This window comes from Spiroplasma gladiatoris (assembly GCF_004379335.1).
Taxonomy (GTDB): Bacteria; Bacillota_I; Bacilli_A; order Mycoplasmatales; family Mycoplasmataceae; genus Spiroplasma_A; species Spiroplasma_A gladiatoris.
Genome location: NZ_CP038013.1, coordinates 1,095,757 through 1,153,427 on the forward strand (window position 1 = coordinate 1,095,757; position 57,671 = coordinate 1,153,427).

Below are 57,671 nucleotides of genomic sequence, written 5' to 3' on the forward strand. Positions count from 1 at the left end.
CAGTTTTTGGTTGATTTTTATCTCCGCAATATTCTAATATAACAATTCTTGGATCGACATATGAAGCTGCATTTACAGCCAAATATAGTCCCATACCATAATCTATAGCTTCTTGTTTTCCTAAAATAGATATTTTTACATTCTGAATTTCTTTTGCTTTACTTTCAATAATGTTTGCAATATCAATTGCTGTACCCAAGTTAGGTGGCAAGTCTTGCAAATCTCTTGCAAAATTTACAAACTCAAGCTTTATTCTTGAGTTTTCAACAACACTATCAAACTCTTTATCATAAACTAAGTTATAAGTTTTTTTCTTGCTTATTTCTTTTTTCATTTCAATTTGTTGATGATTTGCAAACATAAACGCTTCAATAACAGCTTGTACTATTTCTTTTTTATTTTCATAAATTTTTGCGAAAGAGTTTAAATCAATATTTAAGTCTATTTTGTTTTCTTTAACAAATGATTTAATAAGATTTCCTATATCAAAGATTGACATTTTATCACAAACACATAAATACAAAGTTTTTTCTTCAGTTATCAATGTCGATGTCTTAAGTTCTTTAATAACAAGATTATTGACATTAGTATTTTTTGTAATTGCTTTTAATGTTATGTCAAAACCCTTACTATTAAATGTAATCATAATTCTAATACTCCTTTATTAGTGATATTATCACACATTTTCTTATCTAATTAAAAATTTATTATTACATTCTTTATTTCTACACTCTCCATAGATATACAATCTAAATTTGACTGAGTTTTTATCATAACTTAAATATGTTCTTTTAACACCATGTCCAAAATCACATTTCATCTTCATATTAGCAATTTTTGTATTTATATTTGTAAACTTTGATTTAAAGTGATAAATATAATATGTTTCTTTTTTTAATCTAGTATTTTGATCAGTATCTAATTTTAAAACAGCAAACTTAATTTGTTCTAAATCTTTTTCTTTAGTTCTAAATTTTCTAGACTTAATATTCTTAGTTTTAAAATTATTAATATGTGTCTTTCATCTTTTTTTTATATCACTTGACTCACCAATATAACTAAATTTTAAATTTTTATTTTTATCAATAGAAAAAATTATATAAACTCCTGCTAAATTTTTTTCAACTTCATCAACTTGTCTAAAATCATAAATTTTAAAGTTGTTTAAAATATCATTTATTGCTTTATTACAAAATAATTGACTTATCTTTTCATAATTTTTATCTTTAGAATTTTTTATTTTTTTTATATAAAAAAATTTTTGTTTATTATTTATGTTCATAAATTCCTTATCTTTTTATATTATAAAATAATTTATTTTTATAATAACTGTCTTATAAAATTTTTTTTATAAATTAAAAAACTTTTACAACTTTCAAAAGATATATTAATAATAGAAAGATGGCGTATTTATGGAAAATTTATCATGGGTAGTTGCTATTGTGCTTGCTTTATTTATGTGAGCGTCTTTATCAATTTTTCCCAATTATTACAATAAAAAAATGGTTTATTTAACAATTAGGATAGTTTTAATTATTTTTTTATTGTTTACTCAAATACAAAGAACAATCTATTTAGGTCCTATTCATCAAAATGAGTATATTAAAAATCCTAACTCAAGTGCTTATGAAGGACAAGAATGATATCAAAATCCTGTTAATTACTTTTTATTATATTTTTGTACTTTATCAGCGTGATCAATTTTGATTATATTAATTTATCCAAGTAAAAAGGTTATGGAATGTTTCTTCCCTTACATGATTATGGGACCAATAGTTACATTTATTTTCCCTACTGAAAAACCTTTATTTTGAAATTTAGGTTTTGTAAACTGATTTACTTTCTTTTTTGGACATGCTTGTACTTTATTTGCCACTATGTTTATGTATTTATATGGTCATACTGGATATAAGTTTAACAAACAAGCTATTATCAAAAGTGTAATAACTGGAGCGTTGGTTTTATCTTGTGTTGAAGTATGAAACTTTTATTTTGGAACTAATTTTATTATTGGAGAAGTTCAAGGAGCATTTGATTTAAAATGAGCTAGACCTTGAATAATGTTTTTCACAATGACTGTTGGAAGTGTTTATCTAGCTGTTGGACTAAGCTTTGCATACTTCTTTAAACCAATTTATGAAAAAAACAATATAGAGAAATTACATCTGACTTGGTGAGAAAAATTTTTATTTTATGTTAAAAGAAATCAGGACAAAAAAATTAACAAATAAATTCTGAAAAAACTATGTTACTCAATTTTTACATAGTTTTTTTTATAAACTTTTTTTCAAATATTTTATAAGTAATATAAAATATTTTATATTACGAAAGTGCTGAGAAAGGGAAATTGTTATGAAAAAAATATTAAGTATATTAGGAGCTCTTACTTTATCCTCTATTGCAGCATCAAGTGTAGTTGCGTGTGGAGGAGAAATAAAATTAGGAACAGTTGACACAAAATTAACCGAACTTGATGGAGTTAAAAAAGATTTAACAGTAACTTATGATTCTTCTAAAGAGAACGACCCTAAATATTCTTCAAGAGAAGAACATATTGGGATGTATATAATGAGTACATATTCAACGGATTATAAAGTAGTTGAATCAACAGTGGAGAATGTTTTGAATGAAACTTATAAATCATATATAGCAACTAGCGCTAGAGGTTATATAAGTTTAGCTAAGAATGCAATTAAGAATTTTAAACTTGATGGTTTTGAAGAAAGTGAATTTGATTCACCAAGTTTGGAAAGCGCTGTAAATGTAGTTAATAAATTTGTATCAAAATTAAACGGTAGACAATTACTAGATAGATTATATGGAGGTAACTCTGCAAAAGAAGTACAAGATGATCAAATTTCAAATTACTTAAGTCTTATTTACAAACATTTATTTTTAGTCGATTCCAAAGGTGAAGGTGAATCAAAAGAATATTATTTATATTGAGGTAGCTATGTTGATGATGGGTCAAAATCTCAATTGAAATATAATAACGGTATGAAGTTGAATGTTACATTTAAAGAACCTGAAAATAAATCTTAATATTGAATATACTAAAATATTTTTAATTAAATATTTTAGTTTTTATTTTATTTAATATTAAATTTTTAAAGTCTTTATTTTTCTTTTGAGAAAAAATAATTTTTCAAAAATATTATTAATAAAATTAAGCCTCCCAATAAAGGAACTTGACTAATTAAAATTCATTTAATACTTATGTTATTTTTATTTTTATCATAAAATGTATTTGTATAAATAAATATACAAGTACTTATAGAAATAAAACTTAAATAAGGTATGAGTATTGTTAAAAAAATTAAAAAATAATTATTTAATAAATCAAAATTATTTAAAAACTTAGGTAGTCAAATTATTATTATAATTAAAACTGCGGAAATTAAACTATTTAACAAAAAAATCAAAGTTCTTTTGAGCAAACTAAGTTATTTTTATAATTATCAAATACTTTTTCATCTTCATCATCTAATTTTTTAAGCTCATCAATGTATTTTTTTCAAAAATATATTAATAAGTTTCCTATTAAAGATAAAAAGATAAAAAACTTTAATTGCTTGATAAGTTTGAAAAAAGCTTATTTTATATTTTTGTAATCAAAATTTAGTATAAAAAATAAATAATGCACCAGATATAATCATACATCCTGCAAATACAAGCAAAATACTGTAAATAGCATTTTTTATTATTTCGTTTTCTAAAATAATTTTATCTTTAACATAAAAAGCAATCAAAACACCTAATAAGACAAGACTTGTAATTAATAGATTTCTTCATTTGTATATTTTTAATTTTTTGTTTTCTTGTTTCATGCTTAATCCAAATAATTTTTATTATATTTTTTTTATTTTCTTATCGACTACTCCTTTTTTGATCAGGCCAAAAAAACAAATTAGAGATCCACTAAAAATAAACAATCCGCTTATTCCACAAAAAGTAAATAGTAAACCTGTTATTAAAACTCAAGTTCCATTTTCAGATCTTGTATTTGAGACTATAAATGGAATAGATGAAATAAAAATTAATAAAAATCCAATAACAATGCCCAAAATGGACCCAATATTTTTCATTAGTTTTAATTTTAAATTTATTAATACTAAATATACTGTAATTATAGTTAGAACGATTAAGAGCACAATAAAAAAATAGGTTCCAATGTTTTGAATATTATTTAAAGTTTTTTCAACTAGTGATGCTAATCATTCGCCAATAAACTTTATGCTCATTAAACTGCTTACAATAATTTTTTTAATACTCATCATAACAATAGATAAACACATTAAAGGAATTATTGAAGATAAGATTAAATTACAACCGATATTTGATAAAGTTTTTCCTGTTCTTATCATTTTGAACCTCCTTAACTAAATAATATCTTAATGAAAACAAATAAAATAAAATAAAAAAATCTCCATACTTAATTGTATGGAGATAATAGATTTAAATTTTTTTTAAATTATTCAATAATTGAAATAACGCTTCCAGCACCAATTGTTCTTCCACCTTCACGGATTGAGAATTTAGTACCTTGTTCAACAGCGATTGGTTTAATTAATTCAACAATTAATTCAACGTTATCACCAGGCATAACCATATCAGTTCCTTCTGGTAATTTTACTTCACCTGTTACATCTGTTGTACGGAAGTAGAATTGTGGACGGTATTTATTAAAGAATGGTTTATGACGTCCACCTTCTTCTGAAGTTAAAGCATAAACTGAAGCATTTAATCTTGTGTGTGGCTTAATTGTTCCTGGTTTAGCAAGAACTTGTCCACGTTCGATATCTTCTCTGTTAACACCTCTTAATAAAGCTCCAACGTTATCTCCAGCCTCAGCAAAGTCTAGTAATTTTCTAAACATTTCTAATCCTGTAACAACAACTTTTTTGCTTTCTTCATGAAGTCCCACAATTTCAACTTCTTCGTTAACTTTAATAACTCCTCTTTCAACTCTACCTGTAGCAACTGTTCCACGTCCTGTAATTGTGAATACGTCTTCTACTGGCATTAAGAAAGTTTTGTCTTTGTCACGTGTTGGAGTTGGAATGTAATCATCAACTGCGTTCATTAATTCTTCAACTTTAGCAACTCATTGTGCTTCACCGTTTAATGCACCTAATGCAGATCCTTTAATAACTGGTGCTCCGTCTCCATCGAAGTCATAACTTGATAATAAGTCTCTAACTTCCATTTCAACTAAGTCAACTAATTCTTCATCATCAACCATGTCACATTTGTTTAAGAATACAACGATTGCTGGAACTCCAACTTGTCTTGATAACAAGATGTGTTCTCTTGTTTGTGGCATAGGTCCGTCAGTTGCAGCAACAACTAAAATAGCCCCATCCATTTGTGCAGCTCCTGTAATCATGTTTTTAACATAATCGGCATGACCTGGACAGTCTACGTGTGCGTAGTGTCTTTTATCTGTTTTATATTCAACGTGAGTTGTATTAATAGTAATACCACGTTCTCTTTCTTCAGGAGCGTTGTCGATATTTGCATAATCTTTAAATTCTGCTCCTCCTTTTTCGGCTAATACTTTTGTAATAGCAGCTGTTAAAGTAGTTTTACCGTGGTCAACGTGTCCAATGGTACCAATGTTAACGTGAGGTAAACTACGGTCAAATGATTCTTTTGCCATTTTGATTTCTCCCTTTCATTTTTGAATTTGCGACAAATGTCTTACTTAATTGTAATTTATTTTTGTCAAAATACAATACTTTTTTTATTTTGATAAATATTTTTATTTACCAGCTTTTTTAATAATTTCTTCTGCTATGCTTTTTGGAGCTTCATTATAGTGACTGAAAATCATAGTGTAATTTCCACGTCCTTGAGTAAATGATCTTAACTCTGTTGCATAACCAAACATTTCTGATAATGGTACTTTTGCTTTAACAGTTTGCGCATTACCTCTTTGTTCTGAACCTTCAATTAATCCACGTTTAGATGAAATATTTCCCATTACATCTCCGTAATATTCATCAGGAACAGTTACTTCAACTGACATAATTGGTTCTAAAATAACTGGTTTAGTTCTTTTTGCAGATTCTTTTAATGCCATTGAAGCAGCAATTTTATATGCCATTTCATTTGAGTCAACGTCGTGATATGATCCATCAACTATTGTTGCTTTAACATCGATCATTGGATAACCAGCAATAATACCATTTTCTAAAGCATTAATTAACCCTACTTTTGCAGCATTAATATATTCTTTTGAAATTTTTCCTCCAACAATTTTGTCAACTCACTCAAATCCTTTATCAGGGTTTGGTTCAAATTCAATAACAACGTGTCCATATTGCCCACGTCCCCCTGATTGTTTAACATATTTTCCTTCCGCTTTTGTAGCTTCACGAATAGTTTCACGATAAGAAACTTGAGGTGCACCAACATTAGTTTCAACTTTAAATTCACGTTTCAAACGATCAACAATGATATCTAAGTGTAACTCACCCATACCTGCTATAATTGTTTGTCCTGTTTCTTCGTCAGTATAAGTTCTAAATGTTGGATCTTCTTCTGATAATTTGTTTAAAGCAATACCTAATTTTTCTTGGTCTGCTTTTGTTTTTGGTTCTAAAGCTAAGTGAATAACTGGTTCTGGGAATATCATTGATTCTAAAATAATAGGATTTTTTTCATCTGATAATGTATCTCCAGTTGTTGTGTCTTTTAAACCAACTGCTGCTGCAATATCTCCTGCATAAACTTCTTCAATTTCTTCACGGTTATTTGCATGCATTTTTAAAAGTCTTCCGACTCTTTCTTTTTTGTCTTTTGTTGCATTTAATACATAACTTCCTTTATTTAATATTCCTGAATAAACTCTAAAGAATGTTAATTTCCCAACAAATGGGTCTGTCATAATTTTAAACGCTAAAGCTGAGAATGGTTCTTCATCTGAAGAATGTCTTTCTGCTTCTGTTCCATCTAACAAATGCCCTTTAATTGAAGGAACATCTAATGGTGAAGGTAAGTAATCAACAACTGCGTTTAATAATAATTTAACACCTTTGTTTTTAAAAGCACTCCCTGCTAGTACTGGGAAGAATTCTGCTGAAATAACACCTTTACGGATTGCATATTTTAATTCTGGAATTGAGATTTCTTGTCCATCTAAAAACTTCATTAATAATTCTTCATCATATTCAACTGCTGTTTCAATTAGTTGAGCTCTTAAAGTTTCTGCTGTATCTTTTAAGTCAGCTGGGATTTCGATTTCTTTTGCGATTTCTTCAGCTGCACCATCAAAGTGTCATGCTTTCATTTCAACTAAATCAATAATCCCATCAAATTGATCTTCTGCTCCAATTGGTAGTTGTATTGGTGCTGCTTTAGCTCCCAATCTTGACCCAATTGTTTCTACTGAGTATAAGAAGTCTGCCCCAGTTTTATCCATTTTGTTAACAAATACAATTCTTGGAACTTTATAAGTAGTTGCTTGTCTTCAAACAGTTTCAGTTTGAGGTTCAACCCCACTTTGTCCATCTAAAACTGCTACTGCTCCATCTAAAACTCTTAATGATCTTTCAACTTCAACTGTGAAGTCAACGTGACCAGGAGTATCAATGATGTTAAATCTGTGATCAGCTCAAAAAGCTGTTGTTGCAGCAGAGGTAATAGTAATACCACGTTCTTGTTCTTGTGCCATTCAATCCATTTGTGATTCACCTTCGTGAGTTTCACCAATTTTGTGAATTTTACCTGTATGGAACAAAATACGTTCTGTTGTTGTTGTTTTACCAGCATCGATATGAGCCATAATACCAAAGTTACGGGTCATATCTAAACTAAATTCTCTTGCCATATTTATTTCTCCTATGTATATTTATGATAAATATTATCAACGATAATGTGCAAATGCTTTGTTTGCTTCTGCCATTTTGTGAGTATCCTCACGTTTTTTAACAGAACCACCAATACCATTTGATGCGTCAATAATTTCATTTGCTAATCTATCGATCATTTCTTTTTCATTTCTTAATCTTGAATAGTTAATTAATCATCTTAATGCTAAAGTAACTTTTCTATCTCCAGAAACTTCGATTGGAACTTGATAGTTAGCTCCACCAATACGACGAACTTTTAGTTCTAAATGGGGTTTAATATTTTCGATTGCTTTATTAAAAACTTCGATTGGACTTACTCCACTTTTTTCTTTGATTTTATCAAAAGCCTTATATAGAATGTGTTGTGCTGTACCTCTTTTACCATCCAACATAATTTTATTAACTGCTCTAGTAACTAGTTTTGAGTTATAAATTGGATCTGGTAGCACATCTCTTTTTTCTGCTTGATGTTTACGCATTGAGTTGTATTCCTTTCTTTATATTTATTTTATTTTTAGTTGTGTACACTCTTATTTTTTTTCTTTAGGACGTTTTGTACCGTATAAAGAGCGACTTTGCATTCTTCCATTAACTCCAGTTGTATCTAAAGTTCCACGGATTATGTGGTAACGTACCCCAGGTAAATCTTTTACCCTTCCACCACGAATTAAAACAACACTATGTTCTTGTAGGTTGTGACCTTCTCCTGGAATATAAGCTGTAACTTCCATTCCATTTGTTAATCTAACCCTTGCATATTTACGTAAAGCTGAGTTTGGTTTTTTAGGTGTCATTGTTGCAACCCTTGTACAAACTCCTCTTTTTTGAGGAGAAGATATTTTAGTAACTTTTTTTAATAAAGTGTTAACTCCTCTATTTAAAGCAGGTGCTTTAGTTTTTCAAGTTTTTGCTTTTCTTGGTTTTTTAACTAATTGATTAATTGTTGCCATTTTGGTTTCCTCATTTCCACTATACCGAGTGTATTGTTTCACACACAAAATAAATTATATATTAAAATAAACAGTTTTTGTATTATTTTGTAAATAATTTATTCCAATTTACAATTAATATTAATAAATCAAATCTTTTTAAATTTTTTATAATTCTAACATATTTGCTATTTCTATTAGTAGTTTTTCAATATTTTGTTTGCTAACTCCTGATGTTGGAATAATTATTTTATCACCAGTTGTTTCTTTTAAAAGATTAAAGTTATTTATCGATCCTTCCATATCCATTTTATTAGCAATAATTATTTCTTTTTTGTTAAGTAAATCTAAATCAAAATTCTTTAATTCATTTTTGATAATATTGTAATTTCTAATTATATTATTGTCAATACTTTTAATACTCATATCAATAATGTGACATATTATTTTACATTTTTTAATATGATTTAAAAATTCTATACCTAATCCTTTGCCTAAATATGCCCCTTTAATTAAGCCGGGTAAGTCTGCAACTATAAAAGAACGGTTATATTTATCTTTACTAATACCTACGTGGGGTTTTAGTGTAGTAAAAGGATAATCTGCTACTTCTGGTTTAGAATTAGAAATAGCTCTTAACATTGTTGATTTTCCAGCGTTTGGTAAACCTACAAAACCAACATCAGCTAAAACTTTTGTTTCTAATTTTATTTTTATATTTTGACCAATTTGACCTTTTTCAAATTTGTATTTATCAGTTTTATCTTTTTTAAACTTTAAGTTTCCAAATCCTCCCTTTCCTCCCTTAGCAACAATAAAATTGCTGTTTTCTTTATTAATTGTTGTTATATAATTGTTATTTTCATCATACACTTCAGTGTCGTTTGGAACTTTTAAAAAAATACTTTTAGCATTTTTGCCGTGTTTATTTTTTATATCTCCATTTGAGCCGTTTTTAGCAATATAAATTTTTTTATTTTTTAAATCCATTAATGTTTTTAAATTTGAATCACAAATTAATATAATATCTCCTCCATTACCACCATTTCCTCCGTTTGGTGTATTTCCTTTAAATTCATCAAATGATAAAGCGCCATTACCACCATTTCCAGCAATTAGATGAATTTTTGCAACATCTATAAATCTCATATTTCCTCCTTAAATAAACAAAAAAATCTAACTCTTGTTAGATTTAATATTTTAGCTTATTAGAAAAATAACAACTTTTGTTGTTTTAATTAATTTCAAATAAGACTACTGATGTTGACATTGTTTTGTTCCTCCGTTAGGATTAATAATTTTTAATAAACATTAATTGTTGGTACGATTTTATTGAATACTTCTTCTGGCATTAGCCCTTCTTGCTTTGGATATGTTAATACTAGTCTTGTAAAAAATGCAAGTAAATAAAATGCATTAGCATAATCCATTAGCATATCAAATTTTTCTTTTGTTCAATTGATAGATTTTGTTTCACTTAATTTTTTATATCCTAAAAAATATGATTCAAAAAAGTCTATTAGATTTTGAACTAAATCTCTAAAAGCTTGATCTGCAGGAATATCTACTATTCTTTTTAGAGTATTATTAATATTTTCAAAGATATTAAGTTCTTTGTCTATTTCATAACGATTTTGATAAGCTTCAATTAGTTCGTTTGATTTTGTTCCAAATGCTTGTAAAGTGGTAGTTACAATTATGTCTAACCCACCCATTTCTTTAACAATACCTTTTTCTAGTTTTTCTTTTTCTAAATTATTGTCTAAAGATAATATTACAACAACTGCATTTTGAAAAATTGCCATCATATGATTTAACAATACTAACTTATCAGAATTTTCATTCTCTGATTTTCATTCACTTAGAGATTTATCAAAAGTAATTCCAAAAGTATCTAAATCCTCTTTATTAGTAATATTTTTTAAGTTTGAAAATAGTTCTTTCATAATTTTAGGAACCACAAAATCCTTTTCAACGTTGTTTAAGAAATTGTTGTAGACTTCATTTACAGCACTTGTAATAATCTTTTCATATTCAATAGGTTTTATTTCTTTTTGCATTTTCTATACTCTTTTCTATACATTTAATAAATGCTTTGATTTTGTTATTATAATAACATATAAGAAAAAAGGAGGCAATGTTATGGTTTGAGGTGAATCAAATTCAAGAGAATTTCTAGATTGAGCTGATTATTGTCGAGATAACGCATTAAAATCAAGAAATATAACAAAAACAGGAGGAATAAATTTTACAAATGATAAAAATCATATTCAATTTCAAGCGGCTAAAGTTCAACTACTAGATATAATTCAAAAAGCAAGAACCATTAGTGTTCAACAACTTTATAATGATATGCCTACAAATTTACTTTCTAATCCAACTATTAAGCATGTCATTTTGCAACTTTATTTTGAAGATAATTTAACAATTCAAGGACAAACAAAAAACAATAGTGATAGAGAAACTAATTTTGTTTTAACATTTGTAAAAAAACAAATAAAGCCAAAAGAAGTAAAACCAGTTTATCAAGGAGAAAAAAAACAGTCAAATATTGAAGATTTAATTGATAACTCTTGAAGCGCTACAGGTAGAAAACTTGGTTTTGATAAAAAAGAAAAACCAAGTCGAGAAAATTTAAATATAAGTCTAAAAAGAACTCCTAAACCAACAATTAATACACCAGGAGAAAAGCCAGTTATTGATGTTAGACAAAAAGTTGAAGTTCCAAAAAAAGTTGATCCTATTGTTGTGACTATGCCTAAAGAAGAAGCGCCAAAGGTTGAGCAAAATATAACTTATATTCAAATTCCAAAACCAAAACCTGAAATAATTGAACCAAAAAAAGTTATTCCTGCTGTAAAAATTAATCCTGAATATAGACCGCAAGTCAAAGAAGAAGTTTATATTGAAGATAAAGTATTTTATGGATTGAGCGCATATGAATTATATTATTTAGGAGCATTTTTAAGTGATGCTTTTAGACTAGAATCAACAAAAAAAGAATTAATCAAATCAACAAAAGAACTAGTATATACAAAAGCAGATATTAACTATTTAACTAATAAAGAAGATATCGGTTTGGGTTACAAAATTGTAGCTGGTGTTTTATGCTTAATTGTGGTTGGGGCATTTATGTTTGCTGCAGCTAATAAAAACAAAATTAAAAAATCAGCAACCAAAGATTATAATAAAGAGTTAAAACAATCTGGTTATGATAAATTAAAAACCGATTTAAAGATAAAGTATCCAAATATATTAATGTTTTAAAACACTTTTATAAGTGCTTTTTTACAAAAAAAACAAACTGTTTAAACAGTTTGTTTTTGATTCTATATATTAGAGTTTTTATAGTTTGATTTAACTATTTTTCTTTCCCCTTTTATAATTTTTAATTCACTTATTAAGTTTTTAAGTTGCAATTTTGCCCCTTTAATTTTTTCTTTTTGTTTAGAAATTTCTTTTTCTTTATCTGAATATTTAGTATCAACTGATGCTAACTTTTCTTTTAATTCGTCTTTTGTCATATTTTCTCCTTGCTATAATATGTGTAAAGTTTAACAATTTTTTAAAACATTATCAAGAGCAAATCTTGATAAATAATTAACTCTAAAAGTATCAATCATTATACTATTAATTATAACTTGTAAAATTAATAAAATTTTTTTAAGTTTAATTCTTTGTATTCTGATTGTTATTAATAAAAATTAATTGCTCTACATCATCTTTGTTTAAAACTTTTATTACAAATTTATGAGTAAAAATAACTATTGGTACAATTATATTACTCATTATCAAAATGTAAGTTATAGATAAATAACAGAGCGCTTTATGTAGTTTTGGGTTTTTGTAAATTAAAATATTTATTACTAATACAATTTGAGTTATTGTTATGTATAGACTATAAATGAATATAATTACGCATAAATAAATTGAAAACTTTTCATATTCGCCTTCTTTTAATATTGTTAATAAATAAGGAGCGTTGAATATCATAAGTAAGATGCATATGTTTATAAAAGTGAAATCAAAAATATTTGTTTCTGGTGGCAAAGAAAAATCCATAGTAGCTAGCAAAATAATTCCAAATATTAATAAAAAAATATTATTAACCAGTAAAATTATTAAAAATATTGCAAGATTTTTTGAGTATCCATCTCTAATTTTTGGCTCTTTTTTTATAATCATAAGTTCACCTTTATTATTCTAATTATATAAAAAAATCTCTTAAAGAGATTTTTTATACAACACAAGCATCACACTCGTAGTTTTCGCTGTCTTCTAAAACTTCTTGTCTTACTCTTACATAATAGATTGAAGCACAACCTTGTTTAAACGCTTTAATATAAGCTTTGTTTAAGTCACGTGTTGTTGCTGTATCTGTCATAAATAAAGTAAGTGATATTGCTTGATCTACGTGTTGTTGAGCTGCTGCACATATATCGATAATTGGGTTTGGACCAACTTCATATGCACCTAATGCATAATATGCCATATTTTCAAAATTAATATTATATGCAGGAACATATATTCTTCCTAATTTACCTTCTTTTCTTGTTTCGACAGGTGCCACAACTGGTTGTAAACTTGGTGTACATGAAGATAAATAACTAATTGATCCAGTTGGAGCAACAGCCATTAGGTGAGAGTTTGCTATTCCATTAACTTTAATATCTTCTACTAAGTCAATTCAATCTTGTCTTGTTGGTATTGTTACATTATATTTTTTAAATAATTCTTTTACTGTTACTGATTCTGGAGTTCATTTTTCTTCTTCACAATTTGTATATTTTTCAAAATAACTTCCATCAGCAAAAGCAGATGTTTTAAATGATTTAAAAGGACCATACTCTTTTGCTAAACGATTTGATGCTTTAAATGCATGAAAAGCCATTGTATAGAAAAAGATATTAGTAAAATCAACTGCTTCTTTTGAATTGTAATAAATGTGGTTTGTTGCTAAAAATCCGTGTAAATTCATCGCCCCAAGACCAACCGCATGGTTGTTTTCATTACCTTTTTTAATTGAAGGTGCACTTGATAAATTACTTGCTCTTGAAACATAATCTAATGCACATATTGATCTAAAAATTACATCAGAAAATTCTTGTCCACTTTCCATAGTTTTTGCAATATTTAAACTACCTAAGTTACAACAAATATCTTCTCCTAATTTACTAAATCCTAAGTCTTCAGTAAATTCACTTGGTGTGCTAACTTGAACAATTTCACTACATAGATTACTCATAACAATTCTTCCTTGATTTGCATGAGCATTTCTGTTGTTAACAGTATCGTCAAATAAAATGTAAGGATAACCACTTTCAAAATGTAATTCTGCAATAGTTTGAAATAGTTTTCTAGCGTTTATAAAAGTTTTTTTAATTTCTGGATTTTCTAACATATTGTAATATTCTTGTGTTATTGAAATATCAGACATTGGTTTTTTATAAACTTTTTCAACATCATAAGGACTAAATAAAGCCATTTCTTCATTTTTCTTAGCTAACTCAAAAGTAATATCTGGAATAACAACTCCTAAAGATAGTGATTTAATTCTAATTTTTTCATCAGCATTTTCTCTTTTTGTATCTAAGAAACTCATAATATCTGGGTGATGAGCATGTAAATAAACTGCTCCTGCACCTTGTCTTTGGCCTAATTGATTAGCATATGAAAATGAGTCTTCTAATATTTTCATAACAGGTATAACCCCTGTTGCTTGGTTTGCTATTTTTTTAATTGGTGCTCCATACTCTCTTAGGTTAGTTAAACATAAAGCAACTCCACCACCTCTTTTTGAAAGTTGTAATGAAGTAGTTACTGCTCTACCAATTGATTCCATATTGTCTTCTACTCTTAACAAATAACATGATACATATTCTCCACGTTGTTGTTTTCCTGCATTTAAAAATGTTGGAGTAGCTGGTTGAAATCTTCCTAACATAATTTGTTTCATTATTGCTTGAGCATTATCAAAGTTTCCATTCCCTAAGAAAAGAGCGTTCATAATAACTCGATCTTCATAGTTTTCTAGGTATTGTTTACCATCAAAAGTTTTTAGCCCATAAGCATTATAAAATTTTAATGCCCCCATAAAACTTGGAAACTCTCTTTTAAAACCATATGCTTCTTTAGTAAGTTGATCAATTTGTTCAATTGTATATTTTTCAATCACTTCTTTTTCATAATAATTATTTTCTACAAGATACTTAATTCTTTCCTTTGTTGAATTAAATTTCATTGTGTTTGGTTCAATATGGTTTTTTAAATATGATTTAGCAGCATCAATATCTAATTTAAAATTATCTTCTCCCTTTACAGAAAATAATTTTGCTCTAGCATTAAGTGTTATATACTCATCAGATTCTTTTGTTCCTGATAAAGTTAATACTTTGTCTTTTGTTTCCATAAGTTCTCCTATTCTTTTCAAAAATTTATTAGTATATTTTTGATTTCAATTAAATCGTGTTCTGTACCTAACAATTCAAACTGATACAATAACGGAACTTGTAATTTTTTTGAAATTATTGGTCCTGCAATTGCATAAGTATCACCAAAGTTTGTGTTTCCTGAAGCAATAACTCCCCTACAAAAACTTCTATTAGTTTTATCATTTAAAAACTTTATTACTTGTTTAGGAACGGCACCTGCTGTAATATTTCCTCCGCCCGCGTATGTTGGTGTAATTAATACATAGTCTTGATTTACTTCAAGTTTTTCATCTTCGTAATAAGGGATTCTTAAATTAGGAAGATTTAGCTTTTGCATAAATCTGTGTGTGTTATTTGAAATAGAAGAGAAATACACTATCATTATTTCTCCTTTTGGCTTTACAACATTATCACTTGTAACTCTAATTACATCATCGTGCATTATTCAAATTCTCAATCTTCGTCAAGTGTTTCTTCTGTAACACCCATAACATATGATGAACCGTTTCCTGAGAAAAAGTCATGATTTTCATCTGCTCTAGCTGATAATTGTGTAAATATTTCTGGTTCAATTCTTGTTTCTTCTTCAGTAAAAGGTGATTCATAACCTAAATTTTGTAAGAATTTACCTGCATTATAAACGCTAAATCTAATAGCATCTTCTGCAAGTCCAAATCCATCATATAGTTCATACAAATAGGCTTTTTCTAAATCAATTAATTTGTATAGTAATTCAAAAACAAAATCTTTCATTTCAGCTTTTTTCTCTTCGCTAAAATTTTCAATTTTTCTTTGGAATTTATACCCGCTGTAGTAGTTGTGAATAACTTTATCTCTAAGGATTAGTCTAATAATGTCAGAAGTATTTGGTAATTTACTTCTAGAAGATAGATAAAATGGTAAATAAAACCCTCCGTACAATAAAAACCCTGGCATTAAAGCAGCTGCAACTTTTGATTTTAATGGGTCGTTCCCAGTATAGTAAGGTATTAATTCCTTTGCTCTTTCTTGCAAAGACTTACAATTTATTACTCATTCATGCGCTTCTTCGATTTGATCACTAGAACACAAAGTTGAAAATATAGTTCCATAACTTCTAGCGTGGACCGCTACCATAAAGGCAAAATTTGAATAAATTACTTGTTCATGGTCAGTTAAAGAATAATCAATTTGAGCAACATCTCCGATTGTTGCTTGAATGGTATCCAATAATGTCAAACCTGTAAAAGTTCTTGTTATTAATTGTTGTCATTCTGGAGTTAATTCTGATCAAGATTTAAGGTCATTTGAAACAGGGATTTTTTCTGGTAATCAGAAATTTTGAGTAATTCTGTTTCATACTTCTAAATCTTTTTCGTCATTGATTACATTTCAATTAACTGATCGCATTTTTCCTTTAAAACCGTTTAAAGCATATTCTAAAGGTGAAACAGAGTCAGCATAATAACTATTTTTTTGTTTTGCCATTGTAGCGTTTCCTTTCTTAACTAAAATTGTGATATTAAATCTATAGCATTTTTAATCACTTTTATAACAACTAATAACAGCTTAGTCTATAAAGATATTAAAAAAGCACATATATAAAATGTCCTTTTTTAATTCTGACAAACCGAATTGGAAGAAGATGGGTGTAAATTGAGTATTTAAATTGTTATTATAATATATCTTGAATTATTTTTTTAATTACTATCGATACTAAGTATTTGAATTACCCCTAAATTCATGCTGTTTAGTTGCAAGAATATATTACTATGAAAAATATAAAAAAGATAATCAAATTAGTAAAATTAAAAAATTTTTGCTAAAATTAGATTTTCCAGAGATTTTTTAGGTTTTTCATACTCTTGAAATACCTGATTTTCTCTAACATTTAAAATAAACAAGTTTCTCATTTTAATTTCTCTAGATGTTTCGATTAAAATTTTATTTAAGTATAAATTTGCATTATTTTTTTCTAAATAATTAGTTTTGCTTGTTTTTAACTCTACTTGGATATAATCACTATTTGTTTTCATTAAAATATCTACTTTTCCAATAAAGGGTTTATTAAAGTCTCTATTTAAAAAGACTCGATTTGCAAAAATTTCTTTTACATCAAATTTATATATCATATTATTAAGTTCAGTAATAAATCTTTTTGTGATATTAATATGATTTTTATTAGTGCACTTGGTTTCTTCAAGTTTTAATGTTTTGTTTTGTTTATTGTAAATACTTTTATAAACTCTTTTTTTAACACATTCTTGCATGCTTATTGCATTATTTATTATTTCTTGATTAAGTTTTTCTACATAGGGAAAAGTTTCTAGTAAAATATCATACGTATTAAGCATGTTAATTTCTCCATTTCTTAAGTTTTTTAATAATTTTTGTAAATAGATGTTTTTTGGCTCTATTTCTTTAATAACCAAGAATTTTTGTTTTACATAATCTCATTTCACATATTTACTTATTTCGTTTAGTGCTATTGTTTTCATAGATATATAATATAAAAAAATAATGGATTAAACCATTATTTTTGATTATATGTATGTCTTTTTGTTAAAGTATCGATAATTGATCTTGGATTAGTTTGTTTCATATTACCAACAGCATTACTAATTTTATCAAGTTGTTTAGTTATTTGATCAAATTGAGTTTTTAATGCATTTATTCCATCATTATTATTTAAAGAATTAATAACTGATTCTAGTTTTTCCATTCTTTTTTCTAAATCCATAACCATAGAATTATCAACTATTGTTGATCTTATGTTTGTTGATTTTTCAATGCTTTCGTGTATTAATGAAACTTCTTCATAATCGTCATTATAATTATTTTTAAAGTTTTTAATTGGGCTTAATTGTTCATTGCCACTAAAAACCTCTAACGCGTTTACTTTTTCATCTATCTCGTTTAAGTTTCAATTATTTATATCTTCATAATTTTTACTTATATTTGAATCGTTTTCAAATTCACTTAAACTTTCTTTATATCCATCATTGTTTTCAAAAACGCGTTTTGGAGCTGTGAAACTTTCAAAAGTATCGTCATTTTTATGGTTAAGTACATTTTGATTTTCTAGATCCAGCTTGTCTAATTCATTGATAGTATTATCATTGTTTTTTAATTCTGTTATGCTATTGATTTCATTTTCTTCATAAATTGAAGCTGATATTTTGTCATCATTAGTTTCTTTTAGTTGATTAATATCAAATACATTTTCTTCACTATCTAAATCTATAAATTTTGGTGGAGCAGATATTGTTCCTAAAGTTGTTCCGTTTTGTTCTGCTATTTTTGCTAAATTTTCAGCTTGTTTTTGTTTTTTAGCAGCAACCTCGGGTAATTTGTTTTCAACTACAAAGTTTTTATCATTTAAAACTTCTTCAAGTGGAGTATCAATAACATTTTCAACACTATCAAGTTGTGTTAAAGAATTATTAATCGCGTTTTCTTGATAATCTGAAAGACTTTCTTCGTAAGTTGAGATTGCTTGTCTATCCTCACCAAATTTGGTTTGTTGATCAGTATCAAATATACTTTTTTCACTATCTAAATCTATAAATTTTGGTGGAGCAGATATTGTTCCTAAAGTTGTTCCGTTTTGTTCTGCTATTTTTGCTAAATTTTCAGCTTGTTTTTGTTTTTTAGCAGCAACCTCGGGTAATTTGTTTTCAACTACAAAGTTTTTATCATTTAAAACTTCTTCAATTGAAGTGCTGTCAATTTGATTATCAGAAAGAATTAAATCATTTAACTCATAATTTACAGAATGACCAATATACTTTTCTAATCCTTCTTTATAATCTTTATTTAAGTTAGCTTCAATTTTAGTTTGAGGCAGCTCAAATTTTTGCTCTTCTAATTTTGAAGATTGTTCATAAGTTTCTACTGCTTCTAGTAAAATTGGTGGAGCAGATATTGTTCCTGTTCCTGTTGACTTTTCTTGTTCTTTTTTTTGTTTTTTAGCAGCTACTTCTTGTAACATATCTTTTTCAATAAAGTTTTTATCAGTATAAACTAATTCTTTATCGGCATCAGCTTTTTGTTCACTTATTTTTAAATCGTTAAAATCAATGTTTATTGCATAAGCCATGTATTCTTTAATTTGATTCTCATATTGTTTTGTTATTAAGTTTGGTAATTGTTCATTTGTGAGTTTTTCGCTTAGTTCTTGGGGAACACCTGGTTTATTATTACCGCTATATCTTTCATGAAGATTTTCAATATTTTCATCAAAAGCAGATGATAGGTCTCCATCAAAAGCAGATGTAGCTTCATCAATTGGGCTTGACTTAAAGTTTGTTTTCAATGTTTCTTCATTTTCTTCGATATCGTTAAATTCTTCTTCTAGAATTACTTCAACTCCATCAATGTCATTTCATGAAAAATAACTAAGTTTATATTCTTCTGGTAGATTTAGTTTTGCAGCTACCTCATTAACATCGTTAATTTTTTTGTTTAAATATTTTTCTAAATCACTTTTTTGTTTTGGTTCTAAATATTCTGATCTTCTTAATAGCTCAGATTTTTCAAAATTAATTTTATCTTTATTTGCTTTTCAAAAATTATATTTTTTAATTAATTTTGTTGATTTATTAATATGTTCTATCTCACTTGAGCTAGGGTTTGGCAACGCAGAATTATCAGTTATTTTTACTTTCTCATTTTGGACCTGGTGCACCTTTTTTAACTGGTTTTGCACGACCAAATCTACGTTGCCAATTGACTTTCCCTCTTTGCTTACCTCTCTTTCAAATTTTCTTTCTTCTTTGTAAATTGAAATCAGGTTTCTTTCCTCAGCATAGTTATTTAATGCTTCAGAATCGAATAAAACAGCTTCTAATAATATTCAAGCTAATATTAATGTTGCTGAGAAAATTAATATTATAACTTGTCCATATAGTACTCCTAAAATTGGAAGTAAAACAATTAAAGCTTTAACATAAGGTTTTGAAATTTTTTGACGTTTTTTAGCTCTTACAAGCTCCACTATTGAAATGGTGTATAGCAATAATGCTACTGCAATCATTACAGCCGCTATAACTATTACAACTGTGTTTGAAATACTTCCACTTAGAACATTGTTTAAAGTTATTGAAGATTTTCCTGATGTAAAGAATGGCAAACCATAAGGTTGGTTTGAAAAAAAGTTAAAAAGTTTTACCATGAAATCACTTGATGATCATAGCTTTATTAGTAGTGATAGCACTCCAAAACTTAATAAGAATGTTGCGCCAACCATAACTGATGACCATGCAAGTATTATTAGTAATAAAAACATATTTGGTTCCTCCTATTTATTTAATTTGCTTCAATCACCAGTTACTTTTAAAAAGTTTTCGTCTTTTTTATGCCCTGGTGCATAATTTTTATCGTTTACATCGATACTTGGTCTTGATGCAAAAGTTGATGCCATGTTTTGAAGTCTATTTTGAACTTCATCATAACTCCTTGGATCATTAACTGCAGGGTTTGCAATTAATCCCGGTCTATTAATATTTAAGTCATTTCTATAACTTTGTTTAAAGTTGTGATCTTCATTATTGTTTTCAGCTAGAATTGCAGGGTTAAACCCAACTCTTCCACCTTGTCTTTCCAATCTTTCAATCTCTTCTAATTTTTCTCTTTCTTTTATTTCTTGTTCTTTTCTTTTTAAGTTTAAATCAACTCTAATTCGAATACTTTTATCAATTCCTGAATCGTGTTCTTCAGTAGGCTCTTCAATTTGCAAGTTTGTTGGAAAACCAAAGTTGAATTTATCATTATAACTATTGTAAAAAGAATTTGAAAAATTCTGTAACCCCCCAGGTGGGGAGCTTACTTGAGAACTTTGACTCAAGAATTCTTGATTAATTTTAGGATTCATTGACCCTAAAGGCGAAGCTATTGTGTTGTTTATATTTTGTTGATTTATTTCTAAATTTGAGTTTGCTTCTGCTCAATTAGAATTTGGTATGATTTGTTCTAGACCGCTTGGGTCTTTATTGAGATTGTTTTTTTCTTGAAAAAAATCTTTTTGCTCTGTTGGAAATAACAATAAATCGTCATTTTTTTCTTTTTCTACATTTTGATTTTCATAAATTTCTTCTAAATCATTACCTTCAATAAGTTCTTTTTGCTTTGTACTTTGATAAACTCTATAATCTATCAAGCTATTAAGTTTATGAATTTTATTATTTTCTTGCAATTCTATTAAAAAGTCTTTATTTAAACTAAATATAAATTTCAATGAGCTAACTTTTCTAAATAATTTATGTAAAAAGGTTAAAGTTTCAAAAATTTGTTCTTGTGATATTTTTTCAAAACTATTTAAAGCAATAAAAAAGGATTTATCTATAAGGCTATAACTTTTTAAAACCTGATTAAATTCTTCTTTAATTGAACCTAATGGGTCAAATATATCCATCTCTTCAATAATTTCATCAACTTCAGAGTCGGTTTTTGCATATTCAGTAGCAACTAAGAATAATGATGTTTTTTCTCATAATATTCTTTTATCTTCAAGATCTATATTTGGTAAACCACAAATTATTTGTTTAAGTAAGAACAAGAACGGAGAACTATATAGATATATCTCTTCCATATCAATCTCAAAAACTTTATCTAAATCAATTTCGTTTACAATTTCACTTAATAAAAAATCTTTATTTTTTTTGCTTGAAATTACACTATAGAATTGTTTTTTTAATTTGTTATCATTAATGTTTATTAGTAGTTCATTCACTAATAAAGATTTATGTTTAATTTGTATTATTTCATCAACTTCTTTAAGCTCTTTTTTATTTTTTTCGCTTCTATTAATATCATCTAATATTGTTTTAGAAGTTTTTATATCTGTTGATTTTTTAGTTTCTTCTGTATTTTCAAAGTTTTTTGCTATATCTTTAAAACTGAATTCATTCCCTAAGTTTGGTTGTTCCATGAAGTTTGGTTGTTGATTAAATTTTGGTTGTTCCATGAAGTTTGGTTGTTGATTAAAACTACAATCTTGACTCAAAGTAGATTCAAATTGTTTAGAGTTATAATTATCTAAATTTTGATAAGTTTGAGTAAATTCGGTATTTAAACCCTCAAAGGAGTTTTTACCAAAAGGAGAAACCATGTTCGAAGTGTTATTATTACTATAAGATTTATTAGTATTGATTGGCTCGACCGAAACATCTTGACTTATCCCCATACCAAAAGGGGGGTTGTTTTGGTTGTTTTGTTCGCCAATTAAATTTTTTATAAAAGATGGGACTACACCTTTTTCTTGTGTTAACCCCATTTGAGCTCCTAATCTGGCATACTTTTCACGTTCTTTTTCAGCTTCTAATTTTGCTTTTTCTTCATCTTCTCTTTTTTTTCTCATTCTTTCAAATGGATTTACGTACATAGGTATACCTCCTTTTTAACAAGTTAATTATAACACAAAAAATACAATTTTTTTCTATAAATTGTTGCAATGGTATATTAAGTTTGGTATTATATATGACTATCTTTTTATGGAATTTCCCAATAAATCAATGATTTTTGAGGGTTTTTCCGCACTTTTTTCAGTGAAAAAACAATATTTAATCCCTAAAAAAGCTTCTAAATCTTTTTTATTATTAATAAATTTTTCTCCTGTTATATTTACACTTGTAGAAAAAATGGGTCCTGTCTTTTTAATAATTTTTTTTAGATCTTTTCTTTTGACAAGTCTTATTGCATAAGTTAAATTAGATGTGTTTTTTTTATATATAACGGTTGTTGGTTCTTTGCATTTTAATATTTTTTTTACATCTTTATTTAAATCTATAAATTCTTTTGCTTGCTTAAAATTTGCAACAAGAATTATTAAAGGTTTTTCTTCATTGCACTTTTTAATTTTATTTATATTATTTTGGTTTTTTTTGTTAATAATAGCACTTAATCCATAAATTGTATCTGTTGGTAAAATTATTATTTCGTTATTATTTAGCATATCAACTGCTAAATTAATTTGTTTTTTGTTTAATAACATTAAGCACCTCATGTATTTTATTGATTATATCATAAGACTATTTTTGATGAAGTTAAAAAAATCCTTTAGATAGGATTTTTTGATATATTAACTATGTTGTTGTTTTCTTTTTTGACAATATCAATCATTTTAGATGCCAATACAGTATGTATTACTAAAGTTGCAAAAACTGAGATGATTATTTGAGAAACATATTGATTACCATAAAGTCATGGATATGTTAATTTTTCATTAATAAACAATGAATTTAAAAATGGAAGTTTATCAATATGATCTTTTATATAATCAACTAAATTATTTTGATTTCAAAAATCAACTAATTTATTAACTTGATAAATTGAATAAGAGTTTATTGCAATTACAACCATTATTTCGATAAACATACTTACAAATTGAGTTATAAAAAATAATTTTGAAGTTTCAATTCTTTTTACATAGATTATTGTGAAAATACATATTGTAGCTAGCAAAAAAGAAGAAACAACAATCGGTAAGTGAGCTATTACAAAATAAGAAAGATTTAAATTGTTTGCAATATTATAAAAATCAGGAGCTTCATTTTTTAATAATCCAGGTGCTATAAAGGTTCACTCTAAAATAGAATATAAAGACGAACTAGTTGAAGAAAGCTTTATTACATAAGCAAATTGAGTTATAAAAATAATAAGTGAACTTACTATTAGCAGAATGCTAATGTTTTTTTTCGAGTTTAAACTTAACTTATTAATTAATAAACCTATCTTACTTTCTCCTAAATGCTTTTTAATAACTACAGATTCTTCTTCGTCTTGTGATACGGTCTGAGTTGAAAAATTATTATTGAACATTGAAAAATATATAATTATCATAATTGTTTGAAATAAACACACTCATCAAGAGAAAATATCCCCACTTCATTGGTAATTAAGATTTTTATCGTAGCTACTTTTGTAAAAGTTAATTATTCTGTTCAAAATTTCATTATTACTTTTATTCATTTGAGAAATATATGAATATATATTATAAAAAAAAGAGTACTTGTAAGCAGATATTGTGAATAAAATACTAGAAGCTATTAATAAAAATATTATAGAAATAATATAGAGATTAAGTGCAAAATGTTTTTGAGCTTTTTTTGTATAAACAAGATTTGAGCAAATAATTTGAACAAAAGAAATAATCAGTAAAGCTAAACCTGTTCACATACAAATTTCAATTGATATTGGACTTGGTGTGCTTTTTGAACCAAAATAATCTTTTAAAAAATTAAAATTTTCTATATAGATTTTTAAATTTGGATTTGCATAGAAAATTCCAATAAACGTAACAGAAGGTAAAAATATCATCAAAAATACTCCGCAAGCTATAAAGGATTTTGTTATTAAAGTTTTTTTGTCTTTTTTAATTTGTTTGTCCATATAACTCCTTACTTTTTATAATGAAATACCTTCAATGATGTGAATAATCTTGTTTAAATTCTATTTCATATTTTACTCCGTATTTTTTAAAAATTGTTTCTAATTGTTCTTTTTGATTAAAACCAAACTCGCACATTATAATTAATTTTGTATTTAATGAATATAATTTAATTAAATTTTCAAAAAGCGTTTCATAAAAATGCATTCCTTTATTAGGTGCAAATAAAGCTAAATGAGGTTCGTGTTTTAAAGTTTTTATATCAATATTAATATCCCCTTCTTCAATATATGGTGGGTTTATAACTATAAAATCTGGTTTAAAAGGATTTTTAAAAACAGGATCTAAAAAATTAGCGCAATATATATTTGCTTTTAAATTAAATTTTTTTAGATTTTTTTTAACAACTTTTATACATTTTTTTGATATATCACATAAATTTAAATTTATAGTTGGCTCTTTAATTTTCAAACTTATCCCGATACATCCAGATCCACAACAAATATCATATATAACTTTATTTTTTAAACTATATTCTAATAATTCTTCAACTAATAACTCTGTTTCATTTCTTGGGATTAAAACATTCTTATTTATATAAAACTCATTTTCAAAAAAATATTTTGTTTTTAATAAATAAGCTAATGGTTTTCCTTTTTTATATTGTTTTAAAATAAAAAAGAAATCTTTAACATTTTTTGAACTAAGATTCGTATCAAAATCTATATCAACAGCTGTTGTTTTGAATAAACTTCTAACAATTTCGAAAAAGTCATTTTTTTTGATTTCTTTTTTTACACAATTATATAATTCTTTAATTTGCATTTTCAATCTGGTCTGCTATTAATTGTTTTTGAGCATCATTAATTAGTTCGGTAATTATCTCATCAATGTTACCTTCCATAAACTGATCTAATTTGTTTAATGATAAATTAATTCTATGATCAGTAACTCTGTTTTGAGCATAATTGTAAGTTCTAATTTTTTCACTTCTAGCCCCAGTACCTACGGCGTTTTTTCTTAAACTTGCTGCTTCAGATTGTTGCTTTTCCAACATACTCTCATATATTCTAGCCCTTAACATTGTCATAGCTTTATCTTTATTATCGTGTTGACTTCTTCCATCTTGAGAAGAAGACACTATTCCTGTTGGTATATGAGTTATACGAACTGCTGAATCGGTTGTGTTAATATGTTGTCCTCCAGCACCACTAGCTCTATAAGTATCAATTCTTAAATCGGCGTTTTTAATTTCAACCTCAACATCACTAACTTCTGGTAAGACAGCAACTGTTGAAGTAGATGTTTGTATTCTTCCTTTTGATTCAGTTTTTGGAACCCTTTGAACTCTGTGACTTCCCGATTCAAACTTCATTTTAGAATATACCCCTTCGCCTTTAACCATAAAAGATATTTGACTAAAACCCCCTGCAGAAGATTCGTATTGATCTAAAACTTCAATTTTTCAGTTGTTTTTTTCTGCATATTTAACATACATTCTAAACAAGTCACCAGCAAAAATATTTGCCTCATCTCCACCAGCAGCTCCTCTTATTTCAAAAATAACGTTTTTATCGTCATTTGGGTCTTTGGGTAAAAGTAAAACATCAAGTTCTTCTTCTAACTTTTCCATTTGAACTTGCGCTTCTTCAAGTTGCATTTTAGCAAGTTCTTTCATATCATTGTCTTTTTCATTAACTAATATTTCTTTAGCATCTTCAAAGTCTCTAAGCACATTTTTATATTCTTTATATTTGTTAGCTTTGTCTTCAAGATTAGATCTCTCTTTATTTAATTCTGTCATTAATTTAATATCTTTTATGATATCTTCTTTTAATAACTCTTGGTCAATTTTTTCTACACGGACTAAAATTGTCTCTAAAGCTTCAACTGTCTTTTTATTCATAATAATTCTCTTTTCTACTCTGGAACTATGTAGCAATGCCTACATCTTGCTTCGTATTTATCATTACCAGATATCGCTACTAAAGGTTCATCTTTTTTTGCAGGAACACCATTAACAATTCGTTGAGTTCGGTTTGCATTACCCCCACACGAATGACATATAGAAGAAAGCTTGTCTACATATTCTGCTTCATACAATAATCTATCAACATTTTGAAATGGGTTATTTCTAAAATCTTTATCTAAACCATTTGTTATAACTATTATACCTTTGTTTGCGACTTGATTTAAAATATCAACTATATTCAAATCTAAAAATTGTATTTCATCAACTCCAATTACATCAACATTTTTGTTCTTGTTTAGAATTTCTAAAATTTCTTTGCTATTTTTTATTGAGTATGCTGGTATTTTTATACCTGAGTGCGAAACAACATCTTCAATAGAATACCTAGTATCTATTTCAGGTTTAAAGACAATAACTGTTTGTTTTGCATACTGATATCTTTTCAATCTTCTTATAAACTCTTCAGTTTTCCCAGCGAACATACAACCTGTAATTAGTTCTATTCAACCACGTTTGCTTTTAGGATTAATCCTGTAACTCATATTTTTCTCCTTATTTTTATAGTTGGTTATCAATTAATTTCTTTAAGTCTTCAATAAAATTATTTATTTCTTCTTCATTTGCTAATTTAGCACCACTTGCAAGTTTATGACCTCCACCTTGATAAAGGTTTGCAACTTTACTTATATTATAATCTCTTGATCGAATTGAAAGTTTTATTTTTTTAGTTTTAAATGATTCATAAGCAATAAATCAAATGGCTATTTCTTTTATTCCTGACATTGTTGATAAAGCAGACTTAATCTCTTCTTCTGAAAGATTTGTGTTTTCATAGTCTTCTTTTTTTATTTTTATAAATGCAATAGGGTAATTTTTTACAAACTCAATTTTATTAAAAGCTCTATTTAATCAAGAAGCAAGTTTTAAATCTTTTAAATATAAACTATTATAAATTTGATTTGCTTCAACTCCACACTTATATAAAAAAATTGCAGCTTCAAAAGTTTCAATACTTGTTTTATCAAATAAAAATCTGTTTGAGTCTGTTATCAATCCAAAAAATAAATTGTGTGCAGCTTTTTTAGAAACTTTTCATTTATTTGTATAAGCTATTTTGCAAAGGATTTGTGTGCACGCAATTGCATTCTCATCAATGATTTCTTCATTGGCGTAATTGTCAATTTTAATATGATGATCTATTTTAAAAATTTCTTTCACTAGGTTTTTATTTTTGAAATCTATTCTTTCAAAATTAGCTGTATCTACAGTTATCATTAATGCTGATTCAATTATTTCCTTAGTTAAATTTTTTTCATCATCTATTAAAAGAGTTTCTGGATCAATTGAGTCTCCAACAACAAAAACTTTTTTATTTTTAAAATTATCTAAAATAATTTCTTTTAAAGCAAGCGCACTACCTTGAGCATCTCAGTCAGGACTTTCATGTTTTGCAATAATTATATTTTGATAAGCGCAAATTTTTTTTATTAACTTTTCATTGTTTTTTTCAAACATAAATGCTCCTTATATAAATTTCAATATAGAGTATTGAGATAAGTATACTTTTATTTTCTCTTTACTACTAAAAGTTTTTGTTGAATAAAAATACAGTTTTATTCCTTGTTTAGAAACAAATTCATATATATTTTTATCTTTAAATTGATCAGTTGGTTTTGCTTTGCCAACAAATTCTATATGTTCTCCAATAGACTCTTTTTTCTTTAAAAAAATATTTAATGGGTCAATTAATAATTGCCCTTTTTCATTAATGCTTTTGTCTGTTATCTTTAATTTCTGTGAAGCTATTTTTAAATATTTTCCATCATAAGAGTATGCTAATCTATTTTTGTTATGAAAAAAAGTGCTTCCATAAGTATTTCATTTTTGTTTTAATAATTTAGAGAAGTTTGATTCTTCTATTTTACTTTCTCCAACAATATACAATCTTTCTTTTAATTTATATATATTTTCTAAACTATTTTCTAAAAAAACAACACAAAATTTTTTGTTTATTTTTTTTAAGTTTTCAACAACTTTAACAAGTTGGTCACTATCATCGCTAGATAGTTTTTGAAAAACATTGTAGAAAATGATATTGTATTTTTTATAATAAATTGCTTCAAGCAACTGAAAATAAATATTATTAATAGAACTAAATTTAAAAAAGTTATTAAACAAACTGAAACTCATTTCAAGTTCTTCCACTGTTGAAGTAATTCATTCATTTGCTTGTGTAGTAATTTTTTTGATAGCCTGTTTTTGTAAAAGTTTTTGTTGATTAAATTCTTTTTTATCACCATCTACAATTTTGTTTTCTAAAACATATTGATGATACTTATGCATAATTTCTACAATTTTTCCTCTAATTGTGATTGATTCATCTAACAAAGCACTAAAAAACATTTTTTCTTGTTTTCTTTTAAATTCAAATCTTTGATCTAAAGCTAATTGTCTTCATTTAAATAAACTATCGATTGTCAAAAACTTTTTAAAACTTTTTTCTTCTAATTTAGATAATTCAAACTTAATTTGTTTTTCTAAACTTTTTAAAATAAATCTATTCTTTGTAAGTTTTCTTTTAATGTTGCTTATTTTAACATCAATTATTTTTAATTGCTTTCTAATAACATAGTTCTGTTGAATAAAAGAAAGTTCTTTTGCTTTTTTCTTAACACTTTTATCTTTATTGTTTTTTGCATTATATTCACAATTACATAAAGAGTTTAAATCAATAAAAGAATAAACTTTATCTCATAAACTTTGTAAAAAAGTTTGTAACAATTCTAAATTGGCATTATTTTCCATTAGATAATAGTAGTCTTTTAAAATAATTTTTACGTGATCAGGTATTTTATTATTTTCTTTTTCTAAATTTTTATCATTGAATTCAATAATATGTTCTAAGAATTCTTTTAATCACTGTTCTTCAATCTCAACAGAGTTTCTAATAAATTTTTTTACCATTTCTTCAACTTTATTTCTCATATTTAAATCAGTTTGATTATTTTTTGAAGTTGAATAAGATAAGTACGTATATTTACTATTAATCAAATTTATTTTTGCTTTTGAATAAAAATTATTATTAAATAATAAAGAAATATATAATCAAAGTTTCTCTGGTCATTTTCTTACTAATTTACTTCCTGGTTTTATTAATGCAACCTTTTTACTTGTTCAATTTTTATTAACTTTATCAAATGTGTCTACTTTAAAAACTCCACTTTTAACTAAATATTTACCTTGAAGTATATTTTTAAAGTTTTTAAGTAAAATTTTTTCATTAGAAATTACATTAATAACCTCACCTTGGTTGAGTTCAAAAGTAACATCTTGAGGAAGTACTTTTTTATTTAGAAATACTGCATTTTTTATTTTAAAACTCACTGTACCACCTCCGCTTTAAATATTGTATAACAAATCACTTGTAAATAAAAAACTCTAATATAATTTAAAAATTAATCAAATAAAAAACCTTTATACCAAATGTAAACTTAACATGAATACAATAGAGATTAAAGGTTATTTTATTTTATGATCTTATTTAGATTTAGCTGCTTTATTTGCTTCTTTTTGTTTGTTACTTGCTGCTGCTTTTTCGGCTGCTACAACTTCTTTTTTAGCAAATTTTTCTTTAAATTTTTCAACTCTTCCTTCAGCATTTGCAAAACTTTGTTTTCCAGTGTAGTAAGGATGACAATTTGAACATGTATCTACTCTAACTTCTTGTCCTTTTGTAGATCCTGAAATAAATTCATTTGAACATGTTGTACATACAAATTTAGTTTCAAAATATTTTGGATGTATTTCTGTTTTTGGCATATTTTCAACTCCTTTTCAAAAACTTATCTACTATAGTTCATACAAAAATAATAATACCACATTTTTAAATTAAAAATCTATTTAATAAACAAGTTATAAAATAATATAAAATTTATTTTTTAAATTTAAACAACATAGAGTTTAAAAGTACTAACAAAGTAGAACAAAACATTATTGCCATACCAAATAAAGGGGTTAATATTCCTGATAAGGCTAATGGAATAATAAGTATATTATAAAAAAACGCTCAAAATAAATTTGTTATAAGAATTATTTTAGTTAGTCTGGCAAACTTTATAGCCTCATAAATTAATTCAATATTAGGGTTTAGCAAACTAATATCTGCTTCTAAATTTACAAAAAAATGAGAAGAGATTATTGCAATCGATAAGTCTGCTTTTTGAATTGCTAAAACATCATTTATTCCATCCCCTACAAAAGCAACTCCTTTTTTTTGTTTTTGAAAATCAGAAATAATTTTGAGTTTACTATTTGGAGTTTGTTGAGCAAACACTTTCATATTGCCTAACTCATTAGCAACATCATTTGCAATTAATAAATTATCACCAGTTATCATAACTAATTCATATTTTTTATCATTTAAAATCTTAATAGATGATTTCGCATCTTTTCTTAATTTATCTTTAAAAATAATAACTGCAACTACTATATTATTTTTTAAAACAAAAGTTGTTGTTAAGTTGTCTTTTAATTTTGATAAATCTATTACTGATTTTATTTGAGAACTCCATTTAAAAGATGGAATGAATTCATATAAATCTTCTTTGTATCTATAAACTCTTGGTTTTTCTTCTACTAATTGAGAACTTTTATCAATTTTAAAATTAATTTTTCTCAAGTAATTTAAAAATCCATTTGCTAAAGGATGTTTTTGCTGAAGTTGAATTAAACCTATAACATTTAAATAATTTTTATCTCCTATAAACTTTTCAACTTCTATTTCTCCTTTTGTTAAAGTACCTGTTTTGTCAAAACAAATTACTTTAATTTTAGCCATTCTTTGAAAAGCATCAGGTTTATTAAAGATGACACCTTTTTTTGCCGCTTTAGAAGAACCTATTGCAATAGCTAAAGGAATAGCAATTCCGATTGCACAAGGACAAGCTGACACCAATACTGTTGTTAACACTTTAAAAGCAGCACTTAAATTACTTACATCAAAATAAAAGTAAGATAATAAAAAACCAAATAGAGAAATTATTATTACTAAAGGGGTAAATATTGTAACTAGTAAATCTACTGCTGATTTAAACTTTGATTTTTGAGATTGTACAGATGAAACTTGCATAACTATTTGTGATAGGTAAGAATTAAACTTTAAGGCTGTTGTTTTTAAAGTTATATCTTCACCTTTATTTACCATTCCAGCAAATACTAAAGCGTTTTTGTAAAAAGTTTTTACATTGTTTTCTCCATCAATTATTTGTGTGTTAAATAGCGCAAAGTTTGTAATTAGTTCGCCATCTAATGGTATTATTTGATCTTTTTTTACTTTTATAATTGACCCTATTTTTATAGAATCTGTACTTACTACACTTTCAACTTCTTTATCATTTATGTATATAGCTTCTTTTGGTTGTATTGACAAAATTGTTTTTAAGTCTTTTGCAACAACATTATTAAGTCTCTCTGTTATTAAATCTCCTGTTTTTAAAAAAAAATTTATAAAAATACTTGCTTCTATTAAATCCAACGTTTGATTCATAACTAATTGATAAATAGAATAAAATATTGAAGTTTGTGTAGATAAAAAAACTAAAAAATTCATCCCTGTTTTTTTTCATTTAAATAATTCAAAATAAGCTTTTTTAATATACTTAAACCCAAATAAATAAGTAGATATAATTGCAATTGTAAATAAAAAATAATTATTATGAGCTATTCTAAATAATATAAAGTTGTTTTTATTATGAAATAACATACTTATGATAATTCATATACCAATTATTCATAACAAAAATAACATAGTGATGTTAATTTTTTTAGTCATTTATGATTTTGCCTTTGTATCCACTTTTCTTCATTATATTTAAGATTTCTTCTTCGCTTGTTTTAGAAGTATCGTAGTTTATAAATACTTCCTTTAAAGGAATAATAACATTGTGACTTATTATATTGATATTTTTAAGTGCTTTTTCTATTGTAATTGCACAAGATGCACAATCTAAACTATCAACTAGTATTTTAATTTGTTTTTCCATAATTTCATCTCTTTCTTTAAGATAATTTTAAATTATATCTTGAAAGTTTTTAAAAATAAAAAAATAGGTATTCCTATTTTTCGTATTTTGTTTTTAGTGCGTCGCGTCCGCCTTGTTCATATTTTTTAATTCAATTTCTTAAAGACACAACACTAACATTTCTAGTTGGTGCAAAGTTAGACGCTGTAACCCCTGACTTTTTAAAATCTTCAATAATTTTAATTTTCTCATCAGCTGTTAAGTGCATTTTATTCATCCCTTGCTAATTATTTAGCTTTACCATCGCAACCAAACATTTGAGTTAATTCTACAAAAGTGTTTTTAATAGCTTTGAATCCTGGATTAAACAATTTACGTGGATCAAATCCTTTAGTTGAATCATCAAGGTCTTTTTTCTCTTCAATGTATTTTCTAGTAGCATCCCTGAAAGCTAATTGTAATTCTGTATTAACATTAATTTTTGAAATCCCAAGACTAATAGCCTTTTTAACTTGATCTTGAGGAATTCCTGATCCACCATGTAATACCATTGGCATATTACATGCTTTTTGTAACTCTTCTAATGTATCGAATGATAATCCTGTTCATCAATCTGGATATTTACCATGAATATTTCCAATACCGGCTGCCAACATTGAAATACCTGTTTTTGACATTTCTTCGGCTTGTTTTGGATCTCCTAACTCTCCTGATCCAACAACTCCGTCTTCTTCTCCACCAATTGAACCAATTTCAGCTTCAACTGAAACTTCGTGATCGTTAGCAAATTTCATTAAATCATTAACTTTTGCTAAGTTTTCTTCATATGGCAAGTGTGATCCATCAAACATAACTGATGAGTAACCTGCTTCAATACATTTTTTAGCCATTTCTACAGATTGACCGTGATCTAAATGTAAAGCAACTGGAACTGTAATGTCTAATTCTTCTAATAAACCATTAACCATTCCTACAATTGTTTTCAAACCACCCATATATTTAATTGCTCCTTCTGAAGTAGCAATAATAACTGGTGTTGATGTTTCTTGAGCAGCTTCTAAAATAGCTTTTGTTCATTCAAGATTGTTAATGTTAAAGTGACCAATTGCGTATTTACCTGCATGAGCATCTTTAACCATTTTGCTAGAATTAACTAGCTTTGCATGATATTTTTTAGACATAAAATAATCCTCCTACACATTATTATACAACTATAAATTTCTTAATTTAAAGATAATCTAAATTTAAATACTATTGATTTTTGCTTGTTGCTTCTACAAAGCCTTTAAATAACGGGTTTGGTTTGATAGGTCTTGAAGTAAATTCTGGATGATATTGACAAGCTATGAAAAACTTATGGCTTGGAATTTCAATGATTTCTACAAGATTTTGTTCTTCGAATACTCCTGAAATTACCATTCCATTTTTTTCAAAATCTTCAATATAATCGTTATTAAACTCATATCTATGGCGGTGTCTTTCGATCGCTATATCAGAATTATAAAGTTTTTTTGCTAATGATCCTTCTTTAAGTTTAGCTTCATATTTTCCTAACCTTAAAGTTCCTCCGATGTTTTTACGATCCTTACCTTCTAAAATATCAATAATCTTGTTGGTTGTTTCTGGATCTAACTCAGAAGAGTTTGCGTCACAAATTTTTAAAACATTTCTTGCAAACTCAATACAAGCAACCTGCATTCCTAAACATATTCCTAAATAAGGAACGTTATTAACTCTTGCATAATTAGCAGTTAATATTTTTCCTTCTACTCCTTCTTCTCCAAATCCACCAGGTACCAAAATACCTTTAGCTCCTTTTAATTCTTTTTCAATATTTTCTTTTGTTAAATATCTTGAATTCACTCATATGAATTCTATTTTTTTGTGTAATTCAAAACCTGCGATTTTTAAAGATTCCATAACCGATAAGTATGCATCGCTAAGCTCGACATACTTACCAACAATATGAATTTTAACTTTATCATTTGATAAATTAATATCATTGTTGAACTTCTCTCAACTTTCCATATTAAGTTCTTGGATTTTTAGATCTAAATGTTTGGCCACAATTTCATGCATTTTGGTTTCTTTTAAAATTAAAGGTATTTTGTAAATTGAATCACTGTCGGGACAAACAATTACATTAGTTACGGGTATATTACAAAATAATGAAATTTTTTCTTTTAATCTTTGTTGGATTGAACCTTCGGTTCTAGCAACAATAATATCTGGTTGAATTCCTAAACTTAACATCTCTTTAACAGAGTGTTGAATAGGTTTTGTTTTGTACTCTCCTGAAACTTTTAAAAAAGGTAACAATGCAACGTGTATAAACATCACGTTTGCTTTTCCTTTTTCCATTCTTACTTGTCTAATTGCTTCAACAAAAGGTTGTGATTCAATGTCTCCAACCGTTCCACCAATCTCACTAATTATAATGTCAGCTTTGCTTTTTTCTTCTGCTTGATAAATTTTTTGTTTAATTAAATCAGTGATATGGGGTATTACTTGCACAGTTTTTCCAAAAAATTGTCCTTTTCTTTCTTTATTTAAAGCTTCTGCATAAATTCTTCCAGCACTTCAAGAAGAGACTTTTGATAGATTTTCATCAATAAATCTTTCATAATGACCTAGGTCTAAATCTGTTTCTCCACCATCATCAGTAACAAAAACTTCACCATGCTCAATTGGGTTCATAGTACCTGGGTCAATATTTAAATAAGGGTCAAATTTTTGCATAAAAACTTTTAGTCCAGAATTTTTTAATAATACTCCTAATGAACTACCCGTAATCCCTTTCCCTAAACCAGATACCACACCACCAGTTATAAAAATATATTTTGCCATATTATTCTCCTTTACAAATGAAAAAGTAGTTGCTAAAAACTACTTTTTAAAGTTAATCGTCATAATTATCTTCTAAATCTACTAATGTCATTTCGTCTGAATCCTCATCATCCATTTGATCAAAATCGTCATCGTCATCGTCATCGTAATCTTCTACACTAAGTTTTAATTTTGCAGCATCCAACTTGCTAGTTGTATTTGCTTCATCAAACATAGAATCATCTGTTCCTAAATCTAGATCGTCAAATTCTTCTGTAGTTTCAAATTTATCCACATAATCATATTGTTTTTTTACATCCTCAAATTTTAAATAATCTCTTAATCCTCATTTTCCTTCAGCCGTTAAAGCGAAGCGATTGTCTAGAACTAAATCACTATAAAGCTCTGCAATAATCTCATTCTTTGATCTTTTAGAAGTAGGAATGTCTTTGGATATATTGTTTCATATATCTTCAAAACTAGCATCACCTTTATTTGAAAGTAAATAATCATATGCTAATTCTATTGTTGGTGTTGTTCCCATTCAAAATTCCTCCATAAACTTTATTTTACATTATCCTTTATAAAAACATACAATATTTTTTCAATATTTCTTGGTACAGATTTTAAAATTTCTGATAATTCGCTTAACTCAAAAATATTTTTATCTTCATCTCTACAAAATAGTATTTTGTTGTTTTTATCACAATCATAAATTATTAAATCTATATTTTCTATTGTTGTAAAATAATATTTTTGATTTATTTTATCAACAAGATCTTTATATAAATTAAGCTGCTTACTTTCAATTGAGTTGGCTACTTTTAAAAACTTACGATTAATAATTCTATTTGCAAAATCCCTTAAAATTTCATCTTCTTCGAATTGTGTTTTTTTGATTCACTCTATCATTGTATAATCATCTAAACGTAAATAATCTTCAAGATTACACTTTTTTCCTTCTAATAAATCTTTTAAACTGTTAATTACATCTTTATTTTTAAACTCATAATTATTGTTGTATAGATCTGTTAGTCTCATAAATCACGATTTTAAAGTATAATCAAATCTAAAACTTACATTATGATGATATATTTGTTTAAACATATAAAATCTACCCAATAAATAGTTTTCAACTGCATATAAAGCTTTTAAACGAAAAACAAGTTTGTTATTGATTATTCTTGCATTTCTAATTATTCAATCTAAATCTAATTTTGAATAACTAACCCCAGTATTAATTGAATCTCTTAATAAATAATCTAATCTATCTGCATCTAGTTGACTTGAAACAAAAGAATTTAAAAGACTATTTTTGTATGTCCCTTCAATAATAGCTACAACATTTTCTGGATTTAACCCATGTTTTTTTAAAACTGCATTAACTTCTGTTTTTCCTAATATTATATCTGCTGTATATTTTTCGTGAGGTTGAACTGTTGAGATTTTTTCAAAAGTATGACTAAAAGGACCGTGTCCTAAATCATGAAGCAAACCAGCAATTTGAACAAGTAATTTATCATTATTTGTTATTTGTTTTCCTATATGTACATTATTTAAGAATTTTCCTATAACATGATAAACTCCAATTGAATGAGAAAATCTTGTATGATTTGCACCAGGAAAAACAAATTGCCCTCCGCCAAGTTGAATAATTCTTCTAAGTCTTTGAAATTCTTTTGTATTAATTAGTTCTTTAATTACTTCGTCTTTTATTTTTATATCACCGTGAACATTATCTCTTATATATTCCATATCAATCACCTATAATAATGAATCTATATTTTTTAAAACTTTTTGTTTTCCTAATAGTGATATTGTTTTTGCAAGCTCTGGCCCGTGTTCACTTAATGTTGTAAAAATTCTAATTGGCATAAATAAATCCTTACCTTTTTTTTCAAAAGTTTTACCTAACATAGAAATAATTTTTTTAATATTGTTTTCTTCAAAGTCTTCTAAGTTTATTAACTCGTTTTTTAAACTTAAAATCATTTCTTTATAATCGCTTAAAGTTCCTAAAGTTTCTTTAGTTTGTGCTGAAACTTCTACATCATTAAAAAAAATATCTAAATGCTTATTTATTTGAGAACCAAACTCTAATTCTTTTTTAAATAACATAAGTACACTATTTAGTCATAATGGTTCTTTATTATCTATATTAAATTTAGATTTATCAATAAATTTTTTAGTAAATTCTAAATAATTTTCATCACTTAACTTTTTCATTCATTGACTATTAATTCATTTCATTTTAACCATATCAAAAGTACTTGGAGATTTTGAAAATCTTTTTTCATCAAACATTTTTACAAACTCTTCTTTTGAAAATATTTCTTGTTCACCTTTTGGACTTCATCCAAGTAATGCAATATAATTAAACAAAGCTTCTGGCAAATATCCTTGCTCACGATATTGTGAAATAAAAAACATTGCGTTTCCACTTCTTTTAGAAAGTTTCTTTTTAGTTTCATCAACTATTAAAGTTAAATGGCAAAACTTTGGTTCAGTTCAATTAAATGCAGAATAGATTAAACATTGTTTAGGAGTATTTGAAATATGTTCTTCTCCTCTTACAACATGAGTAATTTGCATATCATAGTCATCAACTACAACTGCAAAATTATAAGTTGCAATTCCATTTGATTTTAGTATTACAAAGTCACCAATTTCTTTTGAATTAAACTCAACATCACCTCTTACAACATCATTAATTTTTATAGCTTGGTCTTCACCAACATTAAATCTTATGTTATAAGGTTTATCTTTTAATTGATCAATATCATTTCTATATAAACATTTTTTGCTATATTTAGTAGCTACAATTCCTCTTGCTTCTTGTTCTTCTCTTTCGATTTGTAACTCTTGTGGTGTACAAAAACATTTATAAGCAAAACCTTTTTCTATAAGCTTCTCTGCAAGTTCTTTATATCTATCAAACTTTTGAGATTGCATATACTTTCCATATTTATCAATAGGTTTTAAAAATGACTCATCAGGACTAATGCCTAATCACTCCATATTATCAAACTGTGATTCGATTGCTCCTTCTACGTTTCTTTCAATATCGGTATCTTCAATTCTAACGATAAAATCCCCATTGTAATGATGAGCGTAAAGATAATTCATTAAAGCTGTTCTAGTATTACCAATATGTAAAAAGCCAGTTGGTGACGGTGCATATCTTAATCTAATTTTTGTCATTTTATTCTCCTTTATAAATTAATACGTTACTATAAACCGTTATAGTTTCATAATTTCTTTTTTCTGTTGATGTTGCTTTAATAGAAATTTGATTTTCTTTAATTTTAAAAATAGATGCTAAGTTGCTCTTAATTGTTGGTTTGATATCCTTAAGATTAGGTTTTTCTAGCTCAATTAAAACATCGATGTTTGAAATTAAATAATTATTTTTCTTTAAAAGATTTAGAATGTCATTTACAATTTCTAATGAACTAAAATTTTTTGATTTTGTTTCTTTATTGTAATAAGTTCCTAAATCTTCTAACCCCATCGCTCCTAAAAAAGCCTCACAAAGTGAGTGCAATAAAACATCTCCATCGCTATAAGCATTGATCATTTTAGGAAAGTTTTTAAAAACTACACCTCCTAAAACTCCGTTTTTTAATATGAAATTAATTATATGAGTATCTTTTGAAAAACCAATTCTATACATATTTACCTCTAAAAAATATTATACAACAATTAATTGAAACATTTAAAATACTAGTTTTAAAATAAAAAATGTAAAACTGATTTTAGTTTCACATTTTTAAATTTATTTATTAAACTTGAAAAAACAAACGTCTCCATCTTGAACAAGATATGTTTTTCCTTCTAGACGAACTTTACCTGTTGCCTTTAACGCCTGTTCGCTTCCTGCTTGAAAAATATCTTCACATTTATAAACATCTGCTTTAATAAATCCTTTTTCAAAATCTGTATGTATAATTCCAGCACATTGAGGTGCAGTATAACCATCTTTAAATTGTCAACCCCTTGCCTCTTGTGGACCAGCAGTAAAATAAGTTTTTAGTCCTAATGATTTATAGGCTGCTTTTATTAAAACTTCTAATCCTGGTTCTTCAATACCCAAATCACTTAAAAAAGTTTGTTTGTCTTCGCTATCAAGTTCACTTAATTCTTCTTCAACTTTTGCACAAATTTTTACAACTTCACAATTATTATTATTTGCATAATCTTTAAGGGTTTTTACATATTCGTTATCTTGGTTAACATCAGATTCACCAACATTTGCAACATAAATAAATTTTTTTGTTGTTAACAATTGAAAAGATTTAAGTAAATGGTTTTCTTCTTCATCAAATTCTAATTTGTTTAAAAGTTTTCCTTCTTCAAGTTGCGCTTCACATTTTTTTAATAAATTAAATTCTGCAATAATTGTTTTATCTTTTGTAGATTTAAATTTAGGTTCAACTTTAGCTAGCCTTTTTTTAACACTAGCCTCATCAGATAATATTAATTCTAATTCAATAATTTCAACATCTCTTACTGGATCTACAGAACCTTCAACATGAGTTATATCTTTTGCATCAAAACATCTTACGACTTCACAAATTGCATCTGTTTCTCTTATATTTGCCAGAAAAGCATTACCTAAACCTTCTCCTTTGCTAGCTCCTGCAATTAAACCAGCAATATCTACAAATTCTATTGTTGTATATATTGTTTTTTTACTTCCAAATATTTTTGCTAAGTTGTCTAGCCTTTTATCTGGAACTTCTACAACCCCAACATTTGGTTCTATTGTTGCAAATGGATAATTTGCAGCCATAACTTTTGAGTTTGTAATTGCATTAAATAATGTTGATTTACCAACATTTGGTAATCCCACAATTCCTACTTGTAATCCCATGAGTTTCTCCTAATACTATTCTTCATTTAACAATCCTAAAATTTCTAAAATTCTATTTAAATCACTATCATTTGAATATCAAATTGATAATTTGTTATTTTCAATACTGACTTTAGTACCAAGTCTTCTCATAATATTATTTTCACTTTTAACAATAGAAGGACTTTTAGGTTTTTTAGTTTCTTTTTCAACAACATTTCCTTTATTTTTGATTAATAATTCTACTTCTCTTGCTGTTAAATTTTTTGTTAATATTTGCTCAAAAATATTATTTAACAAATCTTCATTGCCTAAGATTGTTAAAAGTGGTTTTGCTTGACCCATACTTATTTTTTTATCTAGCATTGCCTCTTGAACATTTTTTGGAAGGTTTAATAATCTCATTATATTTGCAATATGAGATCTAGATTTTCCAACTCTTTTAGATATTTCTTCTTGTTTCATTTTTAGACTTGTAGAAAGTTTTTTATAAGCTATAGCTTCTTCTATATCAGTTAAGTCGACACGCTGGATGTTTTCAATAATTGCAAACTCTTCCATTTGTTGATTTGACAGAGTTAAAACTATTACTGGCACTTCTTCTAACCCGGCAATTTTTGCAGCTCTCATACGTCTTTCTCCAGCAACAACCTCATTTTTATTATTAATAATAATTGGTTGAATTATTCCATGTATTTTTATAGAGTCTGCAAGTTGATTAATTTCTTCATTGTCAAATATTTTTCTTGGCTGATACGGATTTGGTTTTAATAAATCTAAACTTATTAATAAAGATTTTTCTTTTGCTATTGTTTTATCATTTTCAATAACATCAATTATATCTGTAACTGATTCACCAAATATATCATCTAGTCCTTTAAAATTGTACTTTTTTTTAGATGCGGCCATTTTCTTTCAACACCTCTTTTACAAATTCAACATGAGCTAATGCTCCTGGACCACTCTTGTCGTATTCAAATATTGATTTACCTTCAATTGAAGATTCTGAGATTTTAATGTTTCTTGGAATAATTGCTTTATAAACTTTATTACCAAAAGTTTTCATAATTTCTTCTAATACATCATGAGCTAATCTTGTTCTTGAATCAAACATTGTAACAAGAACTCCTTCAACAGTTAAATTTCTATTTAATGTTTCTTTAACTTTTTTAATTGTTCTTAAAAGTTGTGCTACCCCGTGCATCGCATAATGTTCTGCTTGAATAGGAATTAGGACTGTATCTGATATAGCTAATCCATTTCTATTGATTAATCCAAGGCTTGGTGGACAATCAATAATTATAAAATCATATCCTTCTTTAATTAAATTAATTTGGTCTTTTAAAACGTTTTGATTGTTGTTTTTTTGCTCTAACAAAATTAAATCAACTGCTGCAACATCAATAGAACTTGGAGCTAAGTCTACATTTTCTTTAATGTTTTTTACAATTACCTCATCTAAAGTTTTTTCTCCAATAAAAACGTGATACATGCTTAATGTTTTGTTATCAATCTCATAACCAACTCCAGTTGTTGCATTAAATTGAGGATCCATATCTATTAATAATACTTTTTGATTTGCCATCGCAAGCCCACATGCTAAATTAATTGCTGTTGTTGTTTTTCCAACTCCACCTTTTTGATTAGCTACTGAAATTATTTTTGCCATACATTTGTTCCCCTTTATTTTCCTAATGGTCTTTTTTTTATTTGTGAATATAATCTTGGGTAAATTTCATTTGTTTTACTAAATTTTTTATAAAACAAATTAATTCTTTCTCCCAAATTATTTATAATAAGCTTTTGTTCTTTATCTAATTTTAACCCAATAGTGCTCTCTTTGCTATTTAAATCTAAAATTTCACTTTTTACATTTTTTGATTTTAAACATATAAAATAGCCATTTACCTTTAAAGCTTGCACTCCTACTTCTAATAAGATATTTAATGGAGCCATTGCCCTTGAAATAACAATATCAAATTGTTCTTTTTGTTCTAAACTATATTCTTCAGCTCTTTTATTTACAGTAAAAACATTTTCTAATTTAAGAGTCTCAATTACTAGTTTTAAAAAGCTTATTTTTTTATTGTTAGATTCTACTAAGTAAATATTTGTATTTGGAAATAAAATTTTAATTATTAAACCTGGAAATCCAGCACCAGTACCTATGTCTAAAATTTTTTGGTCTATTAAGGAAATATTTTTTGTAAACAAAACAGAATCAACAAAATGTTTTAAATAAATTTCTTGGTCATCAATTATAGTTGTTAAATTATATTTTTGATTTTCTGATTTTAGCAAATCTTTAAATTGAATTAATTTTGTTTTTACTTCTTCGCTTATACCACCAACATATCCTTCTAGTGTATTTCAATCTCACATATACCCTCCAAAAAAATAACCAATGATTATATTACCATATAATCATTGGTTAAAGGTACAATTGGTTTCTAATTGCTTTGTTCTTTAATTATTTTTTTAGTTTTATATTCATTAAATAAATAAATACTTAATCCAATTATCAAAAATAAAAATCAAAGAATTGGAATAATTAAATAACTAGTATCTTTAGTGTTGGCGAACTTAACAATATTATCTATGATACCTAAATAATACATATAAATTATCATAAAAGTTAGAAGAGACAAAGTTATAATTCCTAAAACAAATCCTCCTTTTATTTTTTTTACAGGTATTTTTTTAGTTCTTCTGTTATTCAAAATTCCTCCTATAATTACAGCATATATTATAAAAACAAACAAAATTCCTGTATCTGCAGAATAATATGAAGCAATAAAATAATCGGGAGACCCAGAGTTTCATGTAACTGATAGTGATATCGAAATAAAAACTATCATTGTAATTAAATTAATTAATACAGCTGAAAGGTGTAGTTTGTTTTTTGAAATATCTGTTATTTTTAGTTCTTTTAAATAACTATTTTCTAATAAAGCTGCTTTAATAACCTTAGTGAAGACATTAGAGTAAGCATTTACAGAAGTTATTAAAGTAAAAACAATAATTAAATTGAAAATTAATGATAAGATTGGATATTTTTTAAACATTTGCAAAACATTACCATCATCTGAAACTAAAAAGATTGATACAGTTATTAAAATATAAAACAAAGCACAAGCTATTATTCCGCTAAGCATAGCAGGAGCAACAACCTCTTTATGTTCAATATCTTTTTGTAAAGTTACTGAATCAATAAAACCATCAAATGCAAATAAAACTGGTATAAGGGCTGAAAATAAATGATTCACTTTAAATTTTTCAAAATGTGAGTTAAAAGCATTTTGCGATACTTGTCCACTACTATATAATGCAATTCCACCAATAAGAATCATAATTAACGGTATAAACTTAACTATTGAACAAACAATTTGTAAAAGTTTTCCGCTTTTATCGCTCTTATAATTAAGAAATTGAATACTTAACAACACAACAATACCTAAAACTATTTCTAAAATTATTCTGGTTTGTTTACCCAAATCATCGTCTATACTTTTTCCTTTTGTACTAATAAGAAAACCATCTATCGCTTGAAAACAAGAATGAACTAAAAATAATGAACCAATAGTTGTTAAAAGTGGTATATAACAAACAACAAAAAATATTGCTGTAACTGATCCTCATTTCTTGTTTACAAATTTTTCTGCAAATTTCGATAATGTACTGTGCTCTTCTTTTTCCATTGCTTTTGAAGCTTCTATATAAGAAAGCATCATCATACAAGCAACAACTCCGACAAAGATTCAAACAGCTAAAGCTACATAGGGGTTTTTTCCTGCAGCTGCTAGCACTCCATCTTCACTAGAGTTTTTTAAATAAATTCCAGAACCAACTACGATTCCAAAAGTCATAGAAAACAATACTAAAAATTCATAAGTTTTATTAATAAACTTATTTTTTTTATTGATATTAATCATTATTATTTAACCTCGTTATATTTCTTTTTTAAATAAAACAAAAGCATTTGAATATCTGCTGGATTTACTCCAGTAATTCTTGAAGCTTGACCGATTGAAATAGGTCTAATTTTTTCTAATTTTTGTTTTGCTTCTATTGCAATATTTTCAACTTTTGCATAATCTATATCAATTGGAATTTGTTTTTCTTCCAATTTGTTAAATCGCTCGATTACTTCATTTTCTTTTTTAATGTATCCTTCAAAACGAATATTAATTAAGATGTTTTGTAACTGGTTATTTGATAGTGATTGAAGTTCTTTAATATATTTTTTTAGTGTATTAATATTTACTTTTGGTTGCTTCAATATTTCATATGCACTTAACCCTTGATTAAGGATTGCTTCTTGATTATTTTTTAATTCAATTGCTAAATCAGTTTTTGGAGAAAATCTTAATTCTTTAAGTTTTTCAATTGTTTGATCTATTTCTTTTTTATAAATTAAAAAATCTTGAAACTCTTTTTCACTTATCAATCCAATTTCGTAACCATATTGTTTTAACCGGATTTCTGCATTGTCATTTCTAAGCGATAATCTATTTTCTGCACGACTTGTTAATAATCTATAGGGCTCGATTACACCTTTGTTGATTAAATCATCAATCATAACTCCAATGTATGCTTCGTTTCTTTTTAAAATAAAAGGTTCTTGATTATTTAATTTTCTTACAGCATTAATTCCTGCAATTAACCCTTGACCAGCAGCTTCTTCATAACCACTAGTTCCGTTTATTTGTCCAGCAGTATATAAACCTTCAACATTTTTTAATTCTAAAGTTAGTTTTAATTGTTGAGGATCAATGCAGTCATACTCTATTGCATATGCTCATTTATCTACAACTACATTTTCAAAACCAGGCAAACTTTTTAACATTTTTTCTTGAACATCAATAGGCATAGATGTTGAAAAACCTTGAACATAAAATGTATCTAACATATTTGATTCAGGTTCTAAAAAAATTTGATGTGTATCTTTTTTATTAAATCTAACAATTTTATCTTCGAAGCTTGGACAATATCTTGGTCCTACTCCATCTATTTTTCCAGAATACATTGCTGATTTATTTAAATTAGTTTCAATTATTTGTTTTGTTTCTATAGTTGAATGAATTAAATAACAAGGTTGCTGATCTTTAAAATTTATAGGGTTTTTTGTCGAAAACGAAAAAGCCAAACTCATATCAGTTCCTGGTTCTATTGAAGCTTTTGATAAATCTATTGAGTCTTTCTTAACTCTTGGGGGTGTTCCTGTTTTAAATCTAAAAGTTTTAATATTTAAATTTTTAAATACTTCAGACAATTTAAAAGTAGTCCTTTCATCATTTGGACCACTTTGTATTTTTTCTTGACCTCTATAAATTAGACTTGATAAATAAGTTCCCGTTGTTAAAATAACAGCTTTGCAATTTATAATTCTGTTGTCTTCTAAAACCACACCACAGACTTTATTGTTTTTAAATAAAATATCTTCAACTGCTCCAATGACAAGTTCTAAATATTTTTGTTTAGAAATTACTTCTCTCATATATTTTGAATAATTAATTTTGTCAGATTGTGCTCTTAATGCTCAAACACCAGGACCTCTTGATGAGTTAAGTAGCTTCATTTGTAGAGCTGTAGCATCAGCTGCTTTTGCCATTTCTCCACCTAAAGCATCAATTTCTCTAACCACAATTCCTTTTGCTGGTCCCCCAATAGAAGGATTACAAGGCATAGTTGCAATTTTATCTTCATATAAATTAATTAAAATTGTTTTTTTCCCAAGTCTAGCACCGGCTAATGCAGCCTCAACTCCAGCATGTCCTGCTCCAACAACAACTATATCTGCTTCCATTGGTTTACCTCCTCTATTTTTTAATTCTTTCAAATAAAACTAATTTTTTTGAAATAGTTTCAAAGTCTATTTTGTTATTTGTTAATGAATCAAAATTAACTTTTTCAGGATTGACTCCCATTTGTAAAATCATATTTTCATAACTCTTTGTTAAAATTGGTTTTAGTAAATACGATACTATTAATATATTTTTTTGTAGAATTAAAAGAGTTTCATTTAGTTCTTCCAACTTATCTTCTTTTTCTAGATTTCAAGGTTTAGTTTCTTCAATAAACTTATTACATTCTTGTGCTAACTTTAACACTTCTTTTATAGCTGCATTCATTTCATAATTGTCCATTAATTTTTTATACTTTTCAATAGTTTCCAAACCCATTCTTACAAGGTAGTGATTTTTATCTAAGAGTTTAGTGTTTAACTTTCCATTAAAATATTTAATTATCATATTAGAAACTCGAGAAATAAGATTTCCTACATTATTTGCAAGGTTTGTGTTAAAAGATTCTATGAATAATTCTTCAGTTCATTCTCCATCTCTATCTGTTGGAAGATTATTTATAATATAAAATCTAACAGCATCACTAGAGTAACTTTTTAATAATTCAATTGGATCAATAACATTTCCTAATGATTTTGACATTTTATTGCCACCACTAATTATTCAACCATGACTCAAAAGTTTATTAGGTGTTTTTAAATTTAGAGAATTCAAAAGTATTGGTCAATAAATAGAATGAAATCTTGTGATTTCTTTACCCACTATTTGAAGAATCTCACCATCTTCTGATCAAAATTTTTCTAACAGTTCTGTATTATCACTACCAAACCCAAGTGCTGTTATGTAATTTGATAAAGCATCTATTCAAACATAGACTATGTGCTTGGGGTTTTCTAATACTGGTATACCTCAACTAAAACTAACTCTAGTTACAGACAAATCTTCTAGTCCTGTGTTAATAAAACTATTAAGCATTTCGTTTTTTCTTGACTCAGGTACTAAGAAATTTGTTTTAAATAAATCTTGTAAATATTTTTGGAATTTTGAAACTCTTAACATATAAGTTTCTTCTTGAAAATCTGTAGCAACATTTTTACAAACGTTATGTACAAAATCTTTATCCATTTGTTCAAATGTTAAAAATTCTTCACAACTTATGCAATACTTTCCTTTATACTCTGATAAATAAATAAGATCTTTTTTTAATAAGAATGAAAAAATTTTTTGTACTGCTATTATATGATCTTCATCTGTTGTTCTTATAAACCTATCATAATTTATATCCAACTTATTTCAAAGATCTTTAAAAGTTTCTACAACTTCATTTACATATTCTTTTGGTGTAATATTATTTTCTTTTGCTTTTTGTTCAATTTTTTGACCGTGTTCATCTGATCCAGTTAAAAAGAAAACTTCATAAAAGTTTTCTTTTTTATATCTTGCCATTACATCGGCTAATGTTGTTGTGTATGTGTGACCGATGTGAAGATTTCCACTTGGATAATAAATTGGTGTAGATACGAAGAATGTTTTTTTCATTTTTTTAACCTTCTATAATTAAATTATAAATTCCTTTTAAACCACGATAGCTTTCATTATAAGTTAGTCCATAACCCACAATATAAACTTCATCAACACTAAACAAAGAAGTTACTGGAATAGATACATTTCTATTTTTAAATTTTTTATCAATTAAAGCGAGTACTTTAACGTCAGCTGGTTTTTCTTCTTGAACAAGATCATATACTCTTTGTAGTGTATTACCTTTATAAAAAACATCAGTAACAAGTAAAACGTGGCGGTCCTTTAAAGATGATTGCATTCCTAAATCAATAATTGATCTAGCATCTGTTGCTTGATTTTTAATTATAAATTGAATTGTAACATCAATTGGTAATTCTCTTATTAAATCCGCAACGAAAACAAACGCACTTGAAAGTTCTGCAACAATTGTAAGTTGCTCTCCCTCATAGACTTTTGCTAGTTCAACAGCTGCTTTTCTAATAGATGCTTTTATTTCTTCTTCTGTAATTAGTGTTACTAAATTATTGTTTTGTTCCATTCTCTTTCAACACCCTTTCAAAAATTTTGTCTACGTTTCTTAAAAAAAAATTTATATCGAATAACTTCTCTAACTCATCTTCATCTTTAATAAAATTTAAAATATCATTTTCTATTAAAACATTTTTGAAGTTTTTTGAAGTTTTTTGAGACTCCAAAGTACAAGATTGAATAAAATCATAAACTTTTTCTCTAGAGTTATTATACTTCATTAATATATAAGTTAAAACCCTTTGACTAAAAAATAAATTTTTTGATTCTAAAATATGTTTTTCGATGTTATCTTTATTTACAACTAAATTTTTAATTGTGTTTGTCATTCTATTTAAAATATAAATTAAAATATTATATACATCTGGTAATATTAATCTTTCATTAGAACTATGTGATATGTCTCTTTCATGTCATAATAAGTTATTTTCATAACTTGTTGTTGCAAAGCTTCTAATGTATCTTGCTAAACCAGAAACATTTTCACTGCTTATTGGATTTTTTTTATGCGGCATAGAACTTGATCCTTTTTGTCCTTTTTCAAAACCTTCACATAATTCTGAAACTTCACTTCTTTGAAAGTGTCTTATTTCAATACCAATTTTTTCAAGAGTAGATGCTATATTTGAAAAAACACTTAACAAGAAAGCGTGTCTATCTCTTTGTGTTACTTGTGTTGAAATATTATCTACATGCAAATTCATTTTTTTAGCAACATAGCTTTCAATTTCTAATTCTAAGTTTGCATAATTACCCATTGAACCTGATATTTTTGCAACCTCAATTTGATTTCTTGCTAAGTAAAATCTTTCTAATTGTCTTTGAATCTCATCATATCATAACAAAAATTTTAGACCCAAAGATGTTGGTTCGCCATACATTCCATGAGATCTTCCCATAATTATTTGATTTTTATTTTCTTTAGCTTTTTCTAATAAAACTTTTTTTAATTCATGTAAACTTTTTTCAACAAGTTCATTAGAGTCTTTTATCATTTTGTTTTGAGCTGTATCAACAACATCAGTTGATGTTAAACCTAAGTGGATTCATTTTTTTTCTTCTCCAAGAGTTTCAGAAACAGCTCTTGTAAAAGCGACAACATCATGTTTTGTTTCTTTTTCAATTTCTAGCATTCTATTCATATCGATTTTTGCATTTTTTGTTATAAGTTGACTTTCTTCTTTTGGAATTACTCCTAGCTGCGCCCAAGCTTCTACAACTATTTTTTCAACATCAAGTCAAATTTTTAGTTTGTTTTTTTCATCTCAAATCTCTTGTATTTCTTTTATAGAATATCTTTCAATCATTATTTTATCTCCGGTTTCTTAAAATATTTCTTCTAACAAAACTGTTTGTGTTCTATCTGGTCCCACAGAAAATCCAACTAAATTAACTTCACAAAATTTTTCAATTAATTTCAAATAATTTTTTGCTTCATTAGGTAATTCTGAATAAGATTTTACATTTGTAATATCTTCATTTCATCCTGGCGTAATAATATATTCCGCAACACACTCTTCAAATTCTTCAGCGGTTGGAGGTGGTGAAGTTAACTTTTTATCTCCTAATTTGTATGAAGTACATAACTTTATTTCATCAACTCCAGATAATACGTCTAATAAAGTTATAAAAATTTTATCAATGGCAGAACTTCTGATTGCATACTTTAATGCAACAAGATCGATTCACCCAACTCTTCTTGGTCTTTTAGTATTTGAACCAAACTCGTTACCTCTAATTCTGATTCCATCACCAATTTCATTTAGCAATTCAACAGGGAATCCTCCAGCTCCAACTCTTGTCGAATAAGCTTTAACAACTCCAAGAACTGAGTCTATGTATTTAAAACTAATTCCAGAACCTAAAGCTACATTTGACGCAGAGCAATTCGAGCTTGTAACAAAAGGATAAGTCCCGTGATCTATATCTAACATAGCACCTTGTGCTCCTTCAAATAAAACTTTCTTTCCTTCTTTAATGGCTGATTCTAAATATTCTCCACATTCAATTACGTTATTTTTTATTTTTTCAAAGTTTTTAATTAGATTAGTATAAATAGTTTCAAAGTCCAAGATTTCAACATCAAACATTTTTTTTAAAAAGTTTTTTTGATATTCCCATATTCCTTTAAACTTTTCTTTAAAGTTATTTCTAAATAAGTCACCCACACGTATACCAGATCTTGAGACTTTATCTTGATAAGCAGGACCAATCCCTCTTTTAGTTGTTCCTATTTTATTTTTTCCTCTTGCCACTTCTTGTGCTTCATCAATTTGAATGTGATATGGAAGAACAAGTTGTGCACGATTTGAAATCAAAAGTGTTCCATGGTTAGGAACTGTTTTATAAATTAAATCCAACTCTTCATTTAGTTGTTCTAAATTAACGACGCAACCATTTCCGATTATATTAACTACATTTCTATTAAATATTCCTGAAGGTACTATTCTTACTTTATGTTTTTCTCCATTAAAATTTATTTGATGGCCGGCATTATCTCCCCCTGAGTATCTAACAACTAGATTAGTTACTTGAGAAAAATAATCTGTGATTTTTCCTTTACCTTCATCTCCCCATTGAGATCCAACAACAACTAAAGTATTATAATTTTTCATATTTCTCCTTTTATTTGTTAAATTTATTCATAATATTTTTAAAGTCGTTGTTTGATGCAAAGTCTTCCACAAAACCTTTTATTTCAAAAACTTCTTTTTTTATTTTATTTATTTCATCATTTGTCATTCTGCTTAAAACTCAATCTACTATTTTATAGTTTTCAGCAGGAGGGTCTATTCCAATTTTAATGCGATTAAATTTTTCTGTTCCTAAAAGTTTAATAATATTTTTTATTCCGTTATGGCCACCAGAACTACCTTGCTCTCTTAATCTTAATCTGCTAAGTTCTAAATCTTTATCATCGTAAACAATAATAATATCTTCTATTTTTATTTTATAAAAATTCATAAGTGCTATAACTGATTCACCAGATAGATTCATATATGTCTGTGGTTTAGCAAATATAATTATTTGACCTTTTATATTTTTAAAATATATAAAAGCTTTAAAATCTTGTTTTGTAGATTCATAACCATAATGTTCTAACAAAACATCTATAGCTATGTATCCTGCGTTGTGTCTTGTAGACTCATATTGTTTCCCAGGATTTCCTAGACCAACAATTAGTTTTGGCATTTACTTTTTCCCCTTGATATAATTATCGACTTTTTCAACTATTGAGTCACGATATTCTTGGTAAACATCTGTTAATGAATGTTTTTCATATGATGATCTAATCATATTGGCTAGTAAATCAGCTACAGAGATAACTTTCAAACCGTCAAACAATCTGCTTTCTGGCTGTTCAATTGTATCTGTAATAATAACTTGTTTAACAATTTTTTCTTTTAATGCCGCTTTCATTCTTTCAACAGCTGGTCCACTAAATACACCATGACAAGCTATTAAATAAATATCTTTTGCCCCTGCTTCTTTTAAAGCTTTTGCACCATTAATAATAGTTCCTGCTGTATCAATCATGTCATCAATCATAAAACATATTTTGTCTTTAACTTCCCCTAAGATGAATTCTACTTCTGATTTATTAGGTTCTGGTCTTCTTTTTGCAATTACAGCAATTCCTTTTGCTATATTTCCTGTGTATTGTTTTACGTTGTGCACTCTTGTCAAACCCCCATGATCTGGAGATACTAAAATGCATTCTTCTGGATCTAAATTATTTTTTATTATTTTATCAATTATTTCGTCTGCAACAGTTTGTGCTGTTGAAAAATTATCAGAAGGAATATTAAAAAATCCCATTGATTGTGTAGAGTGAATATCTACAATTATAATTCTATTTGCTCCTGCAACTTCTAATAGATTAGCAACTAGTCTAGAAGTAATTGGTTGTCTTCCTTTAGCTTTTCTATCTTGTCTTGCATATCCAAAATAAGGAATTACCACATTTATTTTAGAAGCACTTGCTCTTTTAAAAGCATCAATCGCTATTAAAAGTTCCATCAAATTTTCATTTACTGGGTTGTTAGTTGATTGAATAATGTATATTTCTTGTCCTCTAACCGAGTCTAATGATTGAACAATCATTTCTCCGTCTTCAAATTTAGAAGTTTTTGCTTGTGCTTCTTCAACTCCTAAAATTTCACATATTTTTTTTGCTAATTTTTTACTAGATGATAATCCAAAGATTTTGATATTTTTTTTGTCCATAAAACTTTTCTCCCCTTTAATAATAACAAATTTAATTAAACCTTAAAAATTAATCTTAAATATCAAAAAAGGTTTGTTATATATATTTATTTGCTTTATAATTTTTTTTGTGTGGTAAAAAACATTGAATTTGAGGCATACAGTAGGGTAAAATATTAATTAATTAAAAAAGTTTTGCCCTTCTAGACAATGTTTTTTTTATATATATGCATTTAAAATTTTAGTATTTCTAAAAAAAGTTAATAAAAACCTTATTTTAAAAGGTTTTAGAGGAGAATAATATGGGATTAGTTAATATTTATGAGATTACTCATAAAAATGGAGATAAAAAATTGTATGAAGATACAGCTATAAAACTAAATAAAGGTGAGCATATTGCCTTAATAGGTCCTAACGGGGCTGGAAAGACAACTTTGCTTAATATAATTGCAAAAAAAATAGTTCCTGATAAAGGAACTGTAGAAATTCATGAACGTACTAAAATTGGATATTTGGATCAACATCAAGATGTTGATTTGGAAATGACTGTTGATGCTTATTTAAAGCTTGCTTTTAAGGATTTATATGAGTTAGAGTCTAGGATTCATAAAATATATGAAGATATGGCAACTGAATATAATGAAAACGAATTAGTTAAAGCTTTAAAGTATCAAGATATTTTAAATCATAATGATTTTGATATGATTGATAAAAAAATTGGTAATCTTGTAGATGGTCTTGGAATTGGTTTAGAAAAACTAAATTCTAAAATGGGGGATCTATCTGGAGGACAAAAAGGAAAAGTTATGCTAGCCAAACTTCTATTAAGTGGTAATGATTTTTTGCTTTTAGATGAGCCAACTAACTTTTTAGATATTCAACAAGTGGAATGACTTGCTAAATTTTTACAATCTTATGAAAAAGCTTTTATAATGGTATCTCACGATAACGATTTTATAAATAAAACTTGTAACATAATCTATGCACTGGATAATTTTAAATTAACAAGATTTGTTGGTAACTATGATAAATATTTACAAGATTCTCAAATGCTAAAAGATCAATACGACAAGGCTTTTAATGCGCAAAAAAAAGAAATTAAAAAACTAGAAACATACATTGCAAAAAATATAGCTAGAGCTAGTACTTCAAATTCGGCTAAATCAAGAGTTAAGGTTTTAAATAAAATTGATGTTCTAGAAGAACGAAGAGATTTAGTTAAACCAAAGTTTTCTTTTATGTACAAAAGACCTTCAACATCAGTTGTTCTTCAAGCTAAAGATTTAATTATAGGTTATGATTCACCTTTATTACATGCACTTAATTTTGAATTGAGAGAGGGTGAAAAATGTATTATTAGTGGAAAAAATGGGATTGGTAAGACAACTTTTTTAAAAACAATATCTACTGAAATAAATGCGTTTGAGGGAAAAGTTGAACTAGGTAACGGTGTAGAATATGCCTATTTTAAACAAATTGAAGATGTTCATGGAATTAACGCAGTTCAATATTTAATGAGAAAATTTCCAGACATTACAGAATCGGAAGCAAGAGCTAAAGTTGGACAATTTGGAGTTAAAAGTTCTTTAATGATGCAACCAATGGAAAAACTATCTGGGGGAGAACAAACTAGAATAAGATTAGCTGCTTTAAGTATGATACCTTGTAGTTTGCTTGTTTTAGATGAACCTACCAACCATATCGATGTGTTAGCAAAAGAGGCTTTGTTAGAAGCAATTCAATCTTTTAAAGGAACAGTGTTATTAACTACTCATGATATTAATTTTTCTACAATGTGGGCAGACAAAGTTTTAGATTTTGAAAAGTTAGTTTAAAAGTTTTTGTTAAAAAAACTTTTTTTTATTTTATTAAAAGTTTTGTTTTTAATAAAAGTTGAACCACTACCAGACATAACACCCCTGCTAATATATTTTTTCAATTCGGGGTAAAGTTTACAAGCAGAATCAGTTAAATTATTATACTTAGAGTTCACAGTTACTGGTACATAATCAAAGTTTTCGTATACTTTCTTTGTGTCACAAAAAACTTTAGTTAAAATTAAATCCTTTTTTTTAATAAGGATCTCATTTTCAAATTTTTTAACCGCTTCTCCATAAGAAGAAACTATTGCAGAGTGAAAACTTGAAATGTAAAAAAAAGAATCATACCCAACTTGCTTTGCTATTTCTTTTAAAATTTTTTTATCTTGCGTAAAATATTTAGCTAAAAAAAAGGCGTCAGATGTGCCTCCTCCAAGACCCGCTCCTAAAGGAATTCTTTTCTTCAGTTTGATTTTGTAAAATTTATTAATAATTTCTCTTTCTCTTAAAATTTTTAGTACTATAAATAGAAAATTATTTTTCTCTAAAGTTTTTTTGTTACAAACTATTATGTCTTTAGTTTCTTTATCTGACAGTATTAAAATTTCGTCATACAAATTTTTAACATACGTAATTAAGGATTCAATTTTATGATATCCTGTGAGATCTTTTTTTTCTACTTTTAAATATAAATTTACTTTTGCATAAGCTTTAATTTTTAGCATCAACAACCTCATTAAACATATTTATAAATCCTTCTATAGAAATATTTTCTGGTCTTTTATTTGTATCTATATCTACATTATTTAATATTTTTTCTGCTTTTTCTTTATCTTGTAAAATGTTGTTTAAATTATTTAAGATAGTTTTTCTTTTGTTGTTAAAAAGTTTTCTTACAAAAGAAATAAATTTTTCATCATCATTAACTTTTTCCAAGTAATTTTTATTAAAACAAAGAGAAATTATTGCAGAATCTACCTTTGGAACTGGGTTAAATAAAGTTTTTTTAACAGTAAACTCGTATTTTAACTCGCTATAAAATTGGCAGGCTACTGATAAATTATTATAATTTTTTTCATTGTATTTAGCACATATTCTTTGTGCCACTTCTTTTTGTGTCATAAACACTGCTTTAGAAAAAATAGCGCTGCATCTTAAAGTTTTAAAAATTATTTCACTTGTTATATAGTAAGGTGTATTGGAAATAATAGAGACTCTTTTAAATTCTTTATCAATTAAGTCTTCAAAATTTATATTTAATACATCTTCAATTATTAACTCAAAATTATTGTATCTAATTTTGTTTTTTAAAATAGTTTCCATATCTTTATCAATTTCAATAGCTATAACTTTTTTAAAACGTGAGCACAGTTCATTAGTCAAAGCCCCCTGACCTGGTCCGATTTCTATTATTAAATGATCTTCTGTTTGATCTAAAGTATCAATAATTTTTTTTATTAAATTTTTGTCTGTAATAAAATTTTGCCCAAATTTTTTTTTAGCTATTATCATTTTATTCTCCTATTATTTTTTTTAATTTATCAATATTTATGTCTATTAAATTAATTCACTTGAAAAGTTTTTTTGCATTGATACTTTCATCTCAATTAAAAATTTTTGCTATTTTAATTCTGTTTTCTTTTTTATAAATTTCATAATTCAAATAATCCTGTCAAGAAATGTTTTTTGTAATCTTGTTTTTAAACTTTAATAAATTTTTTAAAGCATACTTAATATCTTCTTCGTTTGCTTCTGCAATACCTATTTTTTTTGTATTTACTAAATTTTTTTTATCAATAAATGCATTTATGCAATCATTATCTAAATAGGAATTAATTTTATCTCTTATTCTTGATCCAGGACCATCAGGATCTGTAAAAATTATAACTCCTCTTGTTTCATTAATTTTTTTTATTAATTCTAATGTATAATTATTTAAAGATAGTCCGTTAGTTTCAATTGTTTCTACATTATCAATGCCAAAAATATTTTTTAACTTTATGGTGTCTGACTTTCCTTCAACAACAATAATTTGTTTTATAATCATGATTTAAACCTTTCACTATTATACTAGTATTTTACATAGATTTAATGTATAATGATAGTCGAAGGGTTTTTTCTTTACAAAGGAGGAAAATTGAATGGCATCATGAGATCGTAAAAGAGAATTCGTAGCTTTAGACTTAGGTACTGCTAACGTAGTTGCATACTTAGGGGGACAAGGAATCATATATAATGAACCTTCAACTATGGCATACGATGTTCACACAAATACAGTTATCGCTTATGGAGAACAAGCTTATGAAATGGTTGGTAAAACAAACGAAGACATAAGAATGGTTGTACCATTAGTGGATGGGGTTATTGCTGACTTAGACGCAGCAAAAGACCTTATTAAAATTATTTTCTCACGTATTAAGTTATCTGATATCTTAAAAAATGCTTTAGTAGTTCTTGCCTGCCCTTCAGGAGTTACTGAACTTGAAAGAGGAGCATTAAAACAAGTAGTTGCAGATATGGGAGCAAAAAATGTTCTTGTTGAAGAAGAAGTTAAATTGTCAGCAATCGGTGCTGGAATTAACATCTCTATCGCAAGTGGACACTTAGTTGTTGACATCGGTGGAGGAACTACAGATATAGCAATCATTTCAGCTGGAGAAATTATTATTTCTAGATCAATTAAAACAGCTGGAAATCACTTTGACGAAGAAATTAGAAAATACATTCGTGCAGAGTACAACGTATTAATCGGAATAAAAACTGCTGAAAAAATTAAAGTAGAGATCGGTGCATTAACAAAAATCGATAATGGACGTACTTTCCGTGCATTCGGACGTGACGTAATTTCAGGGTTACCAAGAGAAGTTGTAATTTCACCAGACGAAGTTAAAAATGCTTTATTAGCACCATTTTCAAAAATTACTGACTTAATTGTTGAAGTAATGGAAAATACACCTGCTGAATTAGCTGGAGATATTATTAGAAATGGTATTACTATTTGTGGTGGTGGAGCATTGTTAAGAGGTATTGATACATACTTTGAATCAATATTCCAATTAAAAGTTACAAAAGCTCAAGATCCTTTATTAACAGTTATTGAAGGAACTAAAGAATACGAAAAACAAATTGAAAAATGATTAGACGTTGTTGAATTACGTGATTCTAGAGAATACAATATTAAATAGTAAAAAAAGAAGCTCAATTAAAAGCTTCTTTTTTTACTATTTAATAGTGTTTTTTCTCATTTTGAAACTTTTCTAAAACTTTTTACTTACTCATTTTATTTTTTGATAATATTAAGGTGTATTTTTTATAATAAAATTACTATGCTTAATTTTCTATAATTATTGTGATATTTCTTATAAAAAGTAGTTAAAATATTATTAATAGAAAGAGGACAACATTATGGCAAAAGCAACTTTACAACAAAGAACTCATGTTGCTATTGATATAGGAACTAGTAAAACTAAAATTCATATTGATAAAATCGGGATGGTATTTAATGAATCAACAATTCTTGCTTTAGATTGAAAATCAAATAA

The 57,671-nt window shown here is 26.7% G+C and carries 56 protein-coding genes (2 of these 56 only partly in view); 6 read left to right on the forward strand and 50 right to left on the reverse strand.

The features are described from left to right. Both SGLAD_RS04945 and SGLAD_RS04950 read right to left on the reverse strand, forming a co-directional pair. Positions 1–646, reverse strand: the 5' portion of a protein-coding gene (locus SGLAD_RS04945) for a M17 family metallopeptidase (RefSeq protein ID WP_134298262.1). It extends 698 nt beyond the left edge of the window; the window shows 646 of its 1,344 coding nt (coding positions 1–646); its start codon is at positions 644–646; the stop codon falls past the left edge of the window. Positions 647–688: 42 nt separating this feature from the next. Then, positions 689–1,282, reverse strand: a complete 594-nt coding sequence (locus tag SGLAD_RS04950) for a GIY-YIG nuclease family protein (RefSeq protein WP_134298264.1) — start codon at positions 1,280–1,282, stop codon at positions 689–691. A 130-nt stretch (positions 1,283–1,412) separates the two neighbouring features. On the opposite strand from SGLAD_RS04950, the gene SGLAD_RS04955 reads away from it, so the two are divergent. Then, positions 1,413–2,231: a TMEM164 family acyltransferase gene (locus SGLAD_RS04955; RefSeq protein WP_134298266.1), complete on the forward strand. Its 819-nt coding sequence runs from the start codon at positions 1,413–1,415 to the stop codon at positions 2,229–2,231. Positions 2,232–2,352: 121 nt separating this feature from the next. Then, entirely contained in the window at positions 2,353–3,042 is a 690-nt protein-coding gene (locus SGLAD_RS04960; protein WP_134298268.1) for a lipoprotein, read from the forward strand. 449 nt (positions 3,043–3,491) lie between these two features. Here the strand turns inward: SGLAD_RS04960 and SGLAD_RS04965 are convergent, their stop codons facing one another. The 8 genes from SGLAD_RS04965 to SGLAD_RS05000 form a co-directional block, all read right to left on the reverse strand. Next, a complete protein-coding gene (locus SGLAD_RS04965; RefSeq protein ID WP_134298270.1) occupies positions 3,492–3,827 on the reverse strand; it encodes a hypothetical protein in 336 nt (111 codons plus the stop codon). A gap of 21 nt (positions 3,828–3,848) precedes the next feature. After that, positions 3,849–4,364 carry a hypothetical protein gene (locus tag SGLAD_RS04970; protein ID WP_134298272.1) on the reverse strand — a complete coding sequence of 172 codons (516 nt, stop codon included), beginning with the start codon at positions 4,362–4,364 and terminating at the stop codon, positions 3,849–3,851. Between the two features lie 107 nt (positions 4,365–4,471). After that, complete coding sequence (tuf, locus tag SGLAD_RS04975; RefSeq protein ID WP_134298274.1) at positions 4,472–5,659, reverse strand: elongation factor Tu; 1,188 nt, start codon at positions 5,657–5,659, stop codon at positions 4,472–4,474. A gap of 102 nt (positions 5,660–5,761) precedes the next feature. Next, positions 5,762–7,831, reverse strand: coding sequence for an elongation factor G (gene fusA / locus SGLAD_RS04980; RefSeq protein ID WP_134298276.1), 2,070 nt, complete (start codon positions 7,829–7,831; stop codon positions 5,762–5,764). 33 nt (positions 7,832–7,864) lie between these two features. Continuing rightward, positions 7,865–8,332, reverse strand: coding sequence for a 30S ribosomal protein S7 (rpsG, locus tag SGLAD_RS04985; protein ID WP_134298278.1), 468 nt, complete (start codon positions 8,330–8,332; stop codon positions 7,865–7,867). A 51-nt stretch (positions 8,333–8,383) separates the two neighbouring features. Then, positions 8,384–8,803, reverse strand: coding sequence for a 30S ribosomal protein S12 (rpsL, locus tag SGLAD_RS04990; RefSeq protein WP_134298280.1), 420 nt, complete (start codon positions 8,801–8,803; stop codon positions 8,384–8,386). 147 nt (positions 8,804–8,950) lie between these two features. After that, positions 8,951–9,931, reverse strand: coding sequence for an Obg family GTPase CgtA (cgtA, locus tag SGLAD_RS04995; RefSeq protein ID WP_134298282.1), 981 nt, complete (start codon positions 9,929–9,931; stop codon positions 8,951–8,953). A 152-nt stretch (positions 9,932–10,083) separates the two neighbouring features. Further along, the gene (locus SGLAD_RS05000; RefSeq protein WP_134298284.1) at positions 10,084–10,842 is read right to left on the reverse strand and encodes a hypothetical protein; all 759 of its coding nucleotides are present in this window, start codon (positions 10,840–10,842) and stop codon (positions 10,084–10,086) included. An 82-nt stretch (positions 10,843–10,924) separates the two neighbouring features. Here SGLAD_RS05000 and SGLAD_RS05005 point away from each other — a divergent pair, with 82 nt between their 5' ends. Then, positions 10,925–12,049 (forward strand): hypothetical protein, encoded by a 1,125-nt coding sequence (locus SGLAD_RS05005; RefSeq protein ID WP_134298286.1) that lies wholly within the window; start codon positions 10,925–10,927, stop codon positions 12,047–12,049. A gap of 62 nt (positions 12,050–12,111) precedes the next feature. Here SGLAD_RS05005 and SGLAD_RS05010 read toward each other — a convergent pair whose 3' ends face one another. The 37 genes from SGLAD_RS05010 to SGLAD_RS05190 all read right to left on the reverse strand — a co-directional run bounded on the left by SGLAD_RS05010 (position 12,112) and on the right by SGLAD_RS05190 (position 52,330). Continuing rightward, entirely contained in the window at positions 12,112–12,306 is a 195-nt protein-coding gene (locus tag SGLAD_RS05010; RefSeq protein WP_134298288.1) for a hypothetical protein, read from the reverse strand. Positions 12,307–12,451: 145 nt separating this feature from the next. Then, entirely contained in the window at positions 12,452–12,967 is a 516-nt protein-coding gene (locus SGLAD_RS05015) for a hypothetical protein (protein ID WP_134298290.1), read from the reverse strand. Positions 12,968–13,019: 52 nt separating this feature from the next. Beyond that, positions 13,020–15,191, reverse strand: coding sequence for a class 1b ribonucleoside-diphosphate reductase subunit alpha (gene nrdE, locus SGLAD_RS05020; protein WP_134298292.1), 2,172 nt, complete (start codon positions 15,189–15,191; stop codon positions 13,020–13,022). A gap of 8 nt (positions 15,192–15,199) precedes the next feature. Then, the gene (gene nrdI, locus SGLAD_RS05025; RefSeq protein WP_134298294.1) at positions 15,200–15,655 is read right to left on the reverse strand and encodes a class Ib ribonucleoside-diphosphate reductase assembly flavoprotein NrdI; all 456 of its coding nucleotides are present in this window, start codon (positions 15,653–15,655) and stop codon (positions 15,200–15,202) included. Continuing rightward, positions 15,655–16,680, reverse strand: coding sequence for a class 1b ribonucleoside-diphosphate reductase subunit beta (gene nrdF / locus SGLAD_RS05030; RefSeq protein WP_134298296.1), 1,026 nt, complete (start codon positions 16,678–16,680; stop codon positions 15,655–15,657). Before nrdF ends, nrdI begins: the two co-directional genes overlap by 1 nt. A 320-nt stretch (positions 16,681–17,000) precedes the next feature. Next, entirely contained in the window at positions 17,001–17,690 is a 690-nt protein-coding gene (locus SGLAD_RS05035; RefSeq protein ID WP_134298298.1) for a hypothetical protein, read from the reverse strand. A 35-nt stretch (positions 17,691–17,725) separates the two neighbouring features. Beyond that, complete coding sequence (locus tag SGLAD_RS05040) at positions 17,726–20,479, reverse strand: energy-coupling factor transporter transmembrane component T family protein (protein WP_134298300.1); 2,754 nt, start codon at positions 20,477–20,479, stop codon at positions 17,726–17,728. A gap of 12 nt (positions 20,480–20,491) precedes the next feature. Further along, on the reverse strand, positions 20,492–22,573 hold the full coding sequence (locus SGLAD_RS05045) for a hypothetical protein (protein WP_134298302.1): 2,082 nt from the start codon (positions 22,571–22,573) through the stop codon (positions 20,492–20,494). Positions 22,574–22,672: 99 nt separating this feature from the next. Further along, the gene (locus SGLAD_RS05050; RefSeq protein ID WP_166739182.1) at positions 22,673–23,182 is read right to left on the reverse strand and encodes an L-threonylcarbamoyladenylate synthase; all 510 of its coding nucleotides are present in this window, start codon (positions 23,180–23,182) and stop codon (positions 22,673–22,675) included. Positions 23,183–23,247: 65 nt separating this feature from the next. Further along, positions 23,248–24,579 carry a hypothetical protein gene (locus SGLAD_RS05055; RefSeq protein WP_134298306.1) on the reverse strand — a complete coding sequence of 444 codons (1,332 nt, stop codon included), beginning with the start codon at positions 24,577–24,579 and terminating at the stop codon, positions 23,248–23,250. After that, positions 24,563–25,402 (reverse strand): peptide chain release factor N(5)-glutamine methyltransferase, encoded by an 840-nt coding sequence (gene prmC / locus SGLAD_RS05060; protein WP_243831629.1) that lies wholly within the window; start codon positions 25,400–25,402, stop codon positions 24,563–24,565. Before prmC ends, SGLAD_RS05055 begins: the two co-directional genes overlap by 17 nt. Beyond that, positions 25,392–26,483: a peptide chain release factor 1 gene (prfA, locus tag SGLAD_RS05065; RefSeq protein WP_134298309.1), complete on the reverse strand. Its 1,092-nt coding sequence runs from the start codon at positions 26,481–26,483 to the stop codon at positions 25,392–25,394. Before prfA ends, prmC begins: the two co-directional genes overlap by 11 nt. A gap of 14 nt (positions 26,484–26,497) precedes the next feature. Continuing rightward, entirely contained in the window at positions 26,498–27,091 is a 594-nt protein-coding gene (locus tag SGLAD_RS05070) for a thymidine kinase (RefSeq protein WP_134298311.1), read from the reverse strand. 16 nt (positions 27,092–27,107) lie between these two features. Next, entirely contained in the window at positions 27,108–28,064 is a 957-nt protein-coding gene (locus tag SGLAD_RS05075; RefSeq protein WP_134298313.1) for a DHH family phosphoesterase, read from the reverse strand. Between the two features lie 9 nt (positions 28,065–28,073). Continuing rightward, a complete protein-coding gene (locus SGLAD_RS05080; RefSeq protein ID WP_134298314.1) occupies positions 28,074–29,933 on the reverse strand; it encodes a hypothetical protein in 1,860 nt (619 codons plus the stop codon). A 153-nt stretch (positions 29,934–30,086) separates the two neighbouring features. Beyond that, positions 30,087–30,368, reverse strand: coding sequence for a 50S ribosomal protein L31 (rpmE, locus tag SGLAD_RS05085; RefSeq protein WP_134298316.1), 282 nt, complete (start codon positions 30,366–30,368; stop codon positions 30,087–30,089). 112 nt (positions 30,369–30,480) lie between these two features. Then, a complete protein-coding gene (locus SGLAD_RS05090) occupies positions 30,481–32,379 on the reverse strand; it encodes a heavy metal translocating P-type ATPase (RefSeq protein WP_134298318.1) in 1,899 nt (632 codons plus the stop codon). Continuing rightward, entirely contained in the window at positions 32,372–32,590 is a 219-nt protein-coding gene (locus tag SGLAD_RS05095) for a heavy-metal-associated domain-containing protein (protein WP_134298320.1), read from the reverse strand. The genes SGLAD_RS05090 and SGLAD_RS05095 overlap by 8 nt, the downstream gene beginning before the upstream one ends. Before the next feature lie 73 nt (positions 32,591–32,663). Continuing rightward, positions 32,664–32,837: a helix-turn-helix domain-containing protein gene (locus SGLAD_RS05100; RefSeq protein WP_134298322.1), complete on the reverse strand. Its 174-nt coding sequence runs from the start codon at positions 32,835–32,837 to the stop codon at positions 32,664–32,666. Between the two features lie 19 nt (positions 32,838–32,856). After that, positions 32,857–33,750 (reverse strand): class II fructose-1,6-bisphosphate aldolase, encoded by an 894-nt coding sequence (gene fba, locus SGLAD_RS05105; RefSeq protein ID WP_134298324.1) that lies wholly within the window; start codon positions 33,748–33,750, stop codon positions 32,857–32,859. A 70-nt stretch (positions 33,751–33,820) separates the two neighbouring features. Then, the gene (locus SGLAD_RS05110) at positions 33,821–35,416 is read right to left on the reverse strand and encodes a CTP synthase (protein ID WP_134298326.1); all 1,596 of its coding nucleotides are present in this window, start codon (positions 35,414–35,416) and stop codon (positions 33,821–33,823) included. 52 nt (positions 35,417–35,468) lie between these two features. Beyond that, positions 35,469–35,939: a DNA-directed RNA polymerase subunit delta gene (gene rpoE / locus SGLAD_RS05115; protein WP_134298328.1), complete on the reverse strand. Its 471-nt coding sequence runs from the start codon at positions 35,937–35,939 to the stop codon at positions 35,469–35,471. 20 nt (positions 35,940–35,959) lie between these two features. Continuing rightward, positions 35,960–37,150: an HD domain-containing protein gene (locus tag SGLAD_RS05120; protein ID WP_134298330.1), complete on the reverse strand. Its 1,191-nt coding sequence runs from the start codon at positions 37,148–37,150 to the stop codon at positions 35,960–35,962. Positions 37,151–37,159: 9 nt separating this feature from the next. Further along, positions 37,160–38,596 carry a glutamate--tRNA ligase gene (gene gltX / locus SGLAD_RS05125; RefSeq protein ID WP_134298332.1) on the reverse strand — a complete coding sequence of 479 codons (1,437 nt, stop codon included), beginning with the start codon at positions 38,594–38,596 and terminating at the stop codon, positions 37,160–37,162. A 1-nt stretch (position 38,597) separates the two neighbouring features. Beyond that, complete coding sequence (locus tag SGLAD_RS05130) at positions 38,598–39,068, reverse strand: 2-C-methyl-D-erythritol 2,4-cyclodiphosphate synthase (protein WP_134298334.1); 471 nt, start codon at positions 39,066–39,068, stop codon at positions 38,598–38,600. A gap of 102 nt (positions 39,069–39,170) precedes the next feature. Beyond that, entirely contained in the window at positions 39,171–40,268 is a 1,098-nt protein-coding gene (gene ychF / locus SGLAD_RS05135; RefSeq protein WP_134298336.1) for a redox-regulated ATPase YchF, read from the reverse strand. 15 nt (positions 40,269–40,283) lie between these two features. Then, complete coding sequence (locus SGLAD_RS05140) at positions 40,284–41,156, reverse strand: ParB/RepB/Spo0J family partition protein (protein WP_134298338.1); 873 nt, start codon at positions 41,154–41,156, stop codon at positions 40,284–40,286. Beyond that, a complete protein-coding gene (locus SGLAD_RS05145) occupies positions 41,143–41,916 on the reverse strand; it encodes a ParA family protein (protein WP_134298340.1) in 774 nt (257 codons plus the stop codon). The genes SGLAD_RS05140 and SGLAD_RS05145 overlap by 14 nt, the downstream gene beginning before the upstream one ends. 14 nt (positions 41,917–41,930) lie before the next feature. Then, positions 41,931–42,629 (reverse strand): 16S rRNA (guanine(527)-N(7))-methyltransferase RsmG, encoded by a 699-nt coding sequence (gene rsmG / locus SGLAD_RS05150; RefSeq protein WP_134298342.1) that lies wholly within the window; start codon positions 42,627–42,629, stop codon positions 41,931–41,933. Between the two features lie 68 nt (positions 42,630–42,697). After that, positions 42,698–44,179, reverse strand: a complete 1,482-nt coding sequence (locus tag SGLAD_RS05155; protein WP_134298344.1) for an APC family permease — start codon at positions 44,177–44,179, stop codon at positions 42,698–42,700. A gap of 2 nt (positions 44,180–44,181) precedes the next feature. Continuing rightward, the gene (gene mnmG / locus SGLAD_RS05160) at positions 44,182–46,053 is read right to left on the reverse strand and encodes a tRNA uridine-5-carboxymethylaminomethyl(34) synthesis enzyme MnmG (RefSeq protein ID WP_134298345.1); all 1,872 of its coding nucleotides are present in this window, start codon (positions 46,051–46,053) and stop codon (positions 44,182–44,184) included. A gap of 13 nt (positions 46,054–46,066) precedes the next feature. Further along, positions 46,067–47,590, reverse strand: a complete 1,524-nt coding sequence (metG, locus tag SGLAD_RS05165; protein WP_134298347.1) for a methionine--tRNA ligase — start codon at positions 47,588–47,590, stop codon at positions 46,067–46,069. Positions 47,591–47,594: 4 nt separating this feature from the next. Continuing rightward, positions 47,595–48,113, reverse strand: a complete 519-nt coding sequence (locus SGLAD_RS05170; RefSeq protein ID WP_134298349.1) for a phosphoribosyltransferase — start codon at positions 48,111–48,113, stop codon at positions 47,595–47,597. Beyond that, on the reverse strand, positions 48,097–49,410 hold the full coding sequence (purB, locus tag SGLAD_RS05175) for an adenylosuccinate lyase (RefSeq protein ID WP_134298351.1): 1,314 nt from the start codon (positions 49,408–49,410) through the stop codon (positions 48,097–48,099). Before purB ends, SGLAD_RS05170 begins: the two co-directional genes overlap by 17 nt. Before the next feature lie 18 nt (positions 49,411–49,428). Further along, positions 49,429–50,718: an adenylosuccinate synthase gene (locus tag SGLAD_RS05180; RefSeq protein WP_134298353.1), complete on the reverse strand. Its 1,290-nt coding sequence runs from the start codon at positions 50,716–50,718 to the stop codon at positions 49,429–49,431. Between the two features lie 10 nt (positions 50,719–50,728). Beyond that, positions 50,729–51,295, reverse strand: coding sequence for an aminoacyl-tRNA hydrolase (gene pth, locus SGLAD_RS05185; protein ID WP_134298355.1), 567 nt, complete (start codon positions 51,293–51,295; stop codon positions 50,729–50,731). Then, positions 51,296–52,330 carry a ribose-phosphate diphosphokinase gene (locus tag SGLAD_RS05190; RefSeq protein ID WP_134298357.1) on the reverse strand — a complete coding sequence of 345 codons (1,035 nt, stop codon included), beginning with the start codon at positions 52,328–52,330 and terminating at the stop codon, positions 51,296–51,298. Between the two features lie 281 nt (positions 52,331–52,611). Between SGLAD_RS05190 and SGLAD_RS05195 the strand changes: the two genes are divergently transcribed. Next, a complete protein-coding gene (locus SGLAD_RS05195; RefSeq protein ID WP_134298359.1) occupies positions 52,612–54,144 on the forward strand; it encodes an ABC-F family ATP-binding cassette domain-containing protein in 1,533 nt (510 codons plus the stop codon). Here the strand turns inward: SGLAD_RS05195 and SGLAD_RS05200 are convergent. From SGLAD_RS05200 to rnmV, 3 genes are read right to left on the reverse strand one after another with little or no spacing between them, the layout of a single operon-like run. Next, the gene (locus tag SGLAD_RS05200; protein WP_134298361.1) at positions 54,141–54,854 is read right to left on the reverse strand and encodes a GHMP family kinase ATP-binding protein; all 714 of its coding nucleotides are present in this window, start codon (positions 54,852–54,854) and stop codon (positions 54,141–54,143) included. The two genes, SGLAD_RS05195 and SGLAD_RS05200, sit on opposite strands and share 4 nt — an antisense overlap. Next, on the reverse strand, positions 54,841–55,641 hold the full coding sequence (rsmA, locus tag SGLAD_RS05205) for a 16S rRNA (adenine(1518)-N(6)/adenine(1519)-N(6))-dimethyltransferase RsmA (RefSeq protein WP_208338081.1): 801 nt from the start codon (positions 55,639–55,641) through the stop codon (positions 54,841–54,843). Before rsmA ends, SGLAD_RS05200 begins: the two co-directional genes overlap by 14 nt. A gap of 1 nt (position 55,642) precedes the next feature. Beyond that, positions 55,643–56,176, reverse strand: coding sequence for a ribonuclease M5 (gene rnmV, locus SGLAD_RS05210; RefSeq protein WP_208338082.1), 534 nt, complete (start codon positions 56,174–56,176; stop codon positions 55,643–55,645). Positions 56,177–56,270: 94 nt separating this feature from the next. Between rnmV and mreB the strand changes: the two genes are divergently transcribed. Continuing rightward, a complete protein-coding gene (mreB, locus tag SGLAD_RS05215; protein ID WP_134298365.1) occupies positions 56,271–57,314 on the forward strand; it encodes a rod shape-determining protein in 1,044 nt (347 codons plus the stop codon). A gap of 220 nt (positions 57,315–57,534) precedes the next feature. Continuing rightward, on the forward strand, positions 57,535–57,671 hold the beginning of the coding sequence (locus SGLAD_RS05220; RefSeq protein ID WP_134298367.1) for a rod shape-determining protein. It continues 898 nt past the right edge of the window; 137 of the gene's 1,035 nt are visible here — the first part of the coding sequence; its start codon is at positions 57,535–57,537; the stop codon falls past the right edge of the window.